This is a genomic window from Priestia sp. ST2, from assembly GCF_055810735.1.
The window spans coordinates 111,855-169,525 of record NZ_JBVVNT010000005.1 but is presented as its reverse complement, the minus strand read 5'-3'; the positions used below and the strand labels follow the sequence as shown (position 1 = coordinate 169,525).

Genomic DNA, 57,671 nt, shown 5'->3' with positions numbered 1-57,671 from the left:
AATACGTAGAGAAAAAGCTTGGTAAGTTAGAGCGTTATTTCGACGAAACACCAACTGCTGACGTAAATGTAAACTTAAAAGTCTACAATAACGATCAAAAAATAGAAGTCACAATCCCAATGAATGATCTCGTATTGAGAGCTGAAGAGACACACAGTGATTTATACGCAGCTGTCGATCTTGTCCTAGATAAATTAGAGCGTCAAATTCGTAAACATAAAACAAAAGTAAATCGAAAAATGCGTGAAAAAGGCGCTGAGAAGTATCTGTTCGCAGCATTAGAAAGTGAAGCGAACGTAGCAGTTGCAACTGAAGAAGATGAATTAGAGCTAGTTCGTACAAAACGATTTAACTTAAAGCCAATGGATAGTGAAGAGGCTATTTTGCAAATGAATATGTTAGGACATAGTTTCTTTGTGTTTACAAACGCTGAGACCAACATTACAAACGTTGTATATCGAAGAAAAGATGGACGATATGGATTGATTGAACCAAACTAAGATTATAGGCTCTCTTAAACAAGAGCAGTAAAGTAAAAGCAGCGTGCCTCCGCACGCTGCTTTTTAGCTGCTTAAAAAAATAGTTCCATCACTACATAGCGCGTAGAAGATTTGGTGAATACACGCGTGGTTTCTTTCATGTTGAATGCCTGATAAAAAGAGACTTTATTTTCTCGTGCGTTACACCAGATCTTTCGTACCCCAAGGTTCTTAGCTTTGAGAAAAACCTCCTCTAGTAGACGACTGCCATATCCTTTTCCTTGTTCTTCTTTGAGAGTAGCAAATTTTCGAAATTGAGCTTCATTACCTGTTATAAATAAGGAAACAACTGATTTTAACTCTCCTTCTTCAAACAGTCCATAGTGAATGCCCAATGGATCATCTTTCAGCTGAATATAACTGAAATCTTTATCAGGCCACATGACGGTATGTCGGACTTCCCAAGCTTGTTCTTTTGTAATCGATTGAACATTCATTCTACATTCCCCTTTTTTATTGTAAGAGTGAGGCAGGGGAAATCACAATAGAAAATAACTTGTTAATAGAGTAGTACTAGTAAAGAGACAGACGAAAAAGGGTACAAGTTGCTACTTGTTTAGCTGCAATGTTACAATTTTACTCAGAATGTTTTATAATGAAAGATACAGATATGAATGAAAATAGTATAAAATGTACTGATTATAAATAGAGGAGCGTTTTAATATGCTTGGATTATTTAAAAAAGTGTTTGACGGCAATCAGCGCCAAATCGGCCGTTTAGAAAAAATGGCGGACCAAATTGATGCGTTAGGTCCTGAAATAGCGTCTTTAACAGACGATCAGCTTCGTGAAAAAACGGCTGAATTTCAACAACGCTACCAAAATGGCGAATCGCTCGATAACCTATTAGATGAAGCTTTTGCGGTTGTACGTGAAGCAGCGAAACGTGTGTTAGGCATGTATCCGTACAAAGTTCAGCTAATGGGGGGTATTTCTCTGCATGAAGGGAATATCTCGGAAATGAAAACGGGTGAAGGTAAAACGTTGACAGCTACTATGCCTGTATACTTAAACGCCATTACAGGAAAAGGTGTACATGTAGTAACAGTCAATGAATACTTAGCGAGCCGTGATGCTAGTGAAATGGGTCGTTTATATGAATTCCTAGGCTTGAAAGTAGGTTTAAATTTAAACCATTTAACGCGTGAAGAAAAGCAAGAAGCATATGCAGCGGATATTACGTATAGTACAAATAATGAACTCGGATTTGACTATTTACGTGATAACATGGTGCTTTACAAAGAACAAATGGTTCAACGTCCGCTTCATTTTGCCGTAATCGATGAAGTTGACTCTATCTTAATTGATGAAGCACGTACGCCGCTTATTATATCCGGCAGCGCGCAGAAATCGACTGCTCTTTATATTCAAGCTAATGCATTCGTTCGCACGCTTGATAAAGAAACCGATTTTACTTTTGATATCAAAACAAAAAGCGTTCAGCTAACCGAAGAAGGTATGTCAAAAGCAGAGCGCGCATTTGGCATTGAAAACTTATTTGATATTTCACACGTAGCGCTAAACCATCACATCAACCAAGCGCTTAAAGCACATGTAACGATGCAAAATGATGTGGATTACGTAATTGATGAAGATCAGGTCGTAATCGTTGACCAATTTACTGGTCGTTTAATGAAAGGAAGACGTTTTAGCGACGGCTTGCATCAAGCTATCGAAGCTAAAGAGAATGTTGAGATTCAAAATGAAAGCATGACGTTAGCTACGATCACATTCCAAAACTACTTCCGTATGTATGAAAAATTATCAGGTATGACGGGTACAGCTAAAACGGAAGAAGAAGAATTCCGTAATATTTACAATATGCACGTTGTTGTTATTCCGACAAACAAGCCAATTTCACGTGATGATAAAGCAGATTTAATTTATAAGTCAATGGAAGGCAAGTTTAATGCGGTAGTAGAAGATATTGCCGAGCGCCACGCAAAAGGACAGCCTGTTCTTGTTGGTACAGTTGCGATTGAAACATCTGAAATTTTATCAGCTTTATTAAAGAAAAAAGGCATTCCCCATCACGTTTTAAATGCAAAACAGCATGAGCGTGAAGCGGATATTATCGAAAATGCGGGTCACAAAGGTGCGGTAACAATCGCAACAAATATGGCCGGTCGTGGTACGGATATCAAACTAGGTGAAGGTGTCGTTGAAGCTGGAGGCCTTGCTGTAATTGGTACAGAGCGTCATGAATCACGCCGTATTGATAATCAGCTTCGCGGACGTGCTGGACGTCAAGGGGATCCAGGGGTATCTCAATTCTATCTATCCATGGAAGATGAATTAATGCGCCGATTTGGTTCAGATAATATGATGGCAATGATGGATCGCCTTGGTATGGATGACTCACAGCCAATTCAAAGTAAAATTGTAACAAGAGCTGTTGAATCCGCTCAAAAACGCGTTGAAGGTAATAACTTCGATGCGCGTAAACAATTGCTTCAATATGATGACGTGCTTCGTCAACAGCGTGAAGTTATTTACAAACAGCGCTTTGAAGTACTTGATTCAGACAACCTGCGTGCGATTGTAGAACGTATGATTGAATCAACTCTACAGCGTGTGGTTGAAGTAAACACACCGCGTGAAGAATTAGAAGAAGAATGGAATTTACAAGCGATTATTGATTACGTAAATGCTAATGTTCTTGAGGAAGGTGAAGTCACAGAAGAAGATCTTCGCCGTAAAGAGCCTGAAGAAATGGTAGAACTGCTGGTAGATCATGCAAAAGCTCGTTATAATGAAAAAGAAGAGCAGCTCCCTGAAGAACAAATGCGTGAATTTGAAAAAGTTGTTGTTCTTAGAGCAGTTGATTCTAAATGGATGGATCATATCGATACGATGGATCAGCTTCGCCAAGGTATCCACCTTCGTGCGTACGGCCAAACAGATCCTCTTCGCGAATACCAAATGGAAGGTTTTGCGATGTTTGAAAATATGATTGCAAGCATTGAAGAAGAAGTGACGAAGTATATCATGAAAGCAGAAATTAACAACAACCTTGAGCGTCAAGAGGTAGCGCAAGGTCAGGCGGCTGTTCATCCAAAAGAAGGAGACGCGCCGGCTAAGAAGAAGCCAAAAGTAAATGCAATAGAAGTTGGCCGAAATGATCCTTGTATCTGCGGAAGTGGCAAAAAGTATAAAAACTGCTGCGGTAAAGAATCATAAAGTAAGAGTCAATTAGTATAGAATGAATTAGTACAGGAAGGAAATGAGTCTTCTCATTTCCTTCCTGTGCGTCAAAAATAAAATAGAGGTGTTCAACTCATGGATTTAGTAGAAATTAAGCAAGAACTTGACAAAACAGCTAAGCGATTAGCGGACTTTAGGGGGTCTCTTTGACCTCGATACAAAACAAGCTCGTATCGATGAATTAGATGAGACTATGGCTGATCCAAATTTTTGGAATGACCAGCAGGCAGCTCAGACTGTTATTAATGAAGCCAATGGTTTGAAAGATGCAGTAAATCAATTTAACCACTTGGATGAAACATATGAAAATTTGCAAGTGTCTCATGAACTTGTAAAAGAAGAATACGATGAAGATTTAGCAGAAGAACTAGTTAGTGAATTAAAAGAGCTTATATCAGGCATGAATGACTTTGAATTACAGCTGCTTTTAAGCGAGCCGTATGATAAAAATAATGCCATTTTAGAACTGCACCCAGGTGCTGGTGGAACAGAATCACAGGATTGGGGTTCAATGTTACTACGTATGTATACGCGCTGGGCGGAGAAAAAAGGTTTCAAAGTAGAAACGCTTGATTACTTACCTGGAGATGAAGCTGGTATTAAAAGTGTAACGCTTTTAATTAAAGGTCATAATGCGTATGGGTATTTAAAAGCTGAAAAAGGCGTTCATCGTCTCGTTCGTATTTCTCCGTTTGATTCATCAGGCCGTCGTCATACATCATTCGTATCGTGCGACATAATGCCGGAATTTAATGATGAAATTTCAATTGATATTCGTACGGAAGATTTGAAGGTTGATACGTATCGTGCAAGTGGTGCGGGAGGTCAGCATATCAATACAACAGATTCAGCTGTTCGTATTACTCACCTCCCAACTAATGTAGTCGTATCTTGTCAGACGGAACGTTCACAAATTAAAAACCGTGAGCAAGCAATGAAGATGTTAAAATCTAAGCTGTATCAATTAGAAATTGAAAAGCAGCAAGAACAGCTAGCTGAAATTCGCGGAGAACAAAAAGATATTGGGTGGGGAAGTCAAATTCGTTCGTACGTATTCCATCCGTATTCATTAGTAAAAGATCACCGTACAAATACGGAAGTCGGAAACACGCAAAGCGTAATGGATGGAGATCTAGATCCATTTATCGATGCGTATTTACGTTCTCATATTTAATCAAAAGGCAGCATACTTAGGTATGCTGCCTTTTTTTAGTTGTTGGACTTTGTAAAATTTGGATGAAGAAAAACGAGCGTAAAGAACTATTGTTAAAAAGAAAATTAAGAAAATGCAGAAATTTAAAGGTTGCTGTCGTCAGTTCACTTATTTTGTCAATGAAATAAAATGGTTAAAAATACCTGTTTTGCAGTAAGTGCTTCTTTACAATCCTTTATATTCCTTTTACAAACAGTATTTATAATTTGAGTTAAATCATGAGGAAGGGGCATGTGCAGTGGAAAATAAATCGTTAAACGAATTAATAGAGCAAGTGAAACAAAATAGCTTTTCTTCGAGTAAAGGGTTTGATAGACGGCGTTTTTTACAAGGAGCTGGAAAAGTAGCGGGAGTATCACTTGGCTTAACAATTGCTCAGTCTGTTGGTTTAAATGCAGTAGAAGTTTCAGCTGCAGCGCCTAAATTTTCAAGTTATCCGTTCACTCTAGGCGTCGCATCAGGAGACCCTTTAGCAGATAGCATTGTTCTTTGGACAAGATTAGCACCAGACCCGTTGAATGGCGGGGGAATGCCTAATCAACCTATTCCGGTAAAATGGGAGCTTAGTGAAGATGAAGACTTTCATCGAATTGTCAAACGAGGAACAGAAGTGGCTAGACCTGAACTTGCTCATTCGGTTCACGTTGATGTAAAAGGATTGAAGCCGAGTCATATTTATTATTATCGATTTAAAAGCGGCCATGAGTTAAGCCCGGTTGGAAAAACAAAAACACTTCCTTCAGCAAATGCAGAAGTAGCCAGTATGACGTTTGCATTTGCTTCGTGTCAGCAATATGAACATGGGTACTTTACAGCCTATGAGCATATGGTTAAAGAACAATTAGATTTTGTCGTTCATTTGGGCGATTACATCTATGAATATGGACCAAACGAGTACGTGGCTGCAAGCGGAAACGTTCGTACTCACAGCAGCGCAGAAATTCAAACGCTGCAAGATTATCGAAACAGGCATGCTCAGTACAGGTCAGATGCCAATTTGAAGTCTGCTCACGCTGTTTTTCCATGGATTGTGACGTGGGATGACCATGAAGTAGAAAACAATTATGCAAATGTAATTCCTGAAAAAGGACAATCAGTAGAAGCATTTATTCAACGCCGTGCGGCAGCTTATCAAGCTTATTACGAACACATGCCTTTGCGTCAAACATCCTTGCCTCACGGAGCGGATATGAGATTATATCGTGACTTTTCATATGGGAAACTAGCTTCTTTTCAAGTGTTGGATACGCGTCAATACAGAGACGATCAAGCGAACGGAGACGGAACAAAGCCGCAAACGCCAGAATCTCTTGATCCCAAACGTACGCTATTGGGGAATGAACAAGAAAAATGGCTGTTTACTAATCTTGAAAAGTCAGCGTGTCATTGGAACGTACTGGCTCAACAAATTTTCTTTGCGCCAAGAAAATTTGGAACGGCTGCTAAGCCTACATACAGCATGGATGCATGGGATGGGTATACGGCGAATCGTCAGCGCGTCATTGATTTTATTGAAAAGAAAAAGTTGGACAACGTCATTGTACTAACTGGAGATGTACACGCTAACTGGGCTTCTAACTTATACGCGGATTTTGCTAACCTTAATTCAAGAATTATTGGTGCAGAGTTCATCGGCACCTCCATCACTTCCGGAGGGAACGGAGCAGATAAACGAGCAGACACGGATAAAATTTTAAGTCAAAATCCACACCTCACATTTTTTAATGATTATAGAGGATATGTAAGGTGTACGGTAACTCCTGATATATGGCAAGCCGATTATCGCGTTGTGCCTTTTGTAACAGAGCCTGGTGCAGAAATTTCAACTCGAGCTTCCTTTCAATATAAAAAAGATGGAAAAGGTATGACGGAAGTTGAAGTAAATAACGTGCCGCGTGGACTAAAGATTTCTAAGGAAGTAGAGGAAGATCGTATGCGGGCACACGGGAAAGCACATGAAAAACAAGAGTTGAAAAAGAAAGAAAAAGTTCAGCAGTAAACTAAGTAAGAAAAAGGAGGTCAAGTATGTTTTCTAATATTGGAATCCCTGGTTTGGTTATTATTTTAGTCATTGCGTTAATAATTTTTGGACCGTCTAAGCTGCCGGAAGTTGGACGAGCGTTTGGACGAACATTAACTGAATTTAAAGGAGCAGCAAAAGGGCTCGTATCAGATGATGAAAGTGTTAAAGAAAAGCAGACCGCAACCGTTTCTGAACAAAAAGGGAATGAATCCACATCGTAAGTAAGGAAATAGACGAGGAAACTCGTCTATTTCTACTTGTGAGAAAGGAGAGAAAGACAATGGGAGAAATGAGCCTGATGGAGCACCTTGAAGAATTGCGTGTTCGTATTATTAAAACACTTTGTGCATTTGTAGTTTTACTTATTGTCAGTTTTGTATTTGTGCAAGATATTTATCAGTGGCTAGTAAAAGATTTGGACGGCAAGCTTGCGGTACTTGGACCAAGTGAAATCGTATGGATTTATATGATGATTGCATTTGTTTTTGCGCTTGCTTTTACACTTCCAGTAGCTGCTTATCAAGTATTTCGGTTTGTTTCACCTGGTTTAAAAAAGGAAGAATATAAGGTTCTGATTACCTTCATTCCATTCTTTTTTCTTTTGTTTGTAAGCGGGCTGGGGTTTGGTTATTTTATTTTATTTCCAATGGTTTTAGCATTTTTAACGGGCTTGTCGAATGATCAGTTTTCACTGATGTTTACGGCTGAGCATTATTTTCGTTTTATGCTTAATCTTTGTTTACCGTTTGGGTTTTTATTTGAAATGCCTTTAGTTGTTCTATTCTTAACGCGCCTAGGGGTTCTAAATCCATTAAGGTTAGCTAGAGCAAGGAAGCTATCATATTTTGCTTTAATTGTGATATCCGTACTTATTACTCCTCCTGATTTTATTTCGGATATTTTAGTCATTGTTCCGCTTCTGCTTTTATATGAGCTCAGTGTGACAATTTCACGCGTAGTATACAAAAAACGTTTAGGAAACGAATCAATTGCTTAATCGTATACATAAGTGTGATGAGAGAATTCATGAAATTGAAACAAAGCCCTTGTAAACAGAGTGTTTTAAACATTCTGGAGTAGGTTATAATAGAGTGAAAACTCTACAGCAAGGGGGAGAAGGCTTGAAAAAAGTATTACTAACGTTAACAATCGGTCTAGCGCTTGTTTTGTCTGCGTGCGGCGGAAGCTCTAAAAATGAATCTGCTGGTGAATCTTCAGCGAGTGCAGAAGACATTGTGAAGAAAAACTGTACAGGCTGTCACGGAGTAGATTTAGGAGGAGCGAATGGGCCAAGCTTGCAGCATGTAGGCAGCAAGCACTCAGAAGCTGAAATTCAAAACATTATTAACAATGGTCAAGGCGGTATGCCAAAAGGACTAATCAATGAAGAAGATGCAAAAAAAGTTGCTGCTTGGCTGGCAAAGAAAAAATAAGACGGGTATCCGTCTTATTTTTGTGTTAAAGCTGCTTTAATTCTTGATTTAAGACAATGGCTTGCTTTTGAGCTTTGACATCTTTTGTTATGTCTCCAGGTGCATTTGCTTCTCCAATGATGTATCCGCTAAAGGAAGAGCCAATAAAATCGACAATGTATTGAAATTGCATAATAAGAGGAAGAGCTTTTATAGATGCACCTGTGCCCCCCACTACTAATACATACACGCGCTTATTTTTCATTTGTTCTTTAAAGTTGATTGTCGAATCTCTAAGACTTTCAGACCAACGATCCATAAAGTTCTTCATTAATCCGCTCATACCGTACCAGTAAAGAGGCGTAACAAATAAAATAGTGTCGTGCGCTGCCATCTTTTTCGCTATATCATAATAATCATCTTGTTGATTGGTAAATCCAAGTTCATCGTGACGCATATCAGTAATAGGGTTAATGGTATGCCGGCGCAAGTAAACTTCTTCCGTATTGATATCTTTTAACACTACTTTAGCTAATTCCTCCGTATTTCCGTTTTCTCTTGAACTTCCATAAATGGTGATCATGTTATCTCTCCTCATCGTTTTTCTTATTTATCATACCTTGTTTGTGAAAAAAGTAGACATGAATGTGCTTTGTCTAACGATATTCGTAAAAAAATGCACAGCAAAAAACAACAGAATTAAAAATAAGGATAAATTCTCATGCCTTGCTAAAAATATCCTACTTATGTCATATTTGAAATAAAAATGTAATATTTTTGGGGCTTATTTTCACGAAGAGTGATGTTATAATGAGAAAGCGCGTGAGAAGAGTCGAATTTTTGGTTTGAATTGTAGAGTTTTGTCGTATTTTGACAAGTTTTACATAGTATTAAAATAACACACTTGATTAGGTGATTACTTATGATTGAAATGCAAAATGTATATAAAACGTATCCGAACGGTGTAAAAGCAATCAATGGCATTAGCATCAAGATTAATCAAGGTGAGTTTGCTTATATCGTAGGACCAAGTGGAGCAGGAAAATCCACTTTTATTAAAATGATGTATCGTGAAGAAAAGCCTTCTTCAGGAAATATCATTGTAAACGGTGCAAATGTAGCAAAAATAAAAGATAGCAAAGTTCCTATCTTTAGACGTCATATTGGTGTAGTCTTTCAAGATTTCAAGCTGCTTCCAAAATTAACGGTCTATGAAAACATTGCTTTTGCACTAGAAGTAATTGAGCAAAGTCCCGAAGAAATTAAAAAGCGAGTGCTAGAGGTGCTAGAGCTTGTTAAGTTAAAGGGTAAAATGGATTCTTTCCCTGATGAACTATCTGGAGGAGAGCAGCAGCGTGTGTCTATTGCGCGTTCAATTGTGAATAGTCCTAAGGTTGTCATCGCCGACGAACCGACAGGGAATCTTGATCCGGAGACTTCGTGGGAAATTATGGATATCTTTGAGGAGATTAATAAACGCGGTACGACTATTTTAATGGCAACGCATAACCGTGAAATTGTAAATACAATTCGAAAGCGCGTAATTGCGATTGAAAATGGAAATGTTGTGCGCGATGAAGTAAGAGGTGAATACGGATATGAAGGCTAGGACATTCGGTCGCCACTTACGTGAAGGATCTAAAAGTTTAGGAAGAAACGGCTGGATGACATTCGCATCTGCAAGTGCTGTTACCGTGACGCTCTTGCTTGTAGGCGTATTTTTTATGTTGATGATGAATTTAAACCACATTGCCAAATTGATTGAAAATGATGTGGAAATTCGCGTTCACGTTGATGCTGCAGCTACAGCAGAGGATCGAAAAGCAATGAAAGAAAAGCTAGATGCAATTAAGCAAGTTGATACGGTGACGTTTTCTTCTAAAGATAAAGAGTTAAAAGATTTAATTAATAGTATGGGTGATGAAGGACAAGCTTTTGAACCGTTTGAACAGCAAAACCCATTAAATGATGTATTTGTTGTTAAAACAAAAGAGCCGACTGATGTCGCAAAAGTAGCTAAACAAATTGAGAAATATCCGTATGCAGCAAAAGTTCAATACGGACAAGATCAAGTTGAAAAGTTATTTAAAGTGCTGAAAGTAGCTCGTAATATCGGAGTAGTGCTGATTTTAGGGCTTCTATTTACAGCAATGTTCCTAATTTCAAATACAATTAAAATTACGATTGTAGCTCGCCGTGAAGAGATTGAAATTATGCGCTTAGTTGGAGCCACGAACTCCTTTATTCGCTGGCCGTTCTTTATTGAAGGTCTGTTTTTAGGAGTGCTTGGTTCTATTGTGCCAATTGCAGTTATTATCGGTGTGTACAGCGTTTTATATAATGAAGTTCAACCTAAGTTTGATGGATTCTTTGAACTTTTACCTGCCTTTCCATTCGTGCTTCAAGTGTCGCTATTATTACTAGTGATCGGCGGTCTAATTGGGATGTGGGGAAGTACATTATCCATCCGTAAGTTCTTGCGAAAATAAGAATAGATTTTTAACATAATAGATTACAACAACCTCACATTTGATGTTTATCAAATGTGAGGTTGTTGTGTAATTACACATAAAAATAGAAAAAAGTGCTAATGGGGGTCTTGCTAATGCCCGTTTATACGGGGAAATATGTGCAGATGGGGAGAAACAAATGACACGTAAGACATTAGTAATGACAGCAGCAGTTTTAGTTGGACTAAGTGCGGTTTGGATAGGTAATGAAAAAATTGCTTATGCACAAAGTGCCAGCACTACTAAACTCAGTGATTTAGAGAAAAAAAGTGATGATGTGAACCAAAATATTAATCAAAATAAAGAGAAATTAAAAGAGGTTCAAGAAAAGCAAAAAAACGAAGAAGCTGAGATTGCGCGCTTGGATTCAGAAGTCGGACAAACGAATGCAGATATCCGCAGCCGTGAATCTGAAGTAGAAAAAGCAAAGCAAGAAATCGAGAAGCTGAAAAGCGAGATTGACGTTGTAAAAAAAAGAATTGAAAAACGAAATGAGCTATTAAAAAAACGTGCTCGTGCTTTACAAGAAAATGGCGGGTCTGTGGATTACATAGATGTACTGCTAGGCTCTGAAAGCTTCGGAGACTTTATTAGCAGAGTGAGCGCGGTTTCGACAATTGTAGGGGCTGACCGTGATTTGTTAATGCAGCATGAAGCCGATAAAAAGGCAAAAGAAGAGAAAGAAACAAAAGTTCAAAACAAGCTAACGGAAGTAAGTCAAGCGCTTGAAGAACTTAAAAATCTTCGTGCGCAGCTGCAAAGACAAGTGGATGAAAAGAATCAGCTCATGCAAACGCTCAAAGATCAGGAAAAAGAATTTAATGAAGAAGCCGTTGGATTAGAAGAGCAAGCTTCTATTTTAGCTGATCAAAAAAATGCAGCACAAGCTCAACAGCAAGAAATTGAAAAAGCCGGGGCAACAGAGGAGGCACCCCCTGTTACAAGCGGGTCGTTTATGAGGCCGGCAAAGGGCCCGGTAACATCTCATTTTGGGTATCGAGAAACGTTTGGAAGAGGACACTACGGTATTGATATTGGAAAGCGAGGAGAAAGTGTGCCAGTTGTAGCCGCAGCAAGCGGAAAGGTAATTAGAGCATATCATTCTTCTTCTTTTGGTAATGCCGTATTTATTCGTCACAATGTAGAAGGTCAGACGTGGGTTACAGTTTATGCTCATTTAGAGAGCTACAGCGTCTCAAGCGGTCAATCTATCAATAAAGGTCAACAATTAGGTTATATAGGGAACACAGGACGTTCGTTTGGTGCTCACCTGCATTTTGAATTGCATAAAGGCGATTGGAAAGGTAAAAGTTCCGCTGTAAACCCTGAAAGTTATATTAAATTTTAAGTTCCTAGCATACGTGGTACAAGCTCAACATATAGTTTAACAAAAAGGCATCGCACTTGATTTGTGTGGTGCCTTTTGCTACAAATAACACATGCATCCTTTTTATTACATAGTTTTGGTTGTATCTATTATAATAAGAAGAGATGGCTTAAGGTTGAGGAGGATGAAAGAACTTGAATCGGAAAATCGTTGCACTATTAATGGCACTCTCCTTAGTTGTTGGAGCAGCAGGTACATATTTTGGCATTCAGTATGCAAATGCTGGAACGGTCAGTACCCCCCTTACAACTTCTTCAAATGATAGTAAAGTGGAAAAGGAAGAGCTAGACAAAATCAAGCAAGCTTATGAACTGATATCTTCAAAATATTACAAAGATGTAGATGACAAAAAATTATTAGATGGCGCAATCCAAGGAATGGTACAAACCTTAGGAGACCCTCACTCATCTTACATGGATAAGAAAACGGCACAGCAATTCACGCAGTCTCTTGATTCATCGTTTGAGGGAATTGGCGCTGAAGTAAGCATGGTAGATGGAAAAGTAACAATCGTAGCTCCGTTTAAACAATCTCCTGCGGAAAAAGCAGGATTAAAACCAAATGATCAGATTTTAAAGATCGATGGTAAAAGTATCGCGGGTCTGGAATTGAATGAAGCAGTATTAAAAATTCGCGGTAAAAAAGGCTCTACCGTGACATTAGATGTTCAACGACCGGGCGTGAAAGAAACGATGAAAGTAAAAGTTGTAAGAGATGAGATTCCAATTGAAACCGTCTATTCTTCTGTTAAAAATGTAAACAATAAAAAAATTGGCTACATGGAAATTACATCATTCTCTGAATCAACGGGAGACGAATTTACGAAACAGTTGAAAAAACTTGAAAATAAAAATATCGATGGCTTAGTTCTAGACGTTCGGGGAAATCCTGGTGGCTATTTAACGAGCGTTGAAAAAATGCTTGATAAATTAGTAACGAATAAAAAGCCATATATCCAAATTGAAGATCGTAACGGTGAACGTCAAAAAGTGGTTTCTTCAATGAAAAAGCAAAAGGATTATCCAATTGTGGCCTTGATTGATGGAGGAAGTGCATCCGCTTCTGAAATTCTTGCCGGGGCATTAAAAGAAGCAGGAGGATACAAGCTAGTCGGTGAAAAATCCTATGGAAAAGGAACCGTTCAACAAGCTGTTCCAATGGAAGACGGCAGTAATTTAAAATTAACGTTCTATAAATGGCTAACGCCTGATGGAAACTGGATTAACGAAAAAGGTATAAAACCAACAGTAGAAGTCAAGCAGCCGGATTATTATTATGCAAATCCAATTCAAGTTGATAAAAAGCCATTAACACGTGATATGACAGGTGACCAAGTGAAGAATGCTCAAGTGATGCTAAAAGGCCTTGGCTTTGAACCTGGACGTACAGACGGATATTTTAGTAAAGAGACAGAAACAGCTGTAACTGCATTCCAAAAAGCCAATAAGCAAAAAGCTACAGGTGAAATCGATGAAGATACAGCAGCGCTTTTACAAACAAAACTTCTAGAAAAAATTAAATCAAAAGATGAAGATCGTCAGCTTCAAACGGCTTTAAAGCTAGCTAGTCAATAAGAAGTAGAAAAAGTTCCGTGCTTTTCCAAAGCACGGAACTTTTTTAGTAAAAACAACATTGTCGGTTAGTGATGCATTTTGATAAAATAAAGAAGCCTATGATACATAACAATCAATCGTAAATGTTGTAATAAAAATGTGAAAAATTACAGGTGGTGAAAAAATGGATTTTGCATTAGAGCTCTTAAAAGGTATCGGGCGTTTGTTTTTACATCCGCTAACTTATCTATTTCTGCTCGTCTCGTTTTTTGTAGGTCTTTCTCGCGTCAAGAGAGAGCGTCAGAATTTTCATGTTCGCGTGTTTGATTTTATTTTAGAAGCAAAATATTTATTTTTTCCAGGTATCATTATTGGGTTGATTTTATCCGTTGTTACCGTGTTGCTAGGTGTCTATGTATCTATAGGAATGATTGTACTTGTAGCTGTTTTAACTTTTATCATAAGCGGCCCTTGGACGTTTAAATGGCTTTCTCCTTCTTACACCGTAGGACTGGCTGTGCTTGCAACCTTGCTTATTCCGGCATCTGGTTTCGGTGAAGGATTTATTCAAACGTGGTCTGTGCAAGCTCATAACGCAGATTTACCTTCTCTGACTATTTTAATGTCTCTGCTTGTATTAGCAGAAGGATATTTAATTTGGAAATTTGGAGCAAAAGGTACGTCTCCAGCCATTGTGAAAAGTAAAAGAGGGCAGGAAATTGGAGCTCATTACTCTCAAAAATTATGGGTTGTCCCGCTTTTTGTCTTAATTCCAGGCAGCGCCATTACGTCTGTGTTTCCATGGTGGCCTGTGTTATCTATTGACGGAACATCATTTAGCCTGTTTTTTGTTCCTTTTGCTATCGGTTTTTATCAGCGAATTCAAAGTATGGTGCCGTTTAAATCTATTGAATTTACTGGTAAGCGTGTATTAGCATTAGGCGTAGGATTAACGATCATTACGATTGCTGCTATTTTTTATCCTCTTGCCGCTGTAGCTGTTGTTATTCTAGCGATCATAGGAAGAGAGTGGATTCGTTTGCAGCAGCGTCGAAGCGATGAAAAAGCGCCCGCACTGTTTACTAAGCGTACACAAGGTTTGGTTGTATTAGGAATCATCCCTCATTCTCCGGCAGAGAAAATGGGTTTGAAAGTAGGAGAAGTGATTATTAAGGTAAATGGAATCGCTGTATCTGAAGTCCATAAATTTTATGAAGCATTACAAGTTAATAACCGTGCTTTTTGTAAGCTGGAAGTTATTGACGAAAATGGAGAAGTTCGCTTTACTCAGCGAGCATTGTATGACAACGAACACCATGAACTAGGTATTTTGTTTGTACACAATTATACAAAACGTGATTCACAAGCTGGTTAAAAGACGGATAAAAAGGAGAAATGTTTGTGGAAGTCAAAACGATTGCCGCAGTTTTTCTACCCGCCATATTGCTTGTTCTGTTTGCTAGAGTAACATATAACTTATATGTTGCCACAGCGCTGACGCTTTTGTTGATAGCTGTTTCTGTATATAAAGGGTACGCAGATTATCCGCTTATTATTTTAATAGATTTACTTTCAGCAGCCATCGGTTTTATATATGCAAAAAGCATGCTAGCAGCTGGAAAATAAAGATTGTTGGTTTGATGATAAGTTAATCGCTTATTATTAAACTGTACACAAAAGCTCTCTGCACAACGTGGAGAGCTTTTGTGTGTAAAAAAGTGAGTTAGAACTTATAACAATATTGTTTCGGTTCATTTAATGAGCGAGTATAATCAAATCAATTAGACAAATATGTTTATATTTAAAATATTTTAAACACTTATGTATAAATTTATTTAAATAAGTGTACAGAAATGTGAGAAGGGTATAGAAAAATAAAAATATTAATCTGAAAATTTAGTTTATTTTTGATTTTAAAAAATAAAAGGAGGTTTAGGATTGATGGAAGTATTAATGAGAACGATGTTTCAGTCGCTTGGCAAAAATCATTCAATAAACAAATTAGCTAAAAAGTATGGATTGAGGATGGGAGCAGCTCGTTTTGTTGCTGGAGACTCAACCGAATCAGCAATTCACACATCTAAGGAGCTTAACAATAGTGGAAAAGTTGTTACACTTGATCATTTAGGAGAATTTGTTTTTACAGAAGAGGAAGCCAGGTTGTCTACTGCCATGTGCATTCAGACACTAGAAGCCATTGCAGAATCGGGCGTTCAATCAAATTTATCATTAAAGATGACTTCTTTAGGATTGGATATTAGCAAAGAGCTTTGTATGGAAAATATGCGCAGAATTCTACACACGGCCAGAATGAATAATATTTTTGTTCGAATTGATATGGAAGACTACTTGCACTGCCAAATCTCCCTTGATATGTATAAAGAATTACGCAAAGAATTTGATAATGTTGGAATTGTGATTCAAGCGTATCTTCATCGTACAGAACAAGATATGAATGACTTACATCAATATCAAGCTAATTTACGTCTAGTAAAAGGAGCTTATAAAGAATCACCAGAAGTATCATTTCCAGAAAAGAAAGACGTAGATGAAAACTATAAAAAAATCATTAAAATGCATTTATTAAATGGTCACTATACAGCTGTAGCAAGTCATGATGAAGAAATGATTCAGTACACAAAACGATTAGTAAGAGAAAACGGTATTTCAAATGACCAATTTGAGTTCCAAATGCTTTATGGAATTTGCGTAGAGCTGCAGGACCGTCTAGTAAAAGAAGGATATAAAGTAAGGGTGTATGTTCCTTACGGAATTGATTGGTTTGGTTATTTCATGAGACGCCTAGCCGAACGCCCCGCCAATGTATGGTTCGTATTAAAAAATTTCTCCAAATAAGTTCAGTCAAAGAAACATAAAAAATTCGACACAAGTACCCTGAGCTTCGTGTCGAATTTTTTGATTAGTTTAGTCCGTATTCTTTGATTTTGTTGTAAAGGGTGCCGCGTGAAATGCCAAGCAAATCTGCTGCTGCACTTTTGTTTCCATAGGTTTTTTGAAGAGTCTCTTCTATTAGCCTAGCTTCTTGAAGAGAATCTTCTTCTTTTTGAACTTCTGTGAAAGAACTTGCATCCTTCAGATTGTCAGGAAGGTGCGTAAGGGTAATCAACGACTGATCACTTAGAAAAATCATTCGTTCAATCGTATTTCTCAGCTCGCGAATATTGCCTGGCCAATCGTATTGCATAAAGGCTTCGAGAACTTCAGAGCTAATGAAAGGAGCCTTCTTTTTATACTTCTTGCTGAATTCCTGTACAAATTGCTGTGTCAATGCTTCGATGTCTTCTTTATGGTCTCGAAGCGGCGGAATTATAATGTTAATGACGGTCAGCAAATAGTAAAGATTTTCATGGAATTCACCGGCTTTTAGCAACTCTTCCAAAGGCGTCGTGGTAGAGGCTACAATTCGGGTTTGAACTTGAATTTCTTCCGTGCCTCCAACGTGATAAAAGGATCGTTCTTCCAAGTAACGCAGAAACTTAACTTGAATTTCAAGAGGCATTTTATCAATTTCTTCAATAAATAACGTCCCGTTGTGAGCCTGCTCCAGTTTTCCCGCAATGGTTGTTGGATCTTCTGAAAAGACATCTTTTTGATGACCAAAGAGCTCAATTTCCAGGAGTCCCGATGGAATAGTGGCGCAATTTAAAGATAAAAAAGGTTCTTTATGTTTGGCTCCACCGTAGTGGATGGCCTGAGCCAGCATTTCTTTCCCAGAACCAGGTTCTCCTGTTAATAAAATAGGCATATCTGTAGATGCCACTTTTTTGGCAATGTCAACGGCTTGCTTAATTTCAGGACTGATACCCGCGAAAGAAGAAAATGGATTATCTTTTGGAATGAGAAGAGACACATCAATTTCTTCATTTAATCTTACAATATTGGTAATGTCATGTTCAGTTGCGACTCCACCTATGACTCGATTGTTTCTTATAATAGGAGATGCATTGATGAGCACGTGAGTTTGTTCATTAGGACGATGATACGTTCCGCGTACAGGGCGCCCTTCATTTAGAATGGTATGTAGAATGATGGATTCATCTTTGAAATGCTCTCCGATTTTTCTACCAATAATATCATCTCTCTGAATCTTATACGTATGTTCCGCAGCAGTATTCCACAAGATTACATTTCCTTCATTATCGACCGCTGTCACTGCATCATTAATGGTTTCTGCCAATGTATCAAAATAGGAAGCTAATATCTCATTTTGGCTATGCAAATGTGTAATCCACTGCGAAGGTGTTACAAGTCCTATTGTGGTTTCTTGGTTTTCTGCTTGAATGAGGACTGGTCTGTTCCAGTTTGTGTTGGCTTGTAAATTGGCTAACGTAGAAGTAGAAGATGAAGGCCAATTTGTATCCGCTATTACTTTTTTTATGGACGATGCCTCGTCATGACCTGTTAACAGGTATCGTTCATCTTTTTGTATTACATAAAAGGTACTTGCTGTGACTACGACGAAGTCATAGTTTGAAAGTTCAGATGTCACTTTAGCTAAAGAAGTTGATTCTTCAACTGTTATAAAGGAGTTATTTATAAGAACTTGATCAACGCTTGCCATACTAAACCCCTCTCAGTACATATTTTTTATACTGTATCATAATTTAGAAATTGGCGCAAAAGCCTATCTTTTTCAAACAATAACGAAGCTTACTTTCTTTTATTGCTTTCATCTAAAGAGTTGTATTCCCTTCGAAAAGGGTAGTATAAGAATTTAGTGGGTAATAAAGTAACAGGGTAAAAAATAAAAACAAACAAACACTATATAAGATTAATACTCATTAGTTTCATTTATGATTATAAAGTGATAAAATACGAATATCAGTTCGTGTTTTCGGTTTTTACATATCGTAATAAAAATAGATAAAACAAGAAAATAGAAACGGAGGCCTTCATTTGAAAGATCAGTTTGAATTAGTATCCCCATATCAACCGCAGGGTGATCAGCCAAAGGCAATTGAAAAGATCGTGAAAGGAATTAAAGAAGGTAAGCAGCATCAAGTTTTGTTAGGTGCTACAGGAACGGGAAAAACTTTCACCATGTCTAATGTTATTAAGGAAATAAATAAGCCGACACTAATTATGGCTCATAACAAAACGCTTGCTGGTCAATTGTACAGTGAGTTTAAAGAGTTTTTTCCTAATAATGCAGTCGAATACTTTGTCAGTTACTACGATTACTATCAGCCTGAAGCCTATGTACCTCAAACAGATACATTTATTGAAAAAGATGCAAGCATTAATGATGAAATTGATAAACTTCGTCACTCGGCAACTTCTTCTCTTTTTGAACGAAAAGATGTCATTATTATTGCCAGCGTATCCTGTATTTATGGCTTAGGGTCTCCGGAAGAATACAAAGAAATGGTCGTATCTCTTCGAGTAGGAATGGAAAAAGAGCGTAATCAGCTGCTTCGTACGCTAGTAGATGTACAGTACGAAAGAAATGATATTGACTTTAAGCGCGGAACGTTTCGCGTTCGCGGTGATGTTGTGGAGATTTTCCCTGTGTCTCGAGATGAACACTGTATTCGCGTCGAGTTTTTCGGCGATGAAATTGACCGCATCCGAGAAGTTGACGCTCTAACAGGAGAAATCATTGGTGATCGTGAACATGTAGCTATCTTCCCGGCATCTCACTTTGTCACGAGAGAAGAAAAAATGCGTGTTGCCATTCAAAATATTGAAAAAGAACTAGAAGAACAGCTAGAGAAGCTAAAAGAAGCAGGCAAGCTTTTAGAAGCGCAGCGCTTGGAGCAGCGCACGCGCTACGACCTAGAAATGATGAGAGAAATGGGCTTTTGTTCGGGAATCGAGAACTACTCTCGTCATTTAACGCTTCGTCCCGCTGGTTCTACACCTTATACACTGCTGGACTTCTTCCCTGAAGATTTCCTTCTTGTTGTGGATGAATCACACGTTACGATTCCTCAAGTTAGAGGAATGTACAATGGGGACCAAGCGCGTAAACAAGTGTTAGTGGACCATGGTTTCCGCTTGCCTTCCGCATTAGATAACCGCCCGCTTAAATTTGATGAATTTGAACAGCATATTAACCAAATTGTTCATGTTTCCGCAACACCAGGTCCTTATGAACTTGAGAAGGCACCTGATGTGATTGAACAAATTATCCGTCCAACGGGATTATTGGATCCAAATATTGAAGTTCGACCAATTGAAGGGCAGATTGATGATTTAATTGGAGAAATTCACGACCGGATTAAGCGAAATGAACGAGTACTCGTTACGACGTTAACAAAGAAAATGTCCGAGGATTTAACGAACTACTTAAAAGAAATCGGCATTAAAGTTCAATATCTTCACTCTGAAGTGAAGACGCTCGAGCGTATTGAAATTATCCGAGAGCTGCGGCTTGGAAAGTACGATGTGCTTGTAGGAATTAACTTACTTCGTGAAGGTTTAGATATTCCGGAAGTTTCGTTAGTAACCATATTAGACGCGGATAAAGAAGGATTCTTGCGTTCAGAACGATCGCTTATTCAAACCATCGGACGTGCTGCACGAAATGCTAATGGACATGTCATTATGTATGCAGATCGCATCACAAACTCCATGAACATTGCTATCAATGAGACCAAGCGTCGTAGAAGTATTCAAGAAGCTTACAATGAAGAGCATGGTATTACACCGACAACGATTCAAAAAGAAGTTCGAGGCTCAATTCGTGCAACAGTAGTAGCAGAAGATACAGAAACGTATGAAGAAGCACCGGCATTTGATAAGCTCAACAAAAAAGAAAAAGCAAAGCTCGTAGAAGAAATGGAACAAGAAATGAAAGAAGCAGCCAAAGCGCTTAACTTTGAACGCGCAGCTGAGCTTCGTGACTTGATTCTAGAATTAAAAGCGGAAGGGTGATAAAACATGGCGATGGAAAAAATCGTGGTAAAAGGTGCACGAGCCCACAATTTGAAAAATATCGATATTGAAATCCCGCGAGACAAATTAGTAGTATTAACGGGGTTATCAGGTTCTGGTAAATCTTCTTTAGCTTTCGATACAATCTATGCAGAAGGACAAAGACGTTATGTCGAGTCGCTTTCGGCATATGCAAGACAGTTTTTAGGTCAAATGGATAAGCCCGATGTAGATTCAATCGAAGGATTGTCGCCTGCTATTTCAATCGATCAAAAAACAACGAGCCGAAACCCTCGTTCAACCGTCGGAACTGTGACCGAAATCTATGACTATTTGCGCCTTTTGTTTGCTCGTGTAGGAAAGCCGATTTGTCCTAATCATGGAATTGAAATTACATCTCAAACGATTGAGCAAATGGTAGATAGAATTTTAGAGTACCCTGAACGTACAAAGCTTCAAGTACTGGCACCTGTGGTATCTGGCCGAAAAGGTACCCACGTAAAAGTGTTAGAAGATATTAAAAAGGAAGGGTACGTTCGCATTCGAGTAGACGGAGAAATGCGTGAAATAACAGAAGAAATTGAACTGGAAAAAAACAAAAAGCACTCCATTGAAGTAGTAATTGATCGCGTTGTTGTAAAAGAAGGTGTAGCCGCTCGTTTGTCGGACTCTTTGGAATCAGCTCTTCGCCTCGGAGAAGGGAAAGTAATTATTGATGTGATAGGTGAAGAAGAACTGCTTTTTAGTGAGCATCATGCTTGTCCAAAATGTGGTTTCTCCATTGGAGAACTTGAGCCCCGCATGTTTTCATTTAATAGTCCGTACGGGGCGTGTCCAACGTGTGACGGGTTAGGAACGAAATTGGAAGTGGACAAAGATTTAGTTATTCCTAACTATGACTTAACGCTTCGTCAGCACGCAATTGCACCTTGGGAGCCAACAAGTTCTCAATACTATCCGCAGCTGCTTGAAGCCGTATGTACACATTACGGCATCGATATGGACGTGCCGGTGCGAGATATCCCGGAACATTTATTTGATAAAGTATTATATGGCAGCGGTAAAGAAAAAATTTACTTTCGCTATGAAAATGATTTTGGCCAAGTAAGAGAAAATCATATCGAATTTGAAGGCGTGCTTCGGAATGTAGAGCGCCGTTATCATGAAACAAGTTCAGATTATATCCGTGAGCAAATGGAAAAGTACATGGCTCAGCAAGCTTGCCCAAAATGTAAAGGAAATCGCTTAAAACGCGAAAGCTTAGCGGTGCTTATTGACGAAAAGCATATAGGAGATACAACCCGCTTCTCAGTAAAAGAAGCATATGATTTTTTTGAAAGTCTCAGCCTATCTGAAAAAGACATGAAGATTGCGGATATGATACTGCGTGAAATTCGTGAGCGTCTAAGCTTTCTCATTAACGTGGGGCTTGATTACCTAACATTAAACCGCTCTGCTGGAACTCTCTCAGGAGGAGAAGCACAGCGGATCCGTTTAGCTACTCAAATTGGTTCTCGTTTAACGGGGGTTCTTTATATTTTAGATGAACCTTCTATCGGTCTTCATCAGCGTGACAATGATCGCTTAATTCGCACGATGCAAGATATGCGCGATATTGGAAATACGTTGATTGTTGTAGAACATGACGAAGATACGATGATGGCAGCTGATTATTTAATTGATATCGGACCAGGAGCCGGTGTACACGGAGGTGCTGTTGTTTCTCAAGGTGCGCCTCAGGAAGTGATGAAGGATGAAAACTCTTTAACGGGTCAATATCTATCAGGAGAGAAGTTTATTCCTCTTCCAGCGGAAAGACGGTCAATAGATAAAGATCGGATGATTGAAATTATAGGAGCAAAAGAAAATAATTTAAAAAATGTAAAAGCAAAGCTTCCGTTAGGTATGTTCACGGCTGTTACAGGTGTATCTGGATCAGGTAAGAGTACGCTGGTAAATGATATCCTTCATAAATCATTGGCGCAAAAGCTGCATAAAGCAAAAAGCAAAGCAGGAGAACATAAAGAAATCAAAGGCATTGAACACTTAGATAAAGTCATCGATATTGATCAGTCTCCCATAGGCCGTACGCCTCGTTCGAACCCTGCAACTTATACAGGCGTATTCGATGACATCCGAGATGTATTTGCCCAAACAAACGAAGCAAAAGTGCGCGGATATAAAAAAGGCCGTTTTAGCTTTAACGTGAAAGGCGGCCGCTGTGAAGCTTGTCGAGGAGACGGTATTATCAAGATTGAAATGCATTTCTTGCCAGATGTATACGTCCCTTGTGAAGTCTGCCACGGCAAACGATATAACCGTGAAACTTTAGAAGTGAAATACAAAGATCAAAACATTTCAGATGTGTTGGATATGACCGTTGAAGACGCGCTTCACTTCTTTGAAAACATTCCAAAGATTAAGCGGAAGCTACAGACAATTTACGATGTAGGACTTGGCTATATCACCCTTGGACAGCCGGCTACTACTTTATCCGGTGGAGAGGCACAGCGTGTAAAATTAGCTTCAGAGCTTCACCGCCGCTCAACAGGAAGAACGCTGTACATTTTAGACGAACCGACTACCGGTCTTCATGTCGATGATATTGCACGATTATTAAAAGTGCTCCAGCGTTTAGTTGAAAATGGAGATACGGTTTTAGTGATCGAACATAATTTAGACGTCATCAAAGCAGCTGATTACCTGCTTGATTTAGGGCCTGAAGGTGGAGATAAAGGCGGACAAATTGTGGCTACGGGTACGCCAGAAGAAGTGGCAAAAGTAAAAGAATCCTATACGGGTCATTATTTGAAGCCAATTTTAGAACGTGACCGCAAGCGTATGGAGAAAAAAGTTGAAAAAGCAGAGGCATTAACTCGTTAAAAGACACCAGCATTGGTGTCTTTTTTATAAAGAATGAAACTTTTTAACTCATTAAACCGTAATACATGATATAAGGAGCTGATTATTATGGAAGGAAATCGCATACTATCTTCCTTAAATTATTTTAGCGTTTTCTTTGCACCATTTTTATTACCTATTATTATTTATTTTGTTGTTCATAACATAGAAGTAAAGAAACATGCAAAAACTGCATTTTTGTCACATTTATTACCTATCGCTACAGCGATCTTGTTCTTATTTTTCTTGCTTCCTGCTCTTACTGGCTCTAGTGGAACGGTATTTATTCTTTTAATTGTAGCTTTAGTTGTTGTTTCTTTAGTTAATGTTGTTGTGTTTGTATGGAATATTGTAAAAGGGATACAAATATTAAGCAGATAAAAGTTAAATGACTAAAACGTAAAGAGGAGATGGAAGGTATGAGTGAAAAGCGTAAACAAATTTTACAGATGGTAGAAGAAGGGAAACTTAGCGTAGATGAGGCTTTAACTTTGCTGAATTCATTGGAAAAAGACTCAGCTAATGATTCTTCCTATGCTACGCCTGATAAAGCTGAGCTATCCCCTTATGTAGGAGGAAAACAGAAAAAAACGTACGCTTCTAAGTCATCTCAAAGCTCTTTAAAGGAAAAATTATTTACATTTGTAGATCAAACGGTAAAAAAAGTAAAAGAAGGAGATTTAGATTTTAACTTTGGTCCTTCGATTGACGTTCAGCACATCTTTCAACAATCAGAAGCATATATTCAAGAGATTGACGTAGATTTAGCAAATGGAAGCGTCCAACTCCGACCTTGGGGAAGTACAGAAGTACGAATAGAGTGTGAAGCTGCTATCTACAAAGTAGAGAATTCGGATGAAGCACGCCGCACTTTCTTGCAGCATACGGCGTTTTCCATTGAAAATGGCAAATTGCGCTTTTCAATTCAGCAAAAGCAAATGAAAGTGAAAGCGATTATTTATATTCCAGAAATGGAATATGAACGCGTCAAGCTCCGTATGTTTAATGGTTCAATCGATGGGGAAAGACTAAGCGTACGAGACCTGAAAGCCAAAACAGCTAATGGTACCATCCGCTTTTACGATGTGAACAGCCATTCTCTCGAAATGGAGACATCAAACGGGCACATGGAACTTTCTCGAATACTCGCTTCGAAATGTGAGCTTGAAACAATCAATGGAACGGTTAAATTTGATGGAGATACAAAAAAGATTGATGTTCAGACATTTAACGGAGATATTGATACGTATTTAAAAGGAGAGCGCATTGAAAAAGCATTTTTCAAAACGACTACAGGAAGCATTACGCTCTATACGCCGCCTCATCTCTCCGTTGATGGAGATTTGAAATCTAACTTTGGGAATTTTACGTGTACACTTCCTGAGATGGAAATAGTAGATGAGAAAAAAGAAACGGTGATGAAACAACTTCGTTTCAAAGCAAATGTCGCTTCGCCGAAAGGCTATAAATTGTTAGCTGAATCCAAAACGGGCTCAATTGTTATAAAATAGAAAACGCTTGTTTTAGTAAAAAAACAAAGGAGATGATTAACGTGCGAAAGTTGTATCGTTCGCGAACAAATCGCAAGCTTGCGGGTGTTATCGGCGGTATTTCTCAGTATATCGGAATAGATGCTTCACTACTCCGCGTATTGTTTATCATCAGTTTATTTTTTACAGTAGGTACTCCGGTCATCTTATATATGATTTTTGTGTTTTTAGTTCCAAATGAAGAAGGAGATTTCTAAAAATGTTATTGCGTGGAATCATTAGTATTTTAATCAATGCCCTCGTATTAATCGTAATTGCAGGTTATATCGACACTTTCCACTTGGAATCAGTCAGTGCAGCTATTATCGCGAGCTTGATTCTATCTATTTTGAACGTGTTTGTTAAGCCGATTTTAATTTTACTTACCCTGCCGGTGACATTTCTTACGCTTGGGCTGTTTTTATTCGTCATTAATGCCATTACGCTGATGATTACACAAAGTGTTATGGGAGATTCTTTTAATATTGACGGGTTTGGTACAGCGCTTTTAGCCTCAGTAATTATGTCGCTTTTAAATGCGCTTATTCAACGAGTGATTGTTGAACCGCTTCAAAATAGAAGATAACTTTCTTGCAATATTTAATTTTCTAAAAAAGATGGTAAGGTGATGCAGCCTATGCCATCTTTTTTTTCTTTTCTTTCCGTATTAATGATAAAATAAAATGGCTAGAACCAAACGCGACATAAAAGCGAGAGTTGGATATACTGTAGACATGAACAGGTATATGACTGTTCATAAAAGGAGGATGCACGGTGGTTAAAGTACGTACAAAAGACATCATTGAGAAATTTAAATTAGAGCTTATTAGCGGAGAAGAAGGAATCGACCGCCCTATTTCAACAAGTGATATTTCACGTCCAGGTATTGAAATGGCAGGTTATTTTACATATTACCCAGCAGAACGTATCCAGCTGTTAGGTAAAACAGAACTATCATTTTTTAAACAATTAGATGATGAACAAAAAAAAGTTCGAATGGAAAAGATGTGTACAGATATCACGCCGGCTATCATTGTTTCGCGCGAAATGGATGTACCGAAAGAACTTATCGAAGCTTCAGAGCGTGAATCAGTTCCTGTGCTGCGTTCAAGCTTTAAAACAACGCGACTTTCCAGCCATTTAACGAATTTTCTTGAAAGCCGGCTAGCACCTACTACTGCCATGCACGGCGTATTAGTTGATATATACGGAATTGGTGTATTAATCATGGGAAAAAGCGGCGTTGGTAAAAGTGAAACAGCTCTAGAGCTTGTTAAGAGGGGACATCGTCTAGTAGCCGATGACTGTGTGGAAATCCGTCAAGAAGATCAAGACACGCTTGTAGGAAATGCGCCTGGTTTAATCGAGCATTTGCTTGAAATTCGAGGACTAGGGATCATCAATGTGATGACGCTATTCGGCGCAGGAGCTGTACGAAGCTATAAGCGAATTTCACTTGTTATTCAGTTAGAGACATGGGATCAGCAGAAACATTATGATCGCCTTGGTTTAGAAGAAGATAAAATGAAAATTATTGATACAGACGTTACAAAAATTACATTGCCAGTACGTCCGGGACGAAACTTAGCTGTTATCATTGAAGTGGCGGCAATGAACTTCCGCTTAAAGCGTATGGGTATTAACGCAGCAGAACAATTTTCTGCACGTCTAACAGATGTAATTGAAGAAGGAGATCGTGAAGATTTATAAGAAAGGGTGTTAACTTGTGGAAGCAACTATTCAGCCGTTAGATCGCGTTTTCCTTGAAATTGGCCCTCTAACGGTCTACTGGTACGGCGTAATTATCGGTGCAGGTGTTCTATTAGGTCTTTATATTGCGACAAGAGAAAGTGTAAGAAGAGGCTTATCAAAAGATACATTTGTTGATCTTATCTTATTTGCTGTGCCAATAGCTATTATTTGTGCACGAATTTATTATGTATCCTTTGAATGGGGATACTATTCAAAGCATTTAAATGAAATACCTCAGATTTGGCAAGGTGGGATTGCCATTCATGGGGGCTTAATCGGAGGCGTATTAACTGCCATTGTGTATTCGAAAGTAAAAAAAATTTCATTTTGGAAGTTGGCTGATATTGCTGCGCCTAGTTTAATCCTTGGCCAAGCCATTGGGCGCTGGGGAAACTTTATGAATCAAGAGGCACATGGGGGCCCGGTTACCCGTGCTTTTTTAGAAGGGTTGCACCTTCCAAATTTTATCATTAACCAAATGTATATTAACGGTACATACTATCATCCTACGTTTTTATACGAATCATTATGGGATTTTGCCGGATTTATCCTGTTGATGGTACTTCGCCGCACCAGTCTGCGAAAAGGAGAAATTTTCTTATCTTATTTAATCTGGTACTCAGTTGGACGCTTCTTTGTAGAAGGGCTTCGCACGGATAGTTTAATGCTGACGCATACACTCAGAATCGCTCAAGTTGTTTCACTCGCACTGATTGTAATAGCCATTATTTTAATTATTGTCCGCCGCGTGACGGGCATGAGTAAACAGAAATACTTAGAGAATGAAGAAGCACAATCTAAGGCGTAAATGAAGAAAAGCTACAAGATTTACACAAACTTGATTTGACGCAAGGGAAGGAAATGAATAATGACGATTAATACGGTTTTGTTTGATTTAGACGGTACGTTAATTGATACAAATGAATTAATTATTGCTTCATTTACTCATACGCTTAATCACTATTATCCTGAACAATATACTCGTGAAGATATTTTACAGTTTATGGGACCTCCTTTATACGACACGTTTGTAGAAATGGATAAAACGAAAGTAAACGAAATGATTGAGATGTATCGCACGCATAATCTAGCTAATCATGATTTGCTTGTTAAAGAATTTGAAGGCGTACTTGAAACAGTTAAATGGCTGCACGAGCAGAATTATAAATTAGGCATTGTCACAACAAAGCAAAGAAATACGGTCATGATGGGGCTTAAGTTAACAAAGTTAGACCAGTTCTTTGATACGATTGTTGCAATTGAAGACGTAACAAATGCAAAGCCGCATCCTGAGCCAGTAGAAAAAGCACTGAAGCTGCTTAATGCTAAACCTGAAGAAACGCTGATGGTGGGAGATAACCATCATGACATCGTTTCTGGCCAAAGAGCTTATACGAAAACAGCTGGAGTTGCTTGGAGCGCAAAAGGAAGAGATCATATCGCTTCTTATAATCCTGATATTATTTTAGAGAATATGACGGATTTAATTGATATATTAAAAGGAGAACGTCAGTGAGAAAAACGACGCGCTATCCGGTTAAAGGAGCTAATTCCCTTTGGCATGTCTATAAGACCGTGCCTTTTTGGAAAGTAGTGCGCAACTTCCTAATCATTCAATGCGCTCGCTATACGCCTTTTCTTTTGATGAAAAACTGGCTGTACAAAGCGTGCCTAGGGATGAAAGTAGGACCTCAAACATCCTTTGCCCTTATGGTGATGCTCGATATTATGTTTCCTGAAAAAATACAAGTAGGACGCAATACGGTTATCGGATACAATACAACTATTCTCGCTCATGAATATCTGATAACGGAATATCGTCTTGGAGATGTCATCATTGGGGATGAAGTGATGATTGGAGCAAATAGCACCATCCTTCCAGGCGTAACAATCGGCAACGGAGCGGTTGTAGCGGCTGGAACGGTGGTTCATAAAGATGTAGCACCCGGTTTCTTTGTTGGAGGTAACCCTATGCGTGTCATCTATACAAAAGAAGAAATGGAAAAGCGCAAGGAAGCAGAGCCTAAAGCCACAACTTAGCAAGAACTAAGCTGTGGTTTTTTTTGTAAATTTGAACAGCTGGCGGTTGACGGCTGACTTTATCGGGTGTAAACTATCAATAACTTTAATTTGTTATTTCGCTAATACATTAGCGTGATAAAGCGAAATCAACCTATCAATAATAGATAAAATCAAGCTTAAAGGACGTGTCGGAATGTCAAAGTTATTTATGTTTGAAAAACCCCTTGGAATGAGAGATACCCTGCCAGCTCTTTTTGAAAGAAAAAAACAAGTTCGCAATCAGCTGGCAGATGAAATCAGCAGCTGGGGCTATCAATATATGGCAACGCCTACTGTGGAATACTACGAGACGGTAGGAAGCGCATCAGCTATTTTAGATCAACAATTGTTTAAACTTTTAGATAAAGAAGGGCATACGCTTGTGCTGCGACCGGATGTAACAACGCCATTTGCACGTGTGGCCGCTTCAAAACTTTTAAATAATTCTCCTTTGCGCTTAGCTTATGAAGCAAATGTATTCCGAGCTCAGCAGCGTGAGGGCGGCCGCCCGGCGGAGTTTGAACAAATAGGCGTTGAGCTAATTGGAGACGCTACGATGAGCAGCGATGCTGAAGTGATTGCTCTCATGATCGGCGCGTTAAAAAGAGCGGGACTTAAATCATTTAAAGTGGCAATTGGCCATATCGGGTTTGTTAATTCGCTTTTTTTAGAAATTGTCGGAAATGAAGAACGTGCTAACGTGCTTCGCCGCTTTTTATATGAGAAAAATTACGTGGGTTATCGTAATCATGTAAAAGATTTGAATCTATCTTCTATTGATAAACAGCGTCTCCTTCAGCTGCTTAACCTGCGCGGAGATGAAAAGAAGATTGAAGAAGCGGTTGAACTAGTTGAAAACGAAGCTGGTAAAAAAGCAGCCGGTGATTTGAAAAAGCTATGGAATATGCTTGATGCGTACGGTGTAACGGATGAAATTAAAATTGATTTTAACTTAGTCAGTCATATGAGCTATTACACAGGTATTTTATTTGAAGTCTTTGCTGAAAACGTTGGTTTCCATATCGGTAATGGAGGACGTTATGACCAGCTTCTTGAAAAATTTGCGTCTAAAACACCAGCTACAGGATTTGGAATTCAGCTCGACCGCTTAATTGAAGCGCTGGGCGAAGAAGTATATGAGCCTTCAGCAGTATACGGCATATTATATAGCCAGGAGCGTTTAGATGAGGCATTAGCTTTAGCTGCTGAACAGCGCAAGCAAGGATACCGGGTAGTGACTCAGGAAATTGCAGGCGTTGATGATGTTGATGTATTTACTGCACAGTTTGAAGAAGTCACGTTTCTAATTGGAAAACGAGGCAAGGGGGGACAATAATGAGTGAACTATTAACAATTGCAATGCCAAAAGGACGTATTTTTGAAGAAGCAGCTGAACTTTTGCGTCAAGCAGACTTTCAATTGCCGCCAGAATTTGACGATTCGCGCAAGCTGATTGTAGACATTCCTGAAGAGAACATGCGCTTTATTTTAGCAAAACCAATGGACGTTACTACTTATGTAGAATACGGGGTAGCGGATCTTGGTATTGCAGGTAAAGACGTAATGTTAGAAGAAGAAAGAGATGTCTATGAGCTGTTGGATTTAAATATTAGTAAATGTCATCTGGCCGTTGCCGGTTTGCCTAATGCTAAAAAATCAGAAATTGCTCAAAAAGTGGCAACCAAATATCCAAATGTAGCATCTACTTATTTCAGGGAGCAAGGAGAGCAAGTAGAAATTATTAAATTGAATGGTTCCATTGAATTAGCGCCTTTAATCGGCCTGGCTGATCGGATCGTTGATATTGTATCAACAGGACAAACACTAAAAGAGAACGGACTTGTTGAATTGGAGCACATTGAAGATATTACATCGCGTTTGATTGTGAACCCTGTGAGCTATCGTTTAAAAGACGAACGAATTGATGATTTAGTGAATCGTTTAGCCCAAGTGGTTCAACCTGTATAAAAGAGGTGACATACATTGAAAATTACACGTGTAACAGAACAAGTGAGCTTAAAACGTACGATTGATCAAGGAACGAGTGCTCAAAGAGAAATTGTCGTAAATATTTTAAAGCAGGTGCAAGAGCAAAAAGACGAAGCTTTAAAAAGGTATACAGCCCAATTTGACGGCGTTGAGCTTTCTTCTTTGCTTGTGACAGAACAAGAAAAGAAGCGTGCTTATGAGCTGGTTGATGCAGATATGCTGTCAATCATTCGTGAAGCTGCTGACAACATTCGTGATTACCACGAAAGAATGGTCGAGCAGTCTTGGATGACAACAAAAGAAGATGGAACCATTTTAGGGCAGAAAGTAACGCCTTTAGATGCAGTAGGTGTTTATGTACCGGGAGGCCTTGCGGCTTATCCTTCTTCCGTTTTAATGAATGTCATTCCTGCTCAAGTGGCAGGTGTAAAACGTATCGTGATGGTTTCACCTCCAGGAAAAGACGGCGCGCTTCCTGCTGGAGTAGTGGTAGCAGCGAGTGAGCTTGGGGTCAAAGAGATTTATAAAGTAGGGGGAGCTCAGGCAGTAGGGGCACTTGCCTATGGAACAGAAACAATTCAATCCGTCGATAAAATTGTAGGGCCAGGTAATATCTTTGTTGCATTAGCGAAAAGGGAAGTATATGGCTTAGTAGACATTGACTCAATTGCTGGACCTAGTGAAATTGTCGTACTAGCAGACGATACGGCTAAGCCGAACGAAGTGGCCGCTGATTTATTGTCTCAAGCAGAACATGACAAATTAGCTTCAAGTATTTTAGTTACACCTTCTATGAAATTAGCCGAAGCTGTTAAAGAAGAAGTGGAAAGACAAGTGGAATCTTTACCTCGTAAAGAAATTGCAAAACCTTCTATTGATAACCATGGCGCTATTTATGTGACCGGGTCATTAGAAGAAGCGATTGAAGCTGTTAATCAATTAGCTCCTGAGCATTTAGAAATTATGACTGAAAGTCCGCTTGAACTTTTAGGTTCCATTCGTCATGCCGGTGCTATTTTTCTAGGAAGATACAGCTCAGAACCTGTTGGCGATTATTTCGCGGGACCAAACCATGTTCTTCCAACAAATGGGACAGCAAAATTCTCAAGTCCTTTATCAGTTGATTCATTTGTGAAAAAGTCTAGTATCATTTCATACAGCCAACAAGCTCTGCAGAAAAATGTCTCGAAAATCGCAGCATTTGCTCGTTTAGAAGGGCTAGAAGCTCATGCAAGGGCGGTTGAAGAACGCTTTAAAAAATAAGGTGGAGATTAAAAGAAAAGAGTAGAAATGTTCTTTTCTTTACTTATTACATGCACAGTTGAAAGGAGTTTCACAATGAGAGAGTCAAGTATTAAACGTACAACAAACGAAACGGATATTGCATTAGCGATTGGAATCGATGGAGAAGGAAAAGCGAGCATTGATACAGGCGTTCCTTTTTTAAATCATATGCTCGATTTATTTACAAAACACGGACAGTTTAACCTTGATGTAAAAGCAGATGGAGACACGGAGATTGATGATCACCATACAACGGAAGATATCGGTATTTGCCTTGGTCAAACGTTCAAAGAAGCGCTCGGTGATAAAAAAGGAATTAAGCGCTATGGAAATGCTTTCGTACCAATGGATGACGCGTTGGCTCAAGTGGTAGTAGATTTAAGCAATCGTCCTCATTTTGAATTTAAAGGTGATATTCCCGCGCCGCGCGTCGGTACATTTGATACAGAGCTTGTGTATGAATTTTTATGGAAATTTGCATTAGAATCTCGCATGAATGTACATGTAATTGTACACTACGGTAAAAATACGCACCACATTATTGAAGCGGTGTTTAAGGCTTTAGCACGTGCTTTGGACGAAGCGACAACGATTGATCCGCGTGTCAAAGGTGTGCCTTCGACGAAAGGGATGTTGTAAATGATTGGAATTGTCGACTATGGGATGGGCAACTTATACAGCGTAAGTAAAGCTCTTGAACGATTAAACTATGATTATATTATCTCGGCAGATCCTGCAGAACTAAGAAAGGCAAAAGGGCTGATTCTTCCTGGAGTTGGAGCATTCAAAGATGCGATGGAACAGCTGAATCAAACAAAGCTGACGGACTTTATTAAAGAAGAAGTAGCAAAAGGAATGCCTTTGCTTGGAATTTGTTTAGGTATGCAGCTTTTATTTGAAGAAAGCGATGAGAACGGCGTAACAAAAGGGCTGGAACTGTTAAAAGGGAGAGTCGAGCGTATTCCCGGCATTACTGCCGAAGGACAGACATATAAAGTTCCCCATATGGGCTGGAATTCTTTAGATTTTCATCAGCAGTCTGCTCTGCTTGATGGAATCAGTGAAGGTCATGTGTACTTTGTTCACTCTTATTACGTAAAAACAAATGATCAAGACGTGCTTTTAGCAACAAGTCCTTATGATGTCGAAGTTCCAGCAGTTGTTGGAAAAGCACACGTATTTGGCACTCAATTCCACCCTGAAAAAAGCAGTGCAATCGGAATGCAAATGCTGCAAAATTATGCAAACTTCGTAGAGAAAAGGAGCCCATCGTATGAGCAAATTTGAAATATATCCAGCCATTGATATGCGCGGAGGAAAGTGCGTCCGTTTGCTTCAAGGAGATTACTCAAAAGAAACGGTGTACGGAGATTCTCCGGTAGATATGGCCACACAATTCGCAAGTGAAGGCGCTCAGTGGATTCACATGGTTGATTTAGACGGCGCAAAAGCGGCCAAGCGCGTGAATGATGAATTTGTGCTAGGCGTGAAAAAGAAATTAGATGTACGTGTGCAAATTGGAGGAGGCATTCGCTCAGAAGCTGACGTTGCTTACTATTTAGAAAACGGAATTGACCGTGTTATTTTAGGAAGTGCAGCTATTTCTAATCCTGAATTTGTGAAAAAAATGCTGAAGGAATATGGTGCGCGTATTGCTATTGGTATTGATGCACGTGATGGCTATGTTGCGACGGAAGGCTGGGTGGAAACATCTACAATCAAAGCGACAGAACTAGGAAAAGAATTGGCTAATGCTGGTGCGGAAACATTTATTTTCACGGATATTTCTACTGATGGTATGCTGTCTGGTCCTAATGTGGAAGGAATTGTTGAAATGGCTAAGGCTACTGGAAAAGGTGTGATTGCATCAGGGGGAGTTAGTAAACTTGCTGATCTAGATGCACTAAAGAAATATGAAGCTGACGGTGTTATTGGTGCCATCGTAGGGAAAGCACTTTATACAAATAAGTTTACAGTAGCTGAAGCACTTCAAGAGGTGAAAGCGTAATGATTACAAAACGAATCATTCCTTGTTTAGATGTAAAGGACGGCCGTGTGGTAAAAGGAGTTCAGTTTGTGGAACTTCGAGATGCAGGAGATCCTGTAGAATTGGCGAAATTTTACGATGAAGAAGGCGCAGACGAATTAGTCTTTTTAGACATTTCTGCTTCTCATGAAGGACGCAAAACGATGGTACATGTTGTAGAAGAAGTAGCATCTCAGCTAGCGATTCCTTTTACGGTGGGCGGAGGAATTAATGCATTAGAAGATATGAAAAGAATGCTTCGTGCTGGTGCAGACAAAGTGTCATTAAATACAGCGGCCGTACTCAATCCAACACTGATTACAGAAGGGTCCGACTTTTTTGGAGCTCAGTGTATTGTGGTAGCCATCGATGCTAAGTACGATGAAAGCTTACAATCATGGCGAGTCTACACACACGGAGGCCGCAACGCAACGGACTGGGAAGTAATCGACTGGGCCAGAGAAGCAGTGAAGCGCGGTGCGGGTGAGATCTTGTTAACGAGTATGGATAAAGACGGTGAAAAATCAGGGTTTGATTTAGCATTAACCAAAGCAGTCAGCCAAGCGGTGAGCGTTCCTGTTATTGCTTCTGGCGGCGCAGGAAATGGTCAAGATTTTGTCGATGCGTTTGAAAAAGGGAAAGCTGACGCGGCTTTGGCGGCTTCGATCTTTCACTATAAAGAAACATCTGTAAAAGAAATTAAAAGCTATGCAAAACAACAAGGAGTGAGCATTCGATGACGATTGAAAACATTAAATTCAACAGTGATGGACTTGTGCCAGCTATTGTACAAGATGCTGTGAGCAAAGAAGTTTTAACATTGGCTTATATGAACGAAGAATCACTTCAAAAATCAATTGATACACGTGAAACATGGTTTTACAGCCGTTCTCGACAAGAGTTGTGGCACAAGGGTGCAACCTCTGGAAACATACAAAAAATTGTGAGCATGGCATATGACTGTGATGCTGATTCTCTTGTTGTAAAAGTGGAGCCTCAAGGTCCTGCTTGTCATACGGGCGCTTACAGCTGCTTTAATGAAACAATTCTTGGTGAAAATAAACAAAATGATAATCGGTTTGCTATTATTAATGAGCTAGAAGAAGTAATCGCTAAGCGTGAAGCTGAAATGCCAGAAGGAGCTTATACGACGTACTTATTCGATAAAGGCGTAGATAAAATCCTCAAAAAAGTAGGAGAAGAAGCTGGTGAAGTGATTATTGCAGCAAAAAATCGTGACCATGATGAGCTGAAGTGGGAAGTTGCAGATTTATTGTACCACGTACTTGTTTTACTTCGTGAGCAAAAGCTGCCTTTAGACGATGTCCTATCAGTATTAAAAGAGCGTCACTCTAGCTAATAGCTACATAGTGAAAGGAGAGAAGGAGTTGTCTCATTTTAGATAAAAGAGGCAAAACCTTCTCTTATTTGTGTCCAGAAACGACTGTTTACAGGCTCCTTTTTTGAATAGAGGTATTAAACTTCTTGGCAAATGTGATATACTACGAACGTCGAAATTATCAACTTATTTGGAGGGCTTAATGGAAAAACACTCAAAAGTAATTCAAAAAATGGCACAAGTAATTCCATTTTCGCAAACGGGTGACTTCTATTTCGAAAAAGCGCTGCAGGCGTTTGAAGAAGAGGAGTCGGATAAAGCGCTCAAGTATTTAACGCGTGCAAACAAAGAAAATGCCCGTAATCCACAGCTTCTTACAAACGTTGGAGTAGCTTTAACGGAGCAGGGAGATTATCAAGATGCCAACGAGCTTTTTCTCCATGTGATTCATCATATGGACGATACATTAGGAAGCTGTTACTACTATATAGCCAACAGCTATGCGCATCTTGGACTGTTTGAAGAATCAAAAAAATACGCGATGTATTACATTGAGCATTTTCCAAATGGTGACCTCTTTCGATCGGCTACAGATCTGTTAGATTTACTATCAATTGATGTGGATGAAGAAGATGAAGAGCCTAAAAATCAGCTAGGCGACATGCTGATTATAAAACAAGAACAAGCAAAACGACTGCTTGAAGCAACGAATTTTGAAGAAGCAGTGGATTTGTTAACTGAAATAATTGATGAGTATCCAGAATTCTGGTCTGCATATAATAATTTAGCGTTAGCTTATTTTTATTTAAATAAAATTGATGAGGCAATGGATTTGCTGAATGAAGTATTGGAGAAAAACCCTGGAAATCTTCATGCGTTATGCAATCAGCTGATTTTCTATTATTATTGCCATAAGCATAAAGAAGTTGAGGAGCTTACAGACGGGCTTAGCCGCGTTTATCCAATGTCATTTGAACACCGCTATAAGCTTGGAGCAACATTTGCATTGATTGGTCAATACAAACTATCATACAGATGGTTAAAAAAGCTTTATACACAAGGATTTCAAGGAGACAACTCATTTCATTATTGGCTCTCATATGCCTCTTACTATACCGGACGTGAAGCGTTCGCTAAAGAAATGTGGAAGCTGGCATTGGAAGACGTTCCCGATAAAGAAGGAGAGGAGCCTTGGCGCATCAGTCAAAAAGCTGCGAAGGTTTTTCAATCGAAAGTGGATGTTACAGCGAAAAAGAAGTGTGCAACAAAAAATGTTCACGATCAGCTTTACAGCTTGTATATGGCGAAGAAGCTTCCTGAACAGCAGCGTCTGCTCCTTTTAGAAGAAATCAAGTCGTCCATACATATGAGTACACTTTTGGATGAAGTATATACGTATGTATGGCAGGATAAACAACATGTGATTTTTGAGGTGGCAGATGTTATTGAACTGGAGATGGAATCGCAGAATGAAAGTGATACCCAGGATCTTTTAAGCTTTTGGTTTTATGTATATGTACAGGTATATAAACAATCCTATGATTTTCAGCATGTGAACGTAAATGCATGGGCCGCAGCCGTCACATATATATGGGCGAAAGAACAAAACCAGTCTATTACTCAAGCCGATGCGGCAAAACAATATTCCATTTCCGCTGCAACAGTGAGAAAGTACAGTAAAATTGTGAATACGTTATTAAATTGAGCAAAAAAATAGACGGTAATAGGAAGAACATATTAGGATAGTGGTAACGAAATAATTATCCATAAATTTGGAATCAACTACGAAGGAATTTCCTAAAAGGAGTGTAAAGCAATGACAGAAGAAAAAATTTATGATGTCATTATTATTGGGGCAGGTCCAGCAGGTATGACTGCTGCTGTATATACATCTCGTGCAGATTTATCAACACTAATGATTGAACGCGGAATTCCAGGCGGTCAAATGGCTAATACGGAAGATGTAGAAAACTATCCAGGTTATGATCATATCCTTGGTCCTGACCTTTCTAACAAAATGTTTGAGCATGCAAAAAAATTCGGTGCGGAATATGCGTACGGTGATATTAAAGAAATCATCGACGGAGAAGAATACAAGACAGTTCGTGCAGGCAGCAAAGAATATAAAACACGTTCAGTAATCGTTGCTACGGGTGCTGAATATAAAAAATTAGGCGCGCCAGGAGAAAAAGAACTAGGCGGCCGCGGCGTATCTTATTGTGCTGTATGTGACGGTGCATTCTTTAAAGGTAAAGAGCTAGTTGTTGTAGGCGGTGGAGACTCTGCGGTTGAAGAAGGCGTATATTTAACACGCTTCGCAACAAAAGTAACAATTATTCACCGACGCGATGAGCTTCGCGCGCAGAAAATCCTACAGCAGCGTGCATTTGATAACGAAAAAGTTGACTTTATTTGGAATACAACGGTCAAAGAAGTAAATGAAAAAGACGGTAAAGTAGGAAGCGTAACGTTGGTAGATACAAAAACAGGTGAAGAGCGCGAGTTTGGTGCGGACGGCGTATTCATTTATGTTGGAATGGTTCCACTAACAAAACCATTCGAAAGCCTAAACATCACGAATAAAGAAGGATATATTGAAACGAACGAGCAAATGGAAACAAAAGTACCAGGTGTGTTCGCAGCTGGAGACGTTCGTGAAAAGGCTCTTCGTCAAATTGTAACAGCTACAGGCGATGGCAGCATTGCTGCTCAAGCGGCTCAGCACTATGTAGAAGAGTTAAAAGAAAAGTTAAAAGCTATTCAGCAATAAGGCTGAAATCAATCTTTTACAAAACGTAATTCGGTTTTAACTGTTCTGTAACACCTGTGAAACATTGATGGGGTACTATATAGATAGTAATTGACCCCCTTTTATAAAATATATGTATGTCGGGCATAGGACGTGTTCCTATGCCTCTTTTTTGTGACTATAACAGATTGAATTTACGTATATAACAGCAATGGATTATTTTCAGAAAATTTAGTAATAGTTAGTTCATCTCCGTTGTGAGAGAAGTTTGTTTCGTAGTATAATAAAAGAAAATGTCAGTATACATATGATGAGGTGGAAAACATGCAAAGGGTCACAAATTGTGTATTAATGAAAGATGATAAAGTATTGTTGCTTCAAAAGCCACGAAGAAACTGGTGGGTGGCCCCGGGTGGGAAAATGGAGCAAGGAGAATCTGTAAAAGACTCTGTTGTAAGAGAATTTCGTGAAGAAACGGGAATTTATTTGAAAAATCCCACTGTAAAAGGTATCTTTACTTTTACGATGAAAGAAAACGATCAAATTTCATCTGAATGGATGATGTTTACTTTTTTTGCTACAGATTTTGATGGGACAAATGTGCTAGAATCAGAAGAAGGCAAACTCGGTTGGCATAATTTGAGTGAAGTAAGTGAATTGCCGATGGCACCGGGAGATCATCACATTATCGATTATGTAGCAAAAGGGTCGGGTGTTATTTATGGCAACTTTACGTATACAACGGATTTCGAGTTATTATCTTATCGAATTGATCCTTGTTAATGATAAATAGACATGTATGCATAGATTGAGGGGGATGGAAAATGAGTACTGGGTCTGTAAGCGATATTCAATTGGTGATTATTACTGGAATGTCAGGTGCAGGAAAAACAGTAGCAATTCAGAGTTTTGAAGATTTAGGGTTCTTTTGTGTAGATAATTTACCCCCTACATTGCTACCGAAATTTTTAGAACTCATGAAAGAGTCAGGGAATAAAATGAATAAAGTTGCTCTTGTTATGGACTTGCGAGGCAGAGAGTTTTTTGAAAGCCTGTTTGAAGCATTAGATAACATGAGTGAAACAACGTGGGTCACGCCACAAATTTTATTTTTAGATGCAAAAGATTCTGTATTGGTGACGCGCTATAAAGAAACGAGACGTTCACATCCGCTAGCTCCTTCGGGTTTACCTTTAGAAGGAATTGGTATGGAACGTGAGCTTCTTGAGGAGTTAAAGGGAAGAGCTCAGCTTATTTATGAGACGTCAGAGCTAAAACCAAGAGAGCTTAGAGAAAAGATTTTAACTCAGTTTTCGTCGCACGCTTCACAGGTTTTTACTGTTAATGTGATGTCGTTTGGTTTTAAATATGGTGTACCTATTGACGCTGATTTAGTCTTTGATGTGCGCTTTTTGCCAAACCCTCACTACATTGACCATATGCGCCCTAAAACAGGGCTTGAAGAAGAGGTTTCTTCTTACGTATTAAAATGGACGGAAACTCAAAAGTTCATTGAAAAAGTAGTAGACTTACTTTCGTTTATGCTTCCACAGTACAAGCGAGAAGGTAAAAGCCAGCTGGTCATTGCTATAGGATGCACAGGCGGACAGCATCGCTCCGTCACATTAGCTGAATATTTAGGTCACCATTTCCAGAATGAATACAAAACTCATATTTCTCATCGTGACATTGAGAGGAGAAAGGAAAATCATAGATGAGCAGTGAACAGCTTCCAAAAGTTGTCGTCATTGGGGGAGGAACGGGTTTACCAGTGCTGTTAAGAGGGTTGAAGGAATACCCTCTTGATCTTACAGCCATCGTAACCGTAGCAGACGACGGGGGAAGTTCTGGCCGATTGCGCGATGAACTTGAAATCCCTGCTCCTGGTGATATTCGAAATGTGCTAGTTGCTTTATCAGATGTAGAGCCACTAGTTGAAGAGCTTTTTCAGCATCGATTTGATACAGGAAATGAGCTTACAGGCCATTCTCTTGGCAATTTGTTGCTTGCAGCTATGACGTCTATTACTGGCGATTTTGTGCATGCTATACGAGAAATGAGCAAAGTACTAAACGTCAGAGGGAAAGTACTTCCAGCAGCTAATCAAAGTGTTGTGCTGCATGCGGAGATGCAAGATGGATCCATCGTAACAGGTGAATCTAAAATTCCAGAAGTTAATAAAAAAATTAATAAAGTATTTTTATCGCCCGCCGATGTGAAGCCGCTTGTCGAGACAATAAAAGCGATTCGACGCGCTGATTTAATTGTGTTGGGGCCCGGAAGTCTTTATACAAGTATTTTGCCGAATTTACTGGTGCGGGATATTTGTAACGAGCTTTGTTCGACAAAAGCAAAGAAAGTGTACGTATGCAACGTGATGACGCAGCCGGGTGAGACATTGGGTTTTAAGGCAAGTGATCATATTAAAGCGCTTTACAATCATATGCCTTGTGCATTTTTAGATGCGATTATCGTCAATAATGCGCCTATTCCAGCGCCTTTGAAAAAGAAATATCAAGTAGAGCAGGCTCAGCCTGTAGAATATGATCGTGAAGTATTGCTAAAATTAGGGTTAGAAGTGATTGAAGATCAAATTATTCAGTATGACGGCAGCGTAATTAGGCATGATACAAAAAAAGTAGCAAAGCTTGTGTATTCTATGCTGACATCGCTGCAAGGTAAAGCGAATACGGGTGTTTAACACTATTTCCGTATGTAGATTGGAGGTGAAGTTATGTCATTTGCATCAGAAACAAAAAAAGAGTTAACGAATTTAGAAGTCAAAGATTGCTGTGCAAAAGCAGAGCTTTCTGCATTAATTCGAATGAATGGTTCACTTTCTTTTTCGAATAAAAAATTTACGGTTGATGTTCAAACAGAAAACGCAGCGATTGCTCGGCGCATTTATGTCCTGCTTAAGAAAAATTATGATGTGTCAGTAGAACTGCTTGTGCGTAAGAAAATGCGGTTGAAAAAAAACAATGTGTATATTGTTCGATTAGTAGAGAAAACGAGAATGCTTTTGGAAGACTTAAAAATTGTAGAAGAAGGATTCACGTTTACACATCGTATTTCACCAGAGCTAGTACAAAAAAAATGCTGTAAGCGATCCTACTTAAGAGGCGCATTTTTAGCGGGCGGTTCTATTAATAACCCAGAGACATCATCGTACCATCTTGAAATCTTTTCATTGTATGAAGAGCACAACGAAGCTTTATGCAATTTAATGAACGAGTTTCAATTGAATAGTAAAACATTAGAACGGAAAAAAGGCTATATTAACTATTTGAAAGAAGCTGAAAAAATTACGGAGTTTCTAAATATCATTGGAGCCCATAACGCTCTGTTACGGTTTGAGGATGTAAGAATCGTCCGAGATATGCGAAATTCCGTTAATCGCTTAGTTAATTGTGAAACAGCTAACTTAAATAAAACGATCGGAGCGGCTATTCGTCAAGTGGAAAACATTCGTTATATTGATGAAACAGCTGGCTTAGATATCTTACCAGAAAAGCTAAGAGAAATTGCTCGTTTACGTGTGGAATACCAAGACGTTACGTTAAAGGAGCTGGGTGAGATGGTATCGGGAGGTCAAATTAGCAAATCGGGCATTAACCATCGGTTGCGTAAAATTGACCAAATAGCAGACAAGCTTCGCGCCGGTCAGCCAGTCACATAAGGGGAATTGCAAGGGGGAGGATTTTATCATGGAAAAACAAGTAGAAGTAAAATTAAAAACGGGATTACAAGCTCGTGTTGCCGCACTATTTGTGCAAGAAGCAACTCGTTTTACATCTGATGTGTACTTGAAGAAAGATGAGAAAGTGGTCAACGCTAAAAGTATCATGGGGTTAATGAGCTTAGCGATTAATAACGGTTCTCTTATTACGCTCATCGTTGAAGGGGTAGATGAAAAAGAAGCAATGGATGCGTTAGTAGCTTACGTAGAGAACGATGCATAAAAAAGCCTTTCCCGCTGCGGGAAAGGCTTTTTTTTATTTAGGGTCGCTTTCTAATACTTTGTCAATTAGACCGTATTCTAAAGCGCGTTCAGCAGTCATGAAATTATCACGATCTGTATCACGTTGTAGCACTTCTAAAGGTTGACCTGTACGCTCAGCTAAAATTGAATTTAGTTTTTCGCGTAAGAATAGAATACGTTTTGCCGCAATTTCGATTTCAGTAGCTTGTCCTTGAGCACCACCAAGAGGTTGATGAATCATTACTTCGCTGTTTGGAAGAGCAAAACGTTTGCCCTTTTCACCAGCAGCCAGTAAGAAAGCACCCATTGATGCAGCCATACCGATACAAATTGTAGAAACTTTTGGCTTAATGAATTGCATCGTATCGTAGATAGCCATTCCAGCTGTAATAGAGCCACCTGGACTGTTGATATAAAGTGAGATATCTTTTTCTGGGTCTTCAGCAGCTAAGAATAGAAGCTGAGAAACGATTGAGTTAGCTACATTATCATCAATAGCACTACCTAAAATAATAATGCGGTCTTTTAACAAACGTGAATAAATGTCATAAGCACGTTCACCACGGTTTGTTTGTTCAATAACTGTAGGAATTAAGTTCATATTAAATTCCTCCTTAACAAGAATAATTTGTTATGTACCTATAATACACGTATGGTCAATAAAGGTCAAACAAAAGAACCTCTACTACACATATTCGCTTAAAAGACTATGTATTCCTCTTTGACATTATTAAAATTTTTCCCCCTTCTAAAAAAAATAAACGTAGTATTCTATTGAAAAGAGAAGTTTTCTCTCCTATAATGGAAGTTGTGACAAATATGCCCTCGTAGTGTAGTGGATAGCACAAGAGATTCCGGTTCTCTTAGGGTGGGTTCGAATCCTGTCGAGGGCGTCTTAAAACGTTGCGGATTACGCAACGTTTTTTATTTTGAGTAAAAAGGCTCATCTTCTCAAAAAATAATATTTATTTTTCTCCTCCAATCCTTTATACGCGCAAGGAAGCAAGAAATTAATTCCATTGTACCGGTTGCGGAATTTGTCAGAATACTATAAAACAGTATATAAGGAAAAGAAACACGGAGGAGGAATAAATATGAAATATATGAACAAACTTTTCATTGTCAGTGCATCGGTAGCATTATTGCTGTCTGCATGCGGGACGAACGAAGATTCTGCTCAGCCGAAGTCTAATGATCAAGCAGAAAATGTTCAGCAGGACACAGCTTCTAAATCTGATCAAACATCAGGCGCTGCAAAAGAAGATTCGAAAAAAGATGCGGATTCTTCCGAGGTCTCAGCCAAACCTTCAGGAAGTCAATCATCAACTAGCGAAACAGCGGAAGATGGACAGTCAACGTCTTCTTTAGAAACAAAACTAACAAAAAGCCCAGAACAAGATTATTCTATTCAAGTAATGGACGGTTATAAACTAACGGGTGAAGAACCAGGAAAAGATGCGTTAGTATTAACTTCAGATGATTCTCAATTTATGCGTATTGAAATGCTTTCATCAGAAGTATCGATGGATGACGCTGCTCAATCTGTTAAACAAACGGCAACAGCAGTTAATAAAAATGCAGCAGAGAAAAAGAATCTTGAAGAGAATGGAATCTTCAAAGATTCTGTTTGGTATGAAGCCACATCTGGGGACCATACGGTAAACGCCGTGTTGGTTAAAGGAAAGAAACCAATGAAGCTAATCATCTTCACGAAAAATGAAGAAGGAAACTTGGACAAGTTTATGCAAATGGCACAAACCATTCAATAAGCAATTTTTCTATATATTATACACATGCAGAAAATTCGACATGACGAAGAAAACGTCATGTCGGATTATTACTCGGATCATGTGGTTGGTGCGAATTATAATGAAAAGTTATAAAGGTGCATAACTCTATTACTTTTTTGATGGTTAATAATTAAAAATAGGATGAACCGCTTCGTTAACAAAGGTTGACGAAGATTTTTTGATGAAAAAATTACATATAAAAAATAGTTACATGCTCTTTGAAAGCGTTTTTATAGTAAAATAGATGAAGGGGAGGGGAGAAATAATGGAAATTGGATTATTTCAGCAGCAGTCGTTAAAGCTGACGATGTCAAAAGAATTATCACAAGCTATTTCTCTTTTACAATATTCATCGATGGATATTGTAGCGTTTTTACATGAGCAGGCGCTTCAAAATCCGCTTATAGATTTTTCAGAGCTGCCCGTCTATACATCTCACAATCAAAAAAATCATGCAACTTCTGATTCAACAGATTATATGAGCAGTATACCAGCTCCTAAAGAAACGCTGTACGAACATTTAATGAATCAATCCGCATTATTAAAGTTAGATGAATGTGAGCAGGCAGCCGTTGAGTTTGTTATTAATAGCCTGGATGATGCTGGCTATTTGCACGATGAGTTAATCATACTTGCTAACCAGCTTGGCCAAGATCAGGAGCAGGTTGAAAAGGCTCTCCAGCTTGTGCAGCAGATGGACCCGGCAGGAGTAGGGGCAAGAAGTTTACAAGAGTGCTTAATGCTTCAATTAAAAAGGAATAATCAATGGACAGAAAAAATAGAGCAAATTTTGACACATCACTTTGAGGAATTCGCGTATAAAAAATGGATGAAAATCTCAAAGTTATGTCAAATCTCACTTGAAGCTCTTCAACACTTACATGAACAGATTAAGAAATTAAATCCTCGTCCTGGATCGTTTTATATGAAGTCCAATGAACGATTCATTGTACCGGATTTTATTGTAAAAATTGAAGATGGAAATGTCGTTGCTTATGCAAATGAGGATTTGGAACCTCGACTTTCAGTGAATGAACAATACAAACTTCAGCTGAAAAATAGGCAGAACCAAGAAATGTTTTCTTATTTGCAAGAGAAATATCGTGAATTCCAATGGATTATGAAAAGTTTACACACACGCAAAGATACATTAAACGCATTAATGAATACCTTACTCGTTGAACAAGAAGCATTTTTTAAAAAGGGTCCTTCGTATTTGAAGCCGTTAACAATGAAGGAAGTAGCGGAACAAACGTCTGTGCATGAATCAACGATTAGCCGTGCTACTCGGCACAAATATATTCAAACGCCTTTTGGCACCTTTTCAATGAAATCTTTTTTTTCAACTAGTATTCAACTGGGCAACAACGAAGCGACTTCTACAACTCACGTAAAAGAACTGCTTAAAAAGCTAGTAGCAGAAGAAAACAAACAGCGTCCGCTTTCAGATCAGCAGTTGGCTAACGTTTTGCAAAGCAATTATAACGTTACTATTTCAAGAAGAACGGTAGCCAAATATCGAGATCAATTAAACGTTCTACCATCCAGTCAACGAAAACTTTTTGTCACGCAGTAAAGGAGTGGGAATGTGGAGGTCGTACTGTATACTAAAAATGGCTGTCACTTATGCGATGATGCAAAGAAGCTGCTTGCAGAGCTGCAGTCGGAGTTTCCCTTTCAGCTTATTGAACGAGATATTTACAAAAACGATGAGTGGCTGGAAAAGTATCACCTTGCCATTCCTGTAGTAGAAATGGATGGAGAAGAAGTAGAATATGGAAAAATAACAGGTATTCCGTTAAGAAAACGCTTACTTTTAAAAATAGGCAACACATGAGTTGAATAAAGGATTCACTCCTGTTAGAATAGATTTTGTAGCAGGGTGAATTTTTTTTGCGCAAGGTGGGACATAATATGTCTATACGGGACAAAAAATGTCCAGCGAGTTTATGCCTTAAGGGGATTTTAACATGCGTTCTTTAATAGAAGTACAACGAAAATTATTACCTGAACTTCTCTCAGTTATGCAAAAGCGCTATCAAATCTTGCAATACATACGTTTAATGCAGCCGATTGGCCGCAGAAACTTAGCTGTAAGCCTTGGGCTAACAGAGCGTGTGTTACGAAGCGAAGTAACATTCTTAAAAGAACAAGATTTGATTGACATTTATCCTAGTGGAATGACGCTTACAAATGAGGGAGAGCTCCTTCTGGCTGAATTAGAAGAAGTAATGAAGGAAGTTTCAGGACTTCGGTTATTGGAAACAACATTAAAAGAGGCGTTTTCTTTATCAGAAGTTGTTGTTGTATCTGGAGATAGTGATCAGTCTCCTTGGGTCAAAAATGAAATGGGTCGAGCATCTGTTTCGTGTATCAAGGAGCGCCTTGTTGGTCAAAAAAATACCGTTGCTGTTACAGGTGGTACGACGCTTGCCGCCGTTGCCGAAATGATGACACCTGATTTAAAACACCCTGATGTACTTTTTGTACCTGCTCGCGGAGGGCTAGGGGAAAATGTACAAAACCAAGCAAATACGATTTGTGCTAAGATGGCTGAAAAGTCCATGAGTCACTATCGCTTGCTTCATGTTCCAGATCAGCTTAGTGATGAAGCATACCGATCTATTATCGGTGAACCATCTATTAAAGACATGCTTCATTTAATTAAGTCCGCTGGTATGGTTGTTCACGGAATAGGAGACGCTATGACAATGGCAGAACGCCGTAAAACACCACAAGCAGACTTAGAAAAAGTGAAAAATGGACATGCTGTAGGTGAGGCATTTGGATACTATTTTAATCATCAAGGCGAAGTTGTTCATAAAGTTAAAACAGTTGGCATACAACTCGATGATTTAAAGAACAATAAATGTGTTATTGCTGTTGCAGGAGGTTCATCAAAAGCAAAGGCAATTAAAGCGTTTATGCAACAAGCGCATGATTCGATTCTCATTACAGATGAAGGCGCCGCAAAAGAGTTAGTAAGGGGTTTTAATTAATCCCTCATATAAAAAATACTTTTTACATTCAAGGAGGAAATACCCATGGCAGTAAAAATTGGTATTAACGGATTTGGTCGTATCGGCCGTAATGTATTCCGCGCAGCTTTAAAAAATGATAACGTTGAAGTAGTAGCAATCAACGACTTAACAGATGCTAACATGCTTGCTCACCTTTTAAAATATGATTCTGTACACGGAAAATTAGATGCAGAAGTAGTAGTAGATGGTAGCAACTTAGTAGTAAACGGTAAAACAATCGAAATCTCTGCTGAACGTGACCCAGCTCAATTATCTTGGGGCAAACAAGGCGTAGAAATCGTTGTTGAATCTACTGGATTCTTCACAAAACGCGCTGACGCTGCAAAACACTTAGAAGCAGGAGCTAAAAAAGTAATCATCTCTGCTCCAGCATCTGACGAAGATATCACAATCGTAATGGGTGTTAACGAAGACAAATACGATGCGGCTAACCACAACGTAATTTCAAACGCTTCTTGTACAACTAACTGCTTAGCGCCATTTGCTAAAGTGTTAAATGACAAGTTCGGTCTTAAACGCGGAATGATGACAACAGTTCACTCTTACACAAACGACCAACAAATCTTAGACTTACCACACAAAGATTACCGTCGTGCTCGTGCAGCTGCTGAAAACATCATCCCAACTTCAACTGGTGCTGCTAAAGCTGTATCTCTAGTATTACCTGAATTAAAAGGTAAATTAAACGGTGGAGCTATGCGTGTTCCAACTCCAAACGTTTCTTTAGTAGACTTAGTTGCTGAACTTGACAAAGAAGTAACTGTTGAAGATGTAAACAACGCTCTTAAAGAAGCTGCTGAAGGCGATCTTAAAGGTATCCTTGGTTACAGCGAAGAGCCACTAGTATCTGGTGACTACAATGGTAACATCAACTCTTCTACAATCGATGCATTATCTACAATGGTAATGGAAGGTAACATGGTTAAAGTTATCTCTTGGTACGATAACGAGAGCGGATATTCTAACCGTGTAGTAGACCTTGCTCAATACATCGCTGCTAAAGGACTATAAGAATAACTTAAAATTCGCTTCTATTTTATTCAATAAGACAGAAATCGACTAGACTTTCCTTTTTTATTGGATATCTGAAAATAGAACGACTATAATAAGACTTGCTAAGGAAGAGAGGGGCATACCCCCTCTTCCTTGATTTATGTATTGGCTTCTACATGAAAAAGCGTCATAAGCAGCTAACTGGAGTTTCACTTTATATAGAAAGGCGCCAATATATAAAATGAAATCTACGGTGGTTTGTGGATTGATGATTACATAGAAGCCTACTTGCTTAGTACCATAAATACTTAAGGAGGCCTTTTAACGATGAACAAAAAAACGTTGAAAGACATCGATGTAAAAGGAAAGCGAGTATTTTGTCGCGTAGACTTTAACGTACCAATGAAAGACGGAAAAGTAACAGATGAAACTCGTATTCGTGCAGCTATTCCTACTATTCAATATTTAGTAGAACAAGGTGCAAAAGTAATTTTAGCTAGCCATCTTGGACGTCCAAAAGGCGAAGTTGTTGAAGAGTTACGTCTAAATGCTGTTGCAGAACGTTTACAAGCTCTTCTTGGTAAAGACGTTGCAAAAGCTGACGAAGCTTTTGGTGAAGAAGTAAAGAAAACAATCGACGGCATGAGCGAAGGCGATGTTTTAGTACTTGAAAACGTACGTTTTTACCCAGGTGAAGAGAAAAACGATCCTGAATTAGCAAAAGCATTTGCTGAATTAGCAGACGTGTACGTAAACGATGCATTCGGTGCAGCTCACCGTGCGCATGCTTCAACAGAAGGAATTGCACAACATATTCCAGCAGTAGCAGGTTTCTTAATGGAAAAAGAGCTTGATGTGCTTTCAAAAGCATTATCAAACCCAGAACGTCCATTTACTGCAATCGTTGGTGGAGCAAAAGTTAAAGACAAAATCGGTGTAATTGACCACTTGCTTGATAAAGTAGATAACTTAATCATCGGTGGAGGACTTTCTTACACATTTATTAAGGCACTAGGCCATGAAGTAGGTAAATCACTTCTTGAAGAAGACAAGATTGAACTTGCAAAATCTTTCATGGAAAAAGCTAAGAAAAACGGAGTAAACTTCTACATGCCAGTGGACGTGGTAGTAGCAGATGACTTCTCAAATGATGCTAATATTCAAGTTGTATCAATTGAAGATATTCCAAGCGATTGGGAAGGCTTAGACGCAGGACCGAAAACGCGCGAAATCTATGCTGACGTAATCAAAAACTCTAAGTTAGTTATTTGGAATGGACCAATGGGTGTATTTGAATTAGACGCATTTGCTAACGGAACAAAAGCAGTAGCAGAAGCTTTAGCAGAAGCAACTGACACATATTCAGTAATCGGCGGAGGAGACTCTGCAGCAGCTGTTGAAAAATTCAACTTAGCTGATAAAATGAGCCATATTTCTACAGGTGGCGGTGCGTCACTAGAGTTTATGGAAGGTAAAGAACTTCCAGGCGTAGTTGCATTAAACGATAAGTAAGTTTATGTTTCAGTAAGACGGAGGACCGACCTGACGACTGATAATATAAAAAATTATCAAGCAGCGAAGATGGATGACCAAGAGATAAAAGGGACCGAATCACTTTTAACAGCACCCTCTTGGACATCTAACGCGTGAAGGGAAAACCCACAATAAACAAAGGACGGTGTTATACATGCGTAAACCAATTATTGCAGGAAACTGGAAAATGAACAAAGTACTTTCTGAAGCAACTAGCTTTGTTGAAGAAGTAAAAGGAGCAGTACCATCTCCTGAAAGCGTAGAATCAGTAGTATGTGCACCTGCACTATTTTTAGATCGTTTAGTAGAAGCGACTAAAGGCACAGACTTAAAAATTGGTGCACAAAACATGCACTTTGAAGAAAACGGTGCGTTCACTGGAGAAGTGAGCCCTGTTGCTTTAGCAGACTTAGGTGTGAACTATGTCATTTTAGGACACTCTGAGCGTCGTGAAATGTTTGCTGAAACGGACGAAACAGTAAACCAAAAAACAATTTCTGCATTCAAACACGGTTTAACACCAATCGTGTGCTGCGGTGAAACAAATGAAGAGTACGAACAAGATCAAACAAAAACAGTTGTAGCTAATCAAGTACAAAAAGCATTAGCTGGTCTAACTGATGAGCAAGTAAAACAAACAGTTATCGCATATGAGCCAATCTGGGCAATCGGTACAGGTAAATCTTCAACTGCTGAAGGTGCAAACGAAGTTTGTGCATACATCCGTAGCGTTGTTGCAGAACAATTCTCTCAAGATGTTGCAGATGCTGTACGTATTCAATACGGCGGTAGCGTAAAACCTGCTAATATTAAAGAATATATGTCTCAATCAGACATTGACGGAGCTTTAGTAGGTGGAGCAAGCTTAGAAGCAGATTCTTTCTTACAGCTTTTGGAGGCTGGTAAGTAATGAGTAAAAAGCCAGTAGCATTAATCATCTTAGATGGTTTTGCATTACGCGATGAAGATAAAGGTAATGCGGTAACACATGCAAAAAAACCAAACTTCGACCGTTTCTGGAACGAGTATCCTCATGCTACACTTGAGGCGTCTGGAGAAGCTGTAGGCTTACCAGAAGGCCAAATGGGTAACTCTGAAGTAGGTCACTTAAACATCGGCGCAGGCCGAATTGTGTACCAAAGCTTAACTCGTGTAAACGTAGCAATTCGTGAAGGCGAGTTTGAACAAAACGAAACGCTTCTAGCAGCTGTAAAGCACGCAAAAGAAAAGGGTACAAATCTTCATCTTTTCGGGCTTTTATCTGATGGCGGTGTACACAGTCATATCGAACATCTATATGCATTATTGCGTCTAGCTAAGAGTGAAGGCTTAGAAAAAGTCTACATTCATGGCTTCTTAGATGGTCGTGACGTAGCACCTCAATCTGCTGAAACGTATTTAAAAGAACTTAATGAAAAAATTGAAGAGTATGGCGTTGGTGAAATTGCAACAATTTCAGGACGTTACTACTCAATGGACCGCGACAAACGCTGGGAGCGCGTAGAGAAATCATACCGCGCAATGGTGTACGGCGAAGGTCCATCATATACAAGCGCTGAAGAGTGCGTAAAAGATTCGTATGAAAATGGAATCTATGACGAATTCGTTTTACCTTCTGTTATTACAAAAGAAGACGGATCGCCAGTTGCGACAATTCAAGACGAAGATGCAGTTATTTTCTACAACTTCCGTCCGGATCGCGCAATTCAAATTTCAAATACGTTCGCAAACGAAGATTTCCGTTCATTTGATCGTGGTGAAAAACATCCGAAAAACTTACATTTTGTATGTTTAACTCACTTCAGCGAAACAGTTGACGGATATGTAGCCTTTAAGCCAATTAACTTGGATAACACGCTTGGTGAAGTATTATCTCAAAATAACTTAAAGCAGCTTCGTATTGCCGAGACAGAAAAATATCCTCACGTAACGTTCTTTATGAGCGGTGGACGTGAAGCAGAGTTTCCTGGTGAAACACGTATCTTAATCGATTCACCAAAAGTAGCAACATATGACTTGAAACCTGAGATGAGTGCTTATGAAGTGACGGACGCGTTGCTTGCAGAAATCGAAGGCGATAAGCAAGACGCTATTTTATTAAACTTTGCAAATCCTGATATGGTAGGCCATTCAGGTATGTTAGAACCAACGGTAAAAGCAATTGAAACAGTAGATGAGTGCTTAGGCAAAATTGTAGATGCAATTTTAGCTAAAGGCGGTACAGCAATCATCACAGCAGACCATGGTAATGCTGATGAAGTGATTACGCTTGAAGGTAATCCAATGACGGCTCATACAACGAATCCTGTTCCAGTAATCGTAACCAAACAAGGCTTAGAGCTTCGTGAAGACGGTATTCTAGGAGATCTAGCTCCTACGATGCTTACTCTTCTAGATGTAGCACAGCCAAAAGAAATGACAGGTAAAACATTAATTAAATAATTAATTATAAAGGAGAGTTTTAAAATGCCAGCAATTCTTGACATTTATGCACGCGAAGTATTAGATTCTCGCGGTAACCCAACAGTTGAAGTTGAAGTATATACTGAATCAGGCGCTTTCGGACGCGCTTTAGTACCAAGTGGTGCTTCTACTGGTGAATACGAAGCAGTAGAATTACGCGATGGTGACAAATCTCGCTACCTAGGTAAAGGTGTATTAAAAGCAGTAGAAAACGTAAACGAAATTATCGCTCCTGAATTAGTAGGTATGGACGTAACTGATCAAATCGGTATCGACCGACTTATGATCGAGTTAGACGGTACTGAAAACAAAGGTAAATTAGGTGCCAATGCTATTCTTGGTGTATCTATGGCAGTAGCTCACGCAGCAGCTGATTTCGTAGGTCTTCCATTATACCGTTACCTTGGTGGATTCAACGCTAAGCAATTACCAACTCCAATGATGAACATCATCAACGGTGGTTCTCATGCTGATAACAACGTTGACTTCCAAGAATTCATGATCTTACCTGTAGGAGCTCCTACATTCAAAGAAGCAATCCGTATGGGTGCTGAAGTATTCCACGCGTTAAAATCTGTTTTATCTGCTAAAGGCTTAAACACAGCTGTAGGTGACGAAGGTGGTTTCGCTCCTAACTTAGGTTCTAACCGTGAAGCATTAGAAGTAATCGTAGAAGCAATCACAAAAGCTGGTTACGAAGCTGGTAAAGACATCCAATTAGGTATGGACGTAGCTTCTTCTGAGTTCTTCAACAAAGAAACTGGTAAATATGATTTAGCAGGCGAAGGCCGTACAGGCGTAACTTCTGCTGAAATGGTAGATTTCTACGAGCAGTTAGTTAACGAATTCCCAATCGTTTCAATCGAAGACGGTTTAGACGAAAATGACTGGGATGGTCACAAGCTATTAACTGAGCGCATTGGCGGAAAAGTACAGCTTGTTGGTGACGATCTATTCGTAACAAACACGAAAAAACTTGCTCAAGGTATCGAACAAGGCGTAGGTAACTCTATCCTTATCAAAGTTAACCAAATCGGTACATTAACTGAAACGTTCGAAGCTATCGAAATGGCTAAACGTGCTGGTTACACAGCAGTAGTTTCTCACCGTTCTGGTGAAACTGAAGATGCAACAATCGCTGATATCGCTGTTGCAACAAACGCTGGTCAAATCAAAACTGGTTCTATGAGCCGTACAGATCGTATTGCGAAATACAACCAATTACTACGCATCGAAGACGAGCTAGGTGTTCTAGCTGTATACGATGGCGCTAAATCTTTCTACAACTTAAAAAAATAAGTTGAAAGTATAAAAAACGGATGACGATTGTCATCCGTTTTTTTACGTTAAAATCCGTTGTATTTCACTGCCATTACTTGTACGAGAGGGTTTTTTATGATAAATTAACGTTAGCGTAGTGCGCGTACTTTATCCCCGGTAATGCCAATCAGAAGGGATGAAGAAACCCCGCTGATTGACTATTACTTGGTGTAGGAGGTGTGTCTTAGTGCATACATTGCTGATTACTTTGCTAGTGATTGTTTCAATTGCTTTGATTGTTGTGGTCGTTTTACAATCAAGTAAAACTACTGGATTATCTGGAGCTATTTCCGGTGGAGCTGAAACGTTATTTGGGAAACAAAAAGCACGTGGAATTGACTTAGTTTTACACCGTTTGACAGTAGTGTTATCTATCTTATTCTTTGTGTTAACACTTGCTGTATCTTATTTCAAACTTTAATATGTTACTGGATAGACTGCCACCTAATGCATATGTACTTGGTGTATACCAACTTATGTATTAGGTGGTTTTTTAATGGGCGTGTTGAATACTTTAATTTCATTTTTAAGTAATGATATAATATAGCTTTAGAAAAAAGTACTAAATATAGTATAAAAGCGTAAAAGTTGATGGCTACATCTCTTGTTATGTGATGACCGTCACATAAATACATGTTTTTTTCTATTAGGACTGCAGATATTATAACTAAAAGGAGTTAAATGATATATGAAAATTGCACAACCAAAGCCATTTACATTTGAAGGCGGCGAAAAAGCTGTTTTATTACTTCATGGTTTTACCGGAAATTCTGCTGATGTTCGTATGTTAGGTCGTTTTTTAGAAAAAAAAGGATACACATGCCACGCACCTCATTACAAAGGACATGGCGTAGCGCCTGAAGAACTTGTTCATACTGGTCCAAAAGATTGGTGGAAAGATGTCATGGACGGCTATGAGTTTTTGAAAAGCAAAGGTCATGAAAGTATTGCCGCTGTAGGTCTTTCACTAGGTGGCGTATTTTCACTGAAATTAGGTTACACTGTACCTATAAAGGGTATTGTGCCTATGTGCGCCCCTATGTATATAAAGAGTGAAGAAGTCATGTATGAAGGTGTTTTAGCGTATGCACGCGAATATAAAAAGCGTGAAGGTAAATCGTCTGAACAGATTGAACAAGAAATGGAAGAGTTCAAGCAAACACCAATGAACACATTAAAGTCTTTACAGGAATTAATCGCTGAAGTGCGAAATTCAGTTGATATGATTTATGCACCGACATTTGTTGTACAAGGTCGTCATGATCATATGATTAATACAGACAGCGCCAATATTATTTATAATAGCGTCGAGTCTCCTACAAAAGATATAAAATGGTACGAAGAATCTGGTCATACCATTACCTTTGATAAAGAGCGTGATCAGCTTCACGAGGATGTATATGCATTTTTGGAATCACTTGATTGGTGATAGAGATAATACGAATAAAGAAAAAGGAGGGACATGATGTGAAAGAAGAAAATCAGCCCTATATAAATGAAATATTGGATTTTATGAAAAGGGATAATTACAAACCTTTGACTGTCCAAGAGCTTGCAAAAGAATTTAATACTGAGGATGCAGAGTCATTCAAAGAGTTTGTGAAGGCACTTGTTATTATGGAAGAGAAGGGTTTAATTATCCGAGCAAGAAACGATCGCTACGGGCTGCCGGAACAAATGAATTTTGTCAAAGGGAAAGTAAGCGGACATGCAAAAGGGTTTGCGTTCGTAGTTCCTGAAGAAAAAGATGCGGGTGATGTATTTATTCCCCCTACTGAAACAAACAATGCTATGCACGGAGATATTGTGCTTGCAAGAGTGTCATCAGAATCATCAGGTGCTCGTCGTGAAGGAACCATTGTAAAAATCTTAGAACGAGGTACCCAGCAAATTGTAGGTACGTATACGCAAAGCAAAAATTTTGGCTTTGTGATTGCGGATGACAAAAAAATTGCAGGTGATATTTTTATTCCCAAAGCAGCAAGAAACGGTGCGGTTGAAGGTCATAAAGTAGTAGTAGAACTGACAACCTATCCGGAAGGCCGCATGAATGCAGAAGGAAAAGTTGTTCAAATTCTTGGACATAAAAACGATCCGGGGATCGATATCATTTCTGTTATCCATAAGCACGGTCTTCCTCAAGAATTTCCTGCTGATGCTTTAACACAAGCAATTGATACACCTGAAACGATTGACGAAAAAGATATTGGCAACCGCCGCGATCTTCGTGATCAAGTTATTGTAACCATTGACGGAGCAGATGCAAAAGATTTGGATGACGCCGTAACGGTTACAGAGCTTGAAAATGGAAACTACAAATTAGGCGTCCATATTGCAGATGTAAGTCACTACGTTAAAGAAGGTTCTCCGATTGATGTAGAAGCAGCAGAGCGCGGAACAAGCGTCTATTTAGTAGACCGAGTTATTCCGATGATTCCTCACCGTTTATCTAATGGAATTTGCTCATTAAATCCAAAAGTTAACCGTTTTACGCTTTCTTGTGAGATGGAAATCGATCCACAGGGTGAAGTAGTGAAACATGAGATTTTTGAAAGTGTCATCAAAACGACAGAACGAATGACGTATTCAGACGTTAACAAAATCTTAGTGGATAAAGATGAAGAAGTGTTAGAACGCTACGAGCCAATCGTTCCGATGTTTGAGCGTATGGAAAAGCTGGCAGCTATTCTTCGTAAAAAGAGAATGGATCGCGGGGCCATTGATTTTGATTTCAAAGAAGCAAAAGTATTAGTAGATGATGATGGCCATCCTCACGATGTTATTTTGCGTGAACGTTCGGTTGCTGAAAAGCTAATCGAAGAATTTATGCTAGCGGCGAATGAAACAGTAGCAGAACATTTTCACTGGATGAACGTACCGTTCATTTATCGTATTCATGAAGATCCAGATGCAGAGAAGCTTACTCGTTTCTTAGAGTTCATTACAAACTTTGGTTACACGGTGAAAGGAACAGGAAACGATATTCATCCGCGTGCGCTACAGGATATTTTAGAAGAAGTAAAAGGCACGCCTGAAGAGATGGTTATTTCAACTGTTATGCTTCGTTCGATGAAACAAGCGAAATATGAAGCAGAAAGTTTAGGCCACTTTGGTTTATCAGCTGAGTTCTATACGCATTTTACGTCTCCAATCCGTCGTTATCCGGATTTAATCGTTCATCGTCTCATTCGCACGTATTTAATTGAAGGAAAAACAGATCAGCAAACGCAAGAAAAATGGCGCGAGCTTCTGCCTGATGTTGCTGAGCATTCTTCTAATATGGAACGTCGTTCAGTTGACGCTGAGCGGGAAACGGACGATATGAAAAAAGCTGAGTTTATGGCTGATAAAGTTGGGGAAGTATTTAATGGTATTATTAGCTCTGTTACTAACTTTGGAATGTTCGTGGAGCTAGAAAATACGATTGAAGGTTTAGTTCACGTCAGTGACTTAACAGATGACTATTATCGTTACGACGAACGTCACTATGCGATGATTGGAGAAAAAACGGGCAATGTCTTCCGAATTGGAGACGAAATTGAAGTGAAAGTGGCCGATGTGAATAAAGACGAGCGTTCGGTTGACTTTATTATTGTAGGAATGAAAGAAAGTCGCAAACGCTTATCTAAAGACCGTCCTAAAGTGATTAAAGCAAAACAAAAGTCACGAAAAGATGATAAAGGAAAAGGTCGCGAGGGCAGCCGAAGCAAAAATGAAGAGTGGTCTACTCAAAAGCCAAAGAAGAAAAAGAAAAAGAGATTCTTCGAGGGTGCCCCAAATGTTAAGCGCAAAAAGAAAAAGCGTAAATAATCGAAATCGACAGCAGTGAAGCAGAAGGGTATTCCTTCTGCTTCAAAACAGCTCCATTAAACGTTTTAGTTGTTGTTTAGATTTCCATACAGTAAAATGATACATAATATCATACATATACGTAAGTACGGCTGAAGGGAAGGAACGTTTTATGCCAAAAGGTGAAGGGAAATTAATTGCACAAAACAAAAAAGCCCGCCACGACTTTTTTATTGAAGAAACATATGAGACGGGTATTGTTCTACAAGGAACGGAAATTAAATCAATTCGTAATGGGCGTGTAAATTTAAAGGACTCTTTTGCTCGTGTGCAAAACGGAGAAGTATTTCTACACAATATGCACGTTAGTCCTTACGAACAAGGAAATCGAT

Annotated in this window: 56 protein-coding genes and 1 tRNA gene (2 of these 57 cut by a window edge); 53 read left to right on the top strand and 4 right to left on the bottom strand. The window is 39.0% G+C overall.

Translation table 11 applies throughout. From position 1 onward, the window contains the following. Positions 1 to 500: the 3' portion of a ribosome hibernation-promoting factor, HPF/YfiA family gene (gene hpf / locus AC0KUU_RS22305; RefSeq protein WP_013059750.1), read on the top strand. 52 nt of this gene lie to the left of the window's left edge; 500 of the gene's 552 nt are visible here — the last part of the coding sequence; its start codon lies off the left edge, out of view; its stop codon occupies positions 498 to 500. A 71-nt stretch (positions 501 to 571) separates the two neighbouring features. On the opposite strand, the gene AC0KUU_RS22300 is transcribed toward hpf, so the two are convergent. Then, the gene (locus AC0KUU_RS22300) at positions 572 to 976 is read right to left on the bottom strand and encodes a GNAT family N-acetyltransferase (protein ID WP_043977398.1); all 405 of its coding nucleotides are present in this window, start codon (positions 974 to 976) and stop codon (positions 572 to 574) included. A 226-nt stretch (positions 977 to 1,202) separates the two neighbouring features. Between AC0KUU_RS22300 and secA the strand changes: the two genes are divergently transcribed. From secA to cccB, 6 genes are all read left to right on the top strand, one after another. After that, a complete protein-coding gene (gene secA, locus AC0KUU_RS22295; RefSeq protein ID WP_016765888.1) occupies positions 1,203 to 3,719 on the top strand; it encodes a preprotein translocase subunit SecA in 2,517 nt (838 codons plus the stop codon). 99 nt (positions 3,720 to 3,818) lie between these two features. Continuing rightward, positions 3,819 to 4,917, top strand: a protein-coding gene (prfB, locus tag AC0KUU_RS22290; protein ID WP_114324550.1) for a peptide chain release factor 2 whose coding sequence is annotated in 2 segments (ribosomal slippage) — positions 3,819 to 3,881 and positions 3,883 to 4,917 — 1,098 coding nt in all. Because the reading frame shifts where the segments join, the coding sequence is not laid out codon by codon here. Between the two features lie 304 nt (positions 4,918 to 5,221). Continuing rightward, entirely contained in the window at positions 5,222 to 6,955 is a 1,734-nt protein-coding gene (locus tag AC0KUU_RS22285) for an alkaline phosphatase D family protein (protein ID WP_372587279.1), read from the top strand. 26 nt (positions 6,956 to 6,981) lie between these two features. Then, positions 6,982 to 7,200, top strand: a complete 219-nt coding sequence (locus AC0KUU_RS22280) for a twin-arginine translocase TatA/TatE family subunit (RefSeq protein WP_016765885.1) — start codon at positions 6,982 to 6,984, stop codon at positions 7,198 to 7,200. Positions 7,201 to 7,259: 59 nt separating this feature from the next. Further along, positions 7,260 to 7,976, top strand: coding sequence for a twin-arginine translocase subunit TatC (gene tatC / locus AC0KUU_RS22275; RefSeq protein ID WP_322552499.1), 717 nt, complete (start codon positions 7,260 to 7,262; stop codon positions 7,974 to 7,976). Positions 7,977 to 8,100: 124 nt separating this feature from the next. Next, positions 8,101 to 8,412 carry a cytochrome c551 gene (gene cccB / locus AC0KUU_RS22270; protein WP_322552498.1) on the top strand — a complete coding sequence of 104 codons (312 nt, stop codon included), beginning with the start codon at positions 8,101 to 8,103 and terminating at the stop codon, positions 8,410 to 8,412. A gap of 25 nt (positions 8,413 to 8,437) precedes the next feature. On the opposite strand, the gene AC0KUU_RS22265 is transcribed toward cccB, so the two are convergent. Continuing rightward, positions 8,438 to 8,974: a flavodoxin family protein gene (locus tag AC0KUU_RS22265; protein ID WP_043977389.1), complete on the bottom strand. Its 537-nt coding sequence runs from the start codon at positions 8,972 to 8,974 to the stop codon at positions 8,438 to 8,440. A gap of 339 nt (positions 8,975 to 9,313) precedes the next feature. Here AC0KUU_RS22265 and ftsE point away from each other — a divergent pair, with 339 nt between their 5' ends. The 7 genes from ftsE to AC0KUU_RS22230 all read left to right on the top strand — a co-directional run bounded on the left by ftsE (position 9,314) and on the right by AC0KUU_RS22230 (position 16,697). Continuing rightward, positions 9,314 to 10,000, top strand: coding sequence for a cell division ATP-binding protein FtsE (ftsE, locus tag AC0KUU_RS22260; RefSeq protein WP_014457812.1), 687 nt, complete (start codon positions 9,314 to 9,316; stop codon positions 9,998 to 10,000). Further along, positions 9,990 to 10,880 carry a permease-like cell division protein FtsX gene (gene ftsX / locus AC0KUU_RS22255; protein ID WP_043977384.1) on the top strand — a complete coding sequence of 297 codons (891 nt, stop codon included), beginning with the start codon at positions 9,990 to 9,992 and terminating at the stop codon, positions 10,878 to 10,880. Before ftsE ends, ftsX begins: the two co-directional genes overlap by 11 nt. A 160-nt stretch (positions 10,881 to 11,040) precedes the next feature. Then, positions 11,041 to 12,249: a murein hydrolase activator EnvC family protein gene (locus AC0KUU_RS22250; protein ID WP_322552497.1), complete on the top strand. Its 1,209-nt coding sequence runs from the start codon at positions 11,041 to 11,043 to the stop codon at positions 12,247 to 12,249. A 173-nt stretch (positions 12,250 to 12,422) separates the two neighbouring features. Further along, positions 12,423 to 13,862, top strand: a complete 1,440-nt coding sequence (locus AC0KUU_RS22245; RefSeq protein WP_013059738.1) for a S41 family peptidase — start codon at positions 12,423 to 12,425, stop codon at positions 13,860 to 13,862. Between the two features lie 163 nt (positions 13,863 to 14,025). Then, the gene (locus AC0KUU_RS22240) at positions 14,026 to 15,216 is read left to right on the top strand and encodes a PDZ domain-containing protein (protein WP_025752562.1); all 1,191 of its coding nucleotides are present in this window, start codon (positions 14,026 to 14,028) and stop codon (positions 15,214 to 15,216) included. A gap of 26 nt (positions 15,217 to 15,242) precedes the next feature. Further along, complete coding sequence (locus AC0KUU_RS22235; protein ID WP_013059736.1) at positions 15,243 to 15,467, top strand: DUF2198 family protein; 225 nt, start codon at positions 15,243 to 15,245, stop codon at positions 15,465 to 15,467. Positions 15,468 to 15,782: 315 nt separating this feature from the next. Then, positions 15,783 to 16,697, top strand: a complete 915-nt coding sequence (locus AC0KUU_RS22230) for a proline dehydrogenase family protein (RefSeq protein WP_043977377.1) — start codon at positions 15,783 to 15,785, stop codon at positions 16,695 to 16,697. Between the two features lie 64 nt (positions 16,698 to 16,761). Here AC0KUU_RS22230 and AC0KUU_RS22225 read toward each other — a convergent pair whose 3' ends face one another. Then, complete coding sequence (locus tag AC0KUU_RS22225) at positions 16,762 to 18,423, bottom strand: sigma-54 interaction domain-containing protein (protein WP_043977375.1); 1,662 nt, start codon at positions 18,421 to 18,423, stop codon at positions 16,762 to 16,764. A gap of 335 nt (positions 18,424 to 18,758) precedes the next feature. Here AC0KUU_RS22225 and uvrB point away from each other — a divergent pair, with 335 nt between their 5' ends. The 25 genes from uvrB (at position 18,759) to AC0KUU_RS22100 (ending at position 42,330) form a co-directional block, all read left to right on the top strand. Then, on the top strand, positions 18,759 to 20,738 hold the full coding sequence (gene uvrB / locus AC0KUU_RS22220; protein WP_075421536.1) for an excinuclease ABC subunit UvrB: 1,980 nt from the start codon (positions 18,759 to 18,761) through the stop codon (positions 20,736 to 20,738). 6 nt (positions 20,739 to 20,744) lie between these two features. Then, positions 20,745 to 23,621 carry an excinuclease ABC subunit UvrA gene (gene uvrA, locus AC0KUU_RS22215; protein ID WP_043977369.1) on the top strand — a complete coding sequence of 959 codons (2,877 nt, stop codon included), beginning with the start codon at positions 20,745 to 20,747 and terminating at the stop codon, positions 23,619 to 23,621. A gap of 87 nt (positions 23,622 to 23,708) precedes the next feature. Next, complete coding sequence (locus tag AC0KUU_RS22210) at positions 23,709 to 24,020, top strand: hypothetical protein (RefSeq protein WP_013059730.1); 312 nt, start codon at positions 23,709 to 23,711, stop codon at positions 24,018 to 24,020. A gap of 38 nt (positions 24,021 to 24,058) precedes the next feature. Then, positions 24,059 to 25,150 carry a DUF4097 family beta strand repeat-containing protein gene (locus AC0KUU_RS22205; protein ID WP_043977367.1) on the top strand — a complete coding sequence of 364 codons (1,092 nt, stop codon included), beginning with the start codon at positions 24,059 to 24,061 and terminating at the stop codon, positions 25,148 to 25,150. 41 nt (positions 25,151 to 25,191) lie between these two features. Then, positions 25,192 to 25,386, top strand: coding sequence for a PspC domain-containing protein (locus AC0KUU_RS22200; protein ID WP_013059728.1), 195 nt, complete (start codon positions 25,192 to 25,194; stop codon positions 25,384 to 25,386). Positions 25,387 to 25,388: 2 nt separating this feature from the next. Next, positions 25,389 to 25,754: a phage holin family protein gene (locus AC0KUU_RS22195; RefSeq protein WP_013059727.1), complete on the top strand. Its 366-nt coding sequence runs from the start codon at positions 25,389 to 25,391 to the stop codon at positions 25,752 to 25,754. A gap of 188 nt (positions 25,755 to 25,942) precedes the next feature. Beyond that, a complete protein-coding gene (gene hprK, locus AC0KUU_RS22190; protein ID WP_013085404.1) occupies positions 25,943 to 26,878 on the top strand; it encodes an HPr(Ser) kinase/phosphatase in 936 nt (311 codons plus the stop codon). Between the two features lie 16 nt (positions 26,879 to 26,894). Then, positions 26,895 to 27,728, top strand: a complete 834-nt coding sequence (gene lgt / locus AC0KUU_RS22185) for a prolipoprotein diacylglyceryl transferase (protein ID WP_013085403.1) — start codon at positions 26,895 to 26,897, stop codon at positions 27,726 to 27,728. 60 nt (positions 27,729 to 27,788) lie between these two features. Further along, positions 27,789 to 28,436 carry a pyrophosphatase PpaX gene (gene ppaX, locus AC0KUU_RS22180; protein ID WP_043977364.1) on the top strand — a complete coding sequence of 216 codons (648 nt, stop codon included), beginning with the start codon at positions 27,789 to 27,791 and terminating at the stop codon, positions 28,434 to 28,436. After that, positions 28,433 to 28,960: an acyltransferase gene (locus tag AC0KUU_RS22175; RefSeq protein ID WP_043977362.1), complete on the top strand. Its 528-nt coding sequence runs from the start codon at positions 28,433 to 28,435 to the stop codon at positions 28,958 to 28,960. Before ppaX ends, AC0KUU_RS22175 begins: the two co-directional genes overlap by 4 nt. A gap of 175 nt (positions 28,961 to 29,135) precedes the next feature. Beyond that, positions 29,136 to 30,317, top strand: coding sequence for an ATP phosphoribosyltransferase regulatory subunit (locus AC0KUU_RS22170; protein WP_043977360.1), 1,182 nt, complete (start codon positions 29,136 to 29,138; stop codon positions 30,315 to 30,317). Beyond that, a complete protein-coding gene (gene hisG, locus AC0KUU_RS22165; RefSeq protein WP_013059721.1) occupies positions 30,317 to 30,949 on the top strand; it encodes an ATP phosphoribosyltransferase in 633 nt (210 codons plus the stop codon). The genes AC0KUU_RS22170 and hisG overlap by 1 nt, the downstream gene beginning before the upstream one ends. A gap of 15 nt (positions 30,950 to 30,964) precedes the next feature. Then, positions 30,965 to 32,233, top strand: coding sequence for a histidinol dehydrogenase (gene hisD / locus AC0KUU_RS22160; protein WP_013085399.1), 1,269 nt, complete (start codon positions 30,965 to 30,967; stop codon positions 32,231 to 32,233). Positions 32,234 to 32,308: 75 nt separating this feature from the next. Continuing rightward, a complete protein-coding gene (gene hisB, locus AC0KUU_RS22155; protein WP_043977358.1) occupies positions 32,309 to 32,893 on the top strand; it encodes an imidazoleglycerol-phosphate dehydratase HisB in 585 nt (194 codons plus the stop codon). Beyond that, entirely contained in the window at positions 32,894 to 33,541 is a 648-nt protein-coding gene (gene hisH / locus AC0KUU_RS22150; protein ID WP_162215083.1) for an imidazole glycerol phosphate synthase subunit HisH, read from the top strand. It abuts the gene before it with no gap. Beyond that, positions 33,528 to 34,262, top strand: coding sequence for a 1-(5-phosphoribosyl)-5-[(5-phosphoribosylamino)methylideneamino]imidazole-4-carboxamide isomerase (gene hisA / locus AC0KUU_RS22145; protein WP_013085396.1), 735 nt, complete (start codon positions 33,528 to 33,530; stop codon positions 34,260 to 34,262). The genes hisH and hisA overlap by 14 nt, the downstream gene beginning before the upstream one ends. Beyond that, entirely contained in the window at positions 34,262 to 35,020 is a 759-nt protein-coding gene (gene hisF, locus AC0KUU_RS22140) for an imidazole glycerol phosphate synthase subunit HisF (protein ID WP_322552537.1), read from the top strand. Before hisA ends, hisF begins: the two co-directional genes overlap by 1 nt. Continuing rightward, positions 35,017 to 35,640, top strand: coding sequence for a bifunctional phosphoribosyl-AMP cyclohydrolase/phosphoribosyl-ATP diphosphatase HisIE (hisIE, locus tag AC0KUU_RS22135; protein WP_322552536.1), 624 nt, complete (start codon positions 35,017 to 35,019; stop codon positions 35,638 to 35,640). The genes hisF and hisIE overlap by 4 nt, the downstream gene beginning before the upstream one ends. 181 nt (positions 35,641 to 35,821) lie before the next feature. Continuing rightward, positions 35,822 to 37,324, top strand: coding sequence for a tetratricopeptide repeat protein (locus tag AC0KUU_RS22130; RefSeq protein WP_043977338.1), 1,503 nt, complete (start codon positions 35,822 to 35,824; stop codon positions 37,322 to 37,324). Between the two features lie 111 nt (positions 37,325 to 37,435). Next, positions 37,436 to 38,389 carry a thioredoxin-disulfide reductase gene (trxB, locus tag AC0KUU_RS22125; protein ID WP_013059713.1) on the top strand — a complete coding sequence of 318 codons (954 nt, stop codon included), beginning with the start codon at positions 37,436 to 37,438 and terminating at the stop codon, positions 38,387 to 38,389. Positions 38,390 to 38,692: 303 nt separating this feature from the next. Next, complete coding sequence (locus AC0KUU_RS22120) at positions 38,693 to 39,151, top strand: 8-oxo-dGTP diphosphatase (RefSeq protein WP_013059712.1); 459 nt, start codon at positions 38,693 to 38,695, stop codon at positions 39,149 to 39,151. A gap of 41 nt (positions 39,152 to 39,192) precedes the next feature. Then, positions 39,193 to 40,086 (top strand): RNase adapter RapZ, encoded by an 894-nt coding sequence (gene rapZ / locus AC0KUU_RS22115; RefSeq protein ID WP_013059711.1) that lies wholly within the window; start codon positions 39,193 to 39,195, stop codon positions 40,084 to 40,086. Then, complete coding sequence (locus AC0KUU_RS22110; RefSeq protein WP_097824888.1) at positions 40,083 to 41,069, top strand: gluconeogenesis factor YvcK family protein; 987 nt, start codon at positions 40,083 to 40,085, stop codon at positions 41,067 to 41,069. Before rapZ ends, AC0KUU_RS22110 begins: the two co-directional genes overlap by 4 nt. A 33-nt stretch (positions 41,070 to 41,102) precedes the next feature. Further along, positions 41,103 to 42,047, top strand: a complete 945-nt coding sequence (gene whiA / locus AC0KUU_RS22105; protein ID WP_013085390.1) for a DNA-binding protein WhiA — start codon at positions 41,103 to 41,105, stop codon at positions 42,045 to 42,047. Between the two features lie 28 nt (positions 42,048 to 42,075). Further along, the gene (locus tag AC0KUU_RS22100; RefSeq protein ID WP_013059708.1) at positions 42,076 to 42,330 is read left to right on the top strand and encodes an HPr family phosphocarrier protein; all 255 of its coding nucleotides are present in this window, start codon (positions 42,076 to 42,078) and stop codon (positions 42,328 to 42,330) included. A gap of 33 nt (positions 42,331 to 42,363) precedes the next feature. Here the strand turns inward: AC0KUU_RS22100 and clpP are convergent, their stop codons facing one another. Next, entirely contained in the window at positions 42,364 to 42,951 is a 588-nt protein-coding gene (gene clpP / locus AC0KUU_RS22095; protein ID WP_162215081.1) for an ATP-dependent Clp endopeptidase proteolytic subunit ClpP, read from the bottom strand. 220 nt (positions 42,952 to 43,171) lie between these two features. Between clpP and AC0KUU_RS22090 the strand changes: the two genes are divergently transcribed. The 14 genes from AC0KUU_RS22090 to smpB form a co-directional block, all read left to right on the top strand. Further along, positions 43,172 to 43,243: transfer RNA gene (locus AC0KUU_RS22090), tRNA-Arg, on the top strand. A 201-nt stretch (positions 43,244 to 43,444) separates the two neighbouring features. Continuing rightward, on the top strand, positions 43,445 to 44,119 hold the full coding sequence (locus tag AC0KUU_RS22085) for a hypothetical protein (protein WP_322552535.1): 675 nt from the start codon (positions 43,445 to 43,447) through the stop codon (positions 44,117 to 44,119). A gap of 286 nt (positions 44,120 to 44,405) precedes the next feature. Continuing rightward, the gene (gene rpoN / locus AC0KUU_RS22080) at positions 44,406 to 45,716 is read left to right on the top strand and encodes an RNA polymerase factor sigma-54 (RefSeq protein ID WP_043977325.1); all 1,311 of its coding nucleotides are present in this window, start codon (positions 44,406 to 44,408) and stop codon (positions 45,714 to 45,716) included. A 12-nt stretch (positions 45,717 to 45,728) separates the two neighbouring features. Further along, on the top strand, positions 45,729 to 45,977 hold the full coding sequence (locus AC0KUU_RS22075; protein ID WP_043977322.1) for a glutaredoxin family protein: 249 nt from the start codon (positions 45,729 to 45,731) through the stop codon (positions 45,975 to 45,977). A 133-nt stretch (positions 45,978 to 46,110) separates the two neighbouring features. After that, complete coding sequence (locus AC0KUU_RS22070) at positions 46,111 to 47,139, top strand: sugar-binding transcriptional regulator (protein ID WP_043977320.1); 1,029 nt, start codon at positions 46,111 to 46,113, stop codon at positions 47,137 to 47,139. A gap of 45 nt (positions 47,140 to 47,184) precedes the next feature. After that, positions 47,185 to 48,192 (top strand): type I glyceraldehyde-3-phosphate dehydrogenase, encoded by a 1,008-nt coding sequence (gene gap, locus AC0KUU_RS22065; protein ID WP_013059702.1) that lies wholly within the window; start codon positions 47,185 to 47,187, stop codon positions 48,190 to 48,192. Positions 48,193 to 48,501: 309 nt separating this feature from the next. After that, a complete protein-coding gene (locus AC0KUU_RS22060; RefSeq protein WP_013059701.1) occupies positions 48,502 to 49,686 on the top strand; it encodes a phosphoglycerate kinase in 1,185 nt (394 codons plus the stop codon). Positions 49,687 to 49,861: 175 nt separating this feature from the next. Then, positions 49,862 to 50,617: a triose-phosphate isomerase gene (tpiA, locus tag AC0KUU_RS22055; RefSeq protein ID WP_043977318.1), complete on the top strand. Its 756-nt coding sequence runs from the start codon at positions 49,862 to 49,864 to the stop codon at positions 50,615 to 50,617. Continuing rightward, positions 50,617 to 52,149 carry a 2,3-bisphosphoglycerate-independent phosphoglycerate mutase gene (gene gpmI / locus AC0KUU_RS22050; protein ID WP_043977316.1) on the top strand — a complete coding sequence of 511 codons (1,533 nt, stop codon included), beginning with the start codon at positions 50,617 to 50,619 and terminating at the stop codon, positions 52,147 to 52,149. The genes tpiA and gpmI overlap by 1 nt, the downstream gene beginning before the upstream one ends. Before the next feature lie 24 nt (positions 52,150 to 52,173). Next, positions 52,174 to 53,469: a phosphopyruvate hydratase gene (eno, locus tag AC0KUU_RS22045; protein WP_013059698.1), complete on the top strand. Its 1,296-nt coding sequence runs from the start codon at positions 52,174 to 52,176 to the stop codon at positions 53,467 to 53,469. Positions 53,470 to 53,677: 208 nt separating this feature from the next. Continuing rightward, a complete protein-coding gene (gene secG / locus AC0KUU_RS22040) occupies positions 53,678 to 53,911 on the top strand; it encodes a preprotein translocase subunit SecG (protein WP_013059697.1) in 234 nt (77 codons plus the stop codon). Between the two features lie 267 nt (positions 53,912 to 54,178). Continuing rightward, the gene (locus tag AC0KUU_RS22035) at positions 54,179 to 54,919 is read left to right on the top strand and encodes an alpha/beta hydrolase (protein WP_013059696.1); all 741 of its coding nucleotides are present in this window, start codon (positions 54,179 to 54,181) and stop codon (positions 54,917 to 54,919) included. 38 nt (positions 54,920 to 54,957) lie between these two features. Beyond that, entirely contained in the window at positions 54,958 to 57,300 is a 2,343-nt protein-coding gene (gene rnr / locus AC0KUU_RS22030) for a ribonuclease R (RefSeq protein ID WP_013059695.1), read from the top strand. 151 nt (positions 57,301 to 57,451) lie between these two features. Continuing rightward, on the top strand, positions 57,452 to 57,671 hold the 5' portion of the coding sequence (smpB, locus tag AC0KUU_RS22025; protein WP_034648422.1) for an SsrA-binding protein SmpB. It continues 248 nt past the right edge of the window; only the first 220 of its 468 coding nucleotides appear in the window; the start codon lies at positions 57,452 to 57,454; its stop codon lies off the right edge, out of view.

Excerpts from the sequence above, each read along its gene's own strand:
- AC0KUU_RS22280 (WP_016765885.1), top strand. The coding sequence starts at position 6,982 with ATGTTTTCTAATATTGGAATCCCTGGTTTGGTTATTATTTTAGTCATT.
- AC0KUU_RS22250 (WP_322552497.1), top strand. The coding sequence starts at position 11,041 with ATGACACGTAAGACATTAGTAATGACAGCAGCAGTTTTAGTTGGACTA.
- secA (WP_016765888.1), top strand. The coding sequence starts at position 1,203 with ATGCTTGGATTATTTAAAAAAGTGTTTGACGGCAATCAGCGCCAAATC.
- rapZ (WP_013059711.1), top strand. The coding sequence starts at position 39,193 with ATGAGTACTGGGTCTGTAAGCGATATTCAATTGGTGATTATTACTGGA.
- uvrA (WP_043977369.1), top strand. The coding sequence starts at position 20,745 with ATGGCGATGGAAAAAATCGTGGTAAAAGGTGCACGAGCCCACAATTTG.
- AC0KUU_RS22130 (WP_043977338.1), top strand. The coding sequence starts at position 35,822 with ATGGAAAAACACTCAAAAGTAATTCAAAAAATGGCACAAGTAATTCCA.
- AC0KUU_RS22085 (WP_322552535.1), top strand. The coding sequence starts at position 43,445 with ATGAAATATATGAACAAACTTTTCATTGTCAGTGCATCGGTAGCATTA.
- ftsE (WP_014457812.1), top strand. The coding sequence starts at position 9,314 with ATGATTGAAATGCAAAATGTATATAAAACGTATCCGAACGGTGTAAAA.
- AC0KUU_RS22035 (WP_013059696.1), top strand. The coding sequence starts at position 54,179 with ATGAAAATTGCACAACCAAAGCCATTTACATTTGAAGGCGGCGAAAAA.
- tatC (WP_322552499.1), top strand. The coding sequence starts at position 7,260 with ATGGGAGAAATGAGCCTGATGGAGCACCTTGAAGAATTGCGTGTTCGT.
- AC0KUU_RS22100 (WP_013059708.1), top strand. The coding sequence starts at position 42,076 with ATGGAAAAACAAGTAGAAGTAAAATTAAAAACGGGATTACAAGCTCGT.
- AC0KUU_RS22300 (WP_043977398.1), bottom strand. The coding sequence starts at position 976 with ATGAATGTTCAATCGATTACAAAAGAACAAGCTTGGGAAGTCCGACAT.
- whiA (WP_013085390.1), top strand. The coding sequence starts at position 41,103 with ATGTCATTTGCATCAGAAACAAAAAAAGAGTTAACGAATTTAGAAGTC.
- clpP (WP_162215081.1), bottom strand. The coding sequence starts at position 42,951 with ATGAACTTAATTCCTACAGTTATTGAACAAACAAACCGTGGTGAACGT.
- gpmI (WP_043977316.1), top strand. The coding sequence starts at position 50,617 with ATGAGTAAAAAGCCAGTAGCATTAATCATCTTAGATGGTTTTGCATTA.
- hisH (WP_162215083.1), top strand. The coding sequence starts at position 32,894 with ATGATTGGAATTGTCGACTATGGGATGGGCAACTTATACAGCGTAAGT.
- AC0KUU_RS22230 (WP_043977377.1), top strand. The coding sequence starts at position 15,783 with ATGGAAGTATTAATGAGAACGATGTTTCAGTCGCTTGGCAAAAATCAT.
- hisIE (WP_322552536.1), top strand. The coding sequence starts at position 35,017 with ATGACGATTGAAAACATTAAATTCAACAGTGATGGACTTGTGCCAGCT.
- eno (WP_013059698.1), top strand. The coding sequence starts at position 52,174 with ATGCCAGCAATTCTTGACATTTATGCACGCGAAGTATTAGATTCTCGC.
- tpiA (WP_043977318.1), top strand. The coding sequence starts at position 49,862 with ATGCGTAAACCAATTATTGCAGGAAACTGGAAAATGAACAAAGTACTT.
- AC0KUU_RS22170 (WP_043977360.1), top strand. The coding sequence starts at position 29,136 with ATGTCAAAGTTATTTATGTTTGAAAAACCCCTTGGAATGAGAGATACC.
- hisG (WP_013059721.1), top strand. The coding sequence starts at position 30,317 with ATGAGTGAACTATTAACAATTGCAATGCCAAAAGGACGTATTTTTGAA.
- AC0KUU_RS22120 (WP_013059712.1), top strand. The coding sequence starts at position 38,693 with ATGCAAAGGGTCACAAATTGTGTATTAATGAAAGATGATAAAGTATTG.
- AC0KUU_RS22195 (WP_013059727.1), top strand. The coding sequence starts at position 25,389 with ATGTTATTGCGTGGAATCATTAGTATTTTAATCAATGCCCTCGTATTA.
- hisB (WP_043977358.1), top strand. The coding sequence starts at position 32,309 with ATGAGAGAGTCAAGTATTAAACGTACAACAAACGAAACGGATATTGCA.
- AC0KUU_RS22205 (WP_043977367.1), top strand. The coding sequence starts at position 24,059 with ATGAGTGAAAAGCGTAAACAAATTTTACAGATGGTAGAAGAAGGGAAA.
- hisA (WP_013085396.1), top strand. The coding sequence starts at position 33,528 with ATGAGCAAATTTGAAATATATCCAGCCATTGATATGCGCGGAGGAAAG.
- AC0KUU_RS22225 (WP_043977375.1), bottom strand. The coding sequence starts at position 18,423 with ATGGCAAGCGTTGATCAAGTTCTTATAAATAACTCCTTTATAACAGTT.
- rpoN (WP_043977325.1), top strand. The coding sequence starts at position 44,406 with ATGGAAATTGGATTATTTCAGCAGCAGTCGTTAAAGCTGACGATGTCA.
- hisF (WP_322552537.1), top strand. The coding sequence starts at position 34,262 with ATGATTACAAAACGAATCATTCCTTGTTTAGATGTAAAGGACGGCCGT.
- AC0KUU_RS22060 (WP_013059701.1), top strand. The coding sequence starts at position 48,502 with ATGAACAAAAAAACGTTGAAAGACATCGATGTAAAAGGAAAGCGAGTA.
- gap (WP_013059702.1), top strand. The coding sequence starts at position 47,185 with ATGGCAGTAAAAATTGGTATTAACGGATTTGGTCGTATCGGCCGTAAT.
- trxB (WP_013059713.1), top strand. The coding sequence starts at position 37,436 with ATGACAGAAGAAAAAATTTATGATGTCATTATTATTGGGGCAGGTCCA.
- ftsX (WP_043977384.1), top strand. The coding sequence starts at position 9,990 with ATGAAGGCTAGGACATTCGGTCGCCACTTACGTGAAGGATCTAAAAGT.
- AC0KUU_RS22110 (WP_097824888.1), top strand. The coding sequence starts at position 40,083 with ATGAGCAGTGAACAGCTTCCAAAAGTTGTCGTCATTGGGGGAGGAACG.
- AC0KUU_RS22240 (WP_025752562.1), top strand. The coding sequence starts at position 14,026 with ATGGATTTTGCATTAGAGCTCTTAAAAGGTATCGGGCGTTTGTTTTTA.
- AC0KUU_RS22210 (WP_013059730.1), top strand. The coding sequence starts at position 23,709 with ATGGAAGGAAATCGCATACTATCTTCCTTAAATTATTTTAGCGTTTTC.
- ppaX (WP_043977364.1), top strand. The coding sequence starts at position 27,789 with ATGACGATTAATACGGTTTTGTTTGATTTAGACGGTACGTTAATTGAT.
- AC0KUU_RS22070 (WP_043977320.1), top strand. The coding sequence starts at position 46,111 with ATGCGTTCTTTAATAGAAGTACAACGAAAATTATTACCTGAACTTCTC.
- AC0KUU_RS22265 (WP_043977389.1), bottom strand. The coding sequence starts at position 8,974 with ATGATCACCATTTATGGAAGTTCAAGAGAAAACGGAAATACGGAGGAA.